The sequence below is a fragment of the Rheinheimera sp. EpRS3 genome, assembly GCF_001513785.1.
In the GTDB taxonomy this organism is placed as follows: domain Bacteria; phylum Pseudomonadota; class Gammaproteobacteria; order Enterobacterales; family Alteromonadaceae; genus Alishewanella.
On record NZ_LNQS01000010.1, the window covers coordinates 1 to 57,671 of the forward strand.

Annotated in this window: 54 protein-coding genes (1 of these 54 running past the window's edge); 34 read left to right on the top strand and 20 right to left on the bottom strand. The window is 50.5% G+C overall.

Annotation, left to right across the window (positions count from 1 at the left end):
* Together AR688_RS15490 and AR688_RS15495 are read left to right on the top strand one after the other, a co-directional pair.
* A partial coding sequence (locus AR688_RS15490) for an outer membrane beta-barrel protein (RefSeq protein WP_231732111.1) occupies positions 1-722 on the top strand: 722 nt, incomplete at its 5' end.
* 116 nt (positions 723-838) lie between these two features.
* Positions 839-1,729, top strand: coding sequence for a hypothetical protein (locus AR688_RS15495; RefSeq protein WP_068235990.1), 891 nt, complete (start codon positions 839-841; stop codon positions 1,727-1,729).
* Here AR688_RS15495 and AR688_RS15500 read toward each other — a convergent pair.
* A complete protein-coding gene (locus AR688_RS15500; protein ID WP_068235993.1) occupies positions 1,726-3,405 on the bottom strand; it encodes a methyl-accepting chemotaxis protein in 1,680 nt (559 codons plus the stop codon). The two genes, AR688_RS15495 and AR688_RS15500, sit on opposite strands and share 4 nt — an antisense overlap.
* A gap of 197 nt (positions 3,406-3,602) precedes the next feature.
* Here AR688_RS15500 and AR688_RS15505 point away from each other — a divergent pair, with 197 nt between their 5' ends.
* The 9 genes from AR688_RS15505 (at position 3,603) to AR688_RS15545 (ending at position 14,606) form a co-directional block, all read left to right on the top strand.
* Positions 3,603-5,507 (top strand): alpha-amylase family protein, encoded by a 1,905-nt coding sequence (locus tag AR688_RS15505; protein ID WP_068235998.1) that lies wholly within the window; start codon positions 3,603-3,605, stop codon positions 5,505-5,507.
* A gap of 1 nt (position 5,508) precedes the next feature.
* Entirely contained in the window at positions 5,509-7,932 is a 2,424-nt protein-coding gene (locus AR688_RS15510; RefSeq protein ID WP_068236000.1) for a glycoside hydrolase family 31 protein, read from the top strand.
* A 195-nt stretch (positions 7,933-8,127) separates the two neighbouring features.
* The gene (locus AR688_RS15515; protein WP_231732112.1) at positions 8,128-9,363 is read left to right on the top strand and encodes a threonine/serine ThrE exporter family protein; all 1,236 of its coding nucleotides are present in this window, start codon (positions 8,128-8,130) and stop codon (positions 9,361-9,363) included.
* A gap of 77 nt (positions 9,364-9,440) precedes the next feature.
* Positions 9,441-9,875: a YybH family protein gene (locus AR688_RS15520; protein WP_068236004.1), complete on the top strand. Its 435-nt coding sequence runs from the start codon at positions 9,441-9,443 to the stop codon at positions 9,873-9,875.
* Between the two features lie 11 nt (positions 9,876-9,886).
* On the top strand, positions 9,887-10,231 hold the full coding sequence (locus AR688_RS15525) for a YciI family protein (RefSeq protein ID WP_068236007.1): 345 nt from the start codon (positions 9,887-9,889) through the stop codon (positions 10,229-10,231).
* A gap of 22 nt (positions 10,232-10,253) precedes the next feature.
* Positions 10,254-11,471, top strand: coding sequence for an RNA polymerase sigma factor (locus AR688_RS15530; protein ID WP_068236010.1), 1,218 nt, complete (start codon positions 10,254-10,256; stop codon positions 11,469-11,471).
* Between the two features lie 120 nt (positions 11,472-11,591).
* Positions 11,592-13,454, top strand: a complete 1,863-nt coding sequence (locus AR688_RS15535) for a glycoside hydrolase family 13 protein (protein WP_082694811.1) — start codon at positions 11,592-11,594, stop codon at positions 13,452-13,454.
* A gap of 304 nt (positions 13,455-13,758) precedes the next feature.
* A complete protein-coding gene (locus AR688_RS15540; protein ID WP_156420325.1) occupies positions 13,759-14,205 on the top strand; it encodes a hypothetical protein in 447 nt (148 codons plus the stop codon).
* 95 nt (positions 14,206-14,300) lie between these two features.
* Positions 14,301-14,606, top strand: coding sequence for a hypothetical protein (locus AR688_RS15545; RefSeq protein ID WP_068231615.1), 306 nt, complete (start codon positions 14,301-14,303; stop codon positions 14,604-14,606).
* Positions 14,607-14,967: 361 nt separating this feature from the next.
* On the opposite strand, the gene AR688_RS20235 is transcribed toward AR688_RS15545, so the two are convergent.
* From AR688_RS20235 to AR688_RS15560, 3 genes are all read right to left on the bottom strand, one after another.
* Positions 14,968-15,366, bottom strand: a complete 399-nt coding sequence (locus tag AR688_RS20235; RefSeq protein ID WP_156420326.1) for a hypothetical protein — start codon at positions 15,364-15,366, stop codon at positions 14,968-14,970.
* A gap of 426 nt (positions 15,367-15,792) precedes the next feature.
* Positions 15,793-16,191 (bottom strand): hypothetical protein, encoded by a 399-nt coding sequence (locus AR688_RS15555; RefSeq protein ID WP_156420327.1) that lies wholly within the window; start codon positions 16,189-16,191, stop codon positions 15,793-15,795.
* A gap of 184 nt (positions 16,192-16,375) precedes the next feature.
* Positions 16,376-16,708: a hypothetical protein gene (locus AR688_RS15560; RefSeq protein ID WP_068236025.1), complete on the bottom strand. Its 333-nt coding sequence runs from the start codon at positions 16,706-16,708 to the stop codon at positions 16,376-16,378.
* Positions 16,709-16,841: 133 nt separating this feature from the next.
* Here AR688_RS15560 and AR688_RS15565 point away from each other — a divergent pair, with 133 nt between their 5' ends.
* The 3 genes from AR688_RS15565 (at position 16,842) to AR688_RS15575 (ending at position 18,957) form a co-directional block, all read left to right on the top strand.
* A complete protein-coding gene (locus tag AR688_RS15565) occupies positions 16,842-17,213 on the top strand; it encodes a nuclear transport factor 2 family protein (RefSeq protein WP_068236028.1) in 372 nt (123 codons plus the stop codon).
* 189 nt (positions 17,214-17,402) lie between these two features.
* Complete coding sequence (locus AR688_RS15570; RefSeq protein ID WP_068236031.1) at positions 17,403-17,840, top strand: TonB family protein; 438 nt, start codon at positions 17,403-17,405, stop codon at positions 17,838-17,840.
* A 79-nt stretch (positions 17,841-17,919) separates the two neighbouring features.
* The gene (locus tag AR688_RS15575; protein WP_068236035.1) at positions 17,920-18,957 is read left to right on the top strand and encodes a fatty acid desaturase; all 1,038 of its coding nucleotides are present in this window, start codon (positions 17,920-17,922) and stop codon (positions 18,955-18,957) included.
* Between the two features lie 27 nt (positions 18,958-18,984).
* Here the strand turns inward: AR688_RS15575 and AR688_RS20025 are convergent, their stop codons facing one another.
* Positions 18,985-19,122 (bottom strand): DUF3096 domain-containing protein, encoded by a 138-nt coding sequence (locus tag AR688_RS20025; protein ID WP_082694812.1) that lies wholly within the window; start codon positions 19,120-19,122, stop codon positions 18,985-18,987.
* A gap of 192 nt (positions 19,123-19,314) precedes the next feature.
* Here AR688_RS20025 and AR688_RS15580 point away from each other — a divergent pair, with 192 nt between their 5' ends.
* On the top strand, positions 19,315-19,584 hold the full coding sequence (locus tag AR688_RS15580) for a type II toxin-antitoxin system Phd/YefM family antitoxin (RefSeq protein ID WP_068236038.1): 270 nt from the start codon (positions 19,315-19,317) through the stop codon (positions 19,582-19,584).
* Entirely contained in the window at positions 19,585-19,872 is a 288-nt protein-coding gene (locus AR688_RS15585) for a type II toxin-antitoxin system RelE/ParE family toxin (RefSeq protein WP_082694813.1), read from the top strand.
* A gap of 20 nt (positions 19,873-19,892) precedes the next feature.
* Here AR688_RS15585 and AR688_RS15590 read toward each other — a convergent pair whose 3' ends face one another.
* Positions 19,893-20,210 carry an ArsR/SmtB family transcription factor gene (locus AR688_RS15590; RefSeq protein WP_068236045.1) on the bottom strand — a complete coding sequence of 106 codons (318 nt, stop codon included), beginning with the start codon at positions 20,208-20,210 and terminating at the stop codon, positions 19,893-19,895.
* The gene (locus AR688_RS15595) at positions 20,207-20,653 is read right to left on the bottom strand and encodes an SRPBCC domain-containing protein (RefSeq protein WP_068237219.1); all 447 of its coding nucleotides are present in this window, start codon (positions 20,651-20,653) and stop codon (positions 20,207-20,209) included. Before AR688_RS15595 ends, AR688_RS15590 begins: the two co-directional genes overlap by 4 nt.
* Positions 20,654-20,826: 173 nt before the next feature.
* Between AR688_RS15595 and AR688_RS15600 the strand changes: the two genes are divergently transcribed.
* A complete protein-coding gene (locus AR688_RS15600) occupies positions 20,827-21,036 on the top strand; it encodes a DUF4287 domain-containing protein (protein ID WP_068236047.1) in 210 nt (69 codons plus the stop codon).
* 134 nt (positions 21,037-21,170) lie between these two features.
* On the top strand, positions 21,171-22,466 hold the full coding sequence (locus tag AR688_RS15605) for an FAD-dependent oxidoreductase (protein WP_068236050.1): 1,296 nt from the start codon (positions 21,171-21,173) through the stop codon (positions 22,464-22,466).
* On the opposite strand, the gene AR688_RS15610 is transcribed toward AR688_RS15605, so the two are convergent.
* The gene (locus AR688_RS15610; protein ID WP_068236052.1) at positions 22,438-23,760 is read right to left on the bottom strand and encodes a PQQ-dependent sugar dehydrogenase; all 1,323 of its coding nucleotides are present in this window, start codon (positions 23,758-23,760) and stop codon (positions 22,438-22,440) included. The genes AR688_RS15605 and AR688_RS15610 overlap by 29 nt on opposite strands.
* The gene (locus AR688_RS15615; protein WP_068236055.1) at positions 23,757-24,185 is read right to left on the bottom strand and encodes a DUF2231 domain-containing protein; all 429 of its coding nucleotides are present in this window, start codon (positions 24,183-24,185) and stop codon (positions 23,757-23,759) included. The genes AR688_RS15610 and AR688_RS15615 overlap by 4 nt, the downstream gene beginning before the upstream one ends.
* Before the next feature lie 221 nt (positions 24,186-24,406).
* Here AR688_RS15615 and AR688_RS15620 point away from each other — a divergent pair, with 221 nt between their 5' ends.
* Complete coding sequence (locus AR688_RS15620; protein ID WP_068236059.1) at positions 24,407-24,688, top strand: hypothetical protein; 282 nt, start codon at positions 24,407-24,409, stop codon at positions 24,686-24,688.
* 99 nt (positions 24,689-24,787) lie between these two features.
* On the top strand, positions 24,788-25,948 hold the full coding sequence (locus AR688_RS15625) for a GGDEF domain-containing protein (RefSeq protein WP_068236061.1): 1,161 nt from the start codon (positions 24,788-24,790) through the stop codon (positions 25,946-25,948).
* An 8-nt stretch (positions 25,949-25,956) separates the two neighbouring features.
* Here AR688_RS15625 and AR688_RS15630 read toward each other — a convergent pair whose 3' ends face one another.
* Positions 25,957-27,423 carry an MFS transporter gene (locus tag AR688_RS15630; RefSeq protein ID WP_068236063.1) on the bottom strand — a complete coding sequence of 489 codons (1,467 nt, stop codon included), beginning with the start codon at positions 27,421-27,423 and terminating at the stop codon, positions 25,957-25,959.
* A 219-nt stretch (positions 27,424-27,642) separates the two neighbouring features.
* Between AR688_RS15630 and AR688_RS15635 the strand changes: the two genes are divergently transcribed.
* Positions 27,643-29,373, top strand: coding sequence for an alpha-amylase family glycosyl hydrolase (locus AR688_RS15635; protein ID WP_068236068.1), 1,731 nt, complete (start codon positions 27,643-27,645; stop codon positions 29,371-29,373).
* Positions 29,374-29,484: 111 nt separating this feature from the next.
* Positions 29,485-30,528 carry an alpha/beta hydrolase family protein gene (locus AR688_RS15640; protein ID WP_068236071.1) on the top strand — a complete coding sequence of 348 codons (1,044 nt, stop codon included), beginning with the start codon at positions 29,485-29,487 and terminating at the stop codon, positions 30,526-30,528.
* Positions 30,529-30,620: 92 nt separating this feature from the next.
* Here the strand turns inward: AR688_RS15640 and AR688_RS15645 are convergent, their stop codons facing one another.
* Positions 30,621-31,478, bottom strand: a complete 858-nt coding sequence (locus AR688_RS15645) for an endonuclease/exonuclease/phosphatase family protein (RefSeq protein WP_068236075.1) — start codon at positions 31,476-31,478, stop codon at positions 30,621-30,623.
* A 156-nt stretch (positions 31,479-31,634) separates the two neighbouring features.
* Here AR688_RS15645 and dauA point away from each other — a divergent pair, with 156 nt between their 5' ends.
* The gene (gene dauA, locus AR688_RS15650; RefSeq protein ID WP_068236077.1) at positions 31,635-33,383 is read left to right on the top strand and encodes a C4-dicarboxylic acid transporter DauA; all 1,749 of its coding nucleotides are present in this window, start codon (positions 31,635-31,637) and stop codon (positions 33,381-33,383) included.
* On the opposite strand, the gene AR688_RS15655 is transcribed toward dauA, so the two are convergent.
* The 4 genes from AR688_RS15655 to AR688_RS15670 form a co-directional block, all read right to left on the bottom strand.
* Positions 33,371-34,588 (bottom strand): PepSY-associated TM helix domain-containing protein, encoded by a 1,218-nt coding sequence (locus tag AR688_RS15655; protein WP_068236080.1) that lies wholly within the window; start codon positions 34,586-34,588, stop codon positions 33,371-33,373. The genes dauA and AR688_RS15655 overlap by 13 nt on opposite strands.
* 1 nt (position 34,589) lies before the next feature.
* Complete coding sequence (locus AR688_RS15660; RefSeq protein ID WP_068236083.1) at positions 34,590-36,725, bottom strand: TonB-dependent siderophore receptor; 2,136 nt, start codon at positions 36,723-36,725, stop codon at positions 34,590-34,592.
* Between the two features lie 132 nt (positions 36,726-36,857).
* Positions 36,858-39,161 carry a toxin-antitoxin system YwqK family antitoxin gene (locus tag AR688_RS15665; RefSeq protein ID WP_068236086.1) on the bottom strand — a complete coding sequence of 768 codons (2,304 nt, stop codon included), beginning with the start codon at positions 39,159-39,161 and terminating at the stop codon, positions 36,858-36,860.
* Between the two features lie 122 nt (positions 39,162-39,283).
* Positions 39,284-40,318 (bottom strand): LacI family DNA-binding transcriptional regulator, encoded by a 1,035-nt coding sequence (locus tag AR688_RS15670; protein ID WP_068236095.1) that lies wholly within the window; start codon positions 40,316-40,318, stop codon positions 39,284-39,286.
* Positions 40,319-40,635: 317 nt separating this feature from the next.
* Between AR688_RS15670 and AR688_RS15675 the strand changes: the two genes are divergently transcribed.
* The 4 genes from AR688_RS15675 to AR688_RS15690 are packed head-to-tail and all read left to right on the top strand — an operon-like array spanning position 40,636 to position 43,803.
* Positions 40,636-41,490, top strand: coding sequence for a MipA/OmpV family protein (locus tag AR688_RS15675; protein ID WP_068236098.1), 855 nt, complete (start codon positions 40,636-40,638; stop codon positions 41,488-41,490).
* Entirely contained in the window at positions 41,490-41,870 is a 381-nt protein-coding gene (locus AR688_RS15680) for a DUF3019 domain-containing protein (protein ID WP_068236099.1), read from the top strand. The genes AR688_RS15675 and AR688_RS15680 overlap by 1 nt, the downstream gene beginning before the upstream one ends.
* Positions 41,870-42,562: a response regulator transcription factor gene (locus tag AR688_RS15685; protein ID WP_068237222.1), complete on the top strand. Its 693-nt coding sequence runs from the start codon at positions 41,870-41,872 to the stop codon at positions 42,560-42,562. The genes AR688_RS15680 and AR688_RS15685 overlap by 1 nt, the downstream gene beginning before the upstream one ends.
* Positions 42,563-42,564: 2 nt before the next feature.
* Positions 42,565-43,803, top strand: coding sequence for an ATP-binding protein (locus AR688_RS15690; protein ID WP_068236100.1), 1,239 nt, complete (start codon positions 42,565-42,567; stop codon positions 43,801-43,803).
* A 20-nt stretch (positions 43,804-43,823) separates the two neighbouring features.
* Here the strand turns inward: AR688_RS15690 and AR688_RS15695 are convergent, their stop codons facing one another.
* Positions 43,824-44,498, bottom strand: coding sequence for a DUF3334 family protein (locus AR688_RS15695; RefSeq protein ID WP_068236101.1), 675 nt, complete (start codon positions 44,496-44,498; stop codon positions 43,824-43,826).
* Positions 44,499-44,736: 238 nt separating this feature from the next.
* Between AR688_RS15695 and AR688_RS15700 the strand changes: the two genes are divergently transcribed.
* A complete protein-coding gene (locus AR688_RS15700; protein ID WP_068236104.1) occupies positions 44,737-45,930 on the top strand; it encodes a Bcr/CflA family efflux MFS transporter in 1,194 nt (397 codons plus the stop codon).
* Here the strand turns inward: AR688_RS15700 and AR688_RS20240 are convergent.
* A complete protein-coding gene (locus AR688_RS20240; RefSeq protein ID WP_156420328.1) occupies positions 45,927-46,082 on the bottom strand; it encodes a hypothetical protein in 156 nt (51 codons plus the stop codon). The two genes, AR688_RS15700 and AR688_RS20240, sit on opposite strands and share 4 nt — an antisense overlap.
* Before the next feature lie 51 nt (positions 46,083-46,133).
* Positions 46,134-47,927 (bottom strand): SLC13 family permease, encoded by a 1,794-nt coding sequence (locus AR688_RS15705; RefSeq protein ID WP_068236106.1) that lies wholly within the window; start codon positions 47,925-47,927, stop codon positions 46,134-46,136.
* A gap of 145 nt (positions 47,928-48,072) precedes the next feature.
* Here AR688_RS15705 and pyrC point away from each other — a divergent pair, with 145 nt between their 5' ends.
* Complete coding sequence (gene pyrC / locus AR688_RS15710; RefSeq protein ID WP_068236108.1) at positions 48,073-49,104, top strand: dihydroorotase; 1,032 nt, start codon at positions 48,073-48,075, stop codon at positions 49,102-49,104.
* 142 nt (positions 49,105-49,246) lie between these two features.
* On the opposite strand, the gene AR688_RS15715 is transcribed toward pyrC, so the two are convergent.
* Entirely contained in the window at positions 49,247-50,749 is a 1,503-nt protein-coding gene (locus tag AR688_RS15715; protein ID WP_068236110.1) for a YifB family Mg chelatase-like AAA ATPase, read from the bottom strand.
* Positions 50,750-50,933: 184 nt separating this feature from the next.
* Between AR688_RS15715 and AR688_RS15720 the strand changes: the two genes are divergently transcribed.
* The 3 genes from AR688_RS15720 to AR688_RS15730 are packed head-to-tail and all read left to right on the top strand — an operon-like array spanning position 50,934 to position 55,686.
* Positions 50,934-53,234: an efflux RND transporter permease subunit gene (locus AR688_RS15720; protein WP_068236113.1), complete on the top strand. Its 2,301-nt coding sequence runs from the start codon at positions 50,934-50,936 to the stop codon at positions 53,232-53,234.
* A complete protein-coding gene (locus AR688_RS15725) occupies positions 53,227-54,021 on the top strand; it encodes an outer membrane lipoprotein-sorting protein (protein WP_082694815.1) in 795 nt (264 codons plus the stop codon). The genes AR688_RS15720 and AR688_RS15725 overlap by 8 nt, the downstream gene beginning before the upstream one ends.
* An 18-nt stretch (positions 54,022-54,039) precedes the next feature.
* A complete protein-coding gene (locus AR688_RS15730; protein WP_068236116.1) occupies positions 54,040-55,686 on the top strand; it encodes a FimV/HubP family polar landmark protein in 1,647 nt (548 codons plus the stop codon).
* Between the two features lie 4 nt (positions 55,687-55,690).
* Here the strand turns inward: AR688_RS15730 and AR688_RS15735 are convergent, their stop codons facing one another.
* Positions 55,691-56,257 carry an SRPBCC family protein gene (locus tag AR688_RS15735; protein ID WP_068236121.1) on the bottom strand — a complete coding sequence of 189 codons (567 nt, stop codon included), beginning with the start codon at positions 56,255-56,257 and terminating at the stop codon, positions 55,691-55,693.
* A 340-nt stretch (positions 56,258-56,597) separates the two neighbouring features.
* On the opposite strand from AR688_RS15735, the gene AR688_RS15745 reads away from it, so the two are divergent.
* Both AR688_RS15745 and AR688_RS15750 read left to right on the top strand, forming a co-directional pair.
* Positions 56,598-57,350, top strand: a complete 753-nt coding sequence (locus tag AR688_RS15745) for a DUF4097 family beta strand repeat-containing protein (protein ID WP_068236126.1) — start codon at positions 56,598-56,600, stop codon at positions 57,348-57,350.
* Between the two features lie 100 nt (positions 57,351-57,450).
* On the top strand, positions 57,451-57,671 hold the 5' end (the start) of the coding sequence (locus AR688_RS15750) for a DEAD/DEAH box helicase (protein WP_068236129.1). The gene runs 2,983 nt beyond the window's last position; only the first 221 of its 3,204 coding nucleotides appear in the window; the start codon lies at positions 57,451-57,453; its stop codon lies off the right edge, out of view.

The window sequence follows — 57,671 nt, forward strand, 5'->3', positions numbered from 1 at the left end:
TGACAATTTCTATAACGGCTTATGAGGTAATTACCGTGGTAAATAAATCGTCTGGCGGCGCGGTACATGGCTGGCCATTATTGTTACTGGCCTGTATGGCACTTATCCGTCAGCGCAAAGCCCTGCTAAAACCTGTGTTGCTGTTAGCAGCCCTACTGAGTTTTAACACTCAGGCAAACTGGTCGCTTGATGCTATGTTTGGTAAAAGCACTACCAAGCAATCAACATCAGAGATCCTTGCCCAGCTACCTGACAACGCCGAGCTGCTGCAATATGATGACAGCGGTAAAAGCTGGGCGCTGGGCCTGAGTTATTACTTTACCCCTCGATTGGCAGTACAAGCGCATTATGTTGACTTAGGCGATGCCAGTGTCAGTATGCGTGGCGAAACGCTCACCCCGGAGGCGTTTCATCAGGCAGTGTCTGACATTGGCCCTATGCTGGCAAAAGGTGTACGCAGCGGCTTGTCCTACCACGTGTGGCAACATGCCGGTTGGTCGGCTACTGTGCAGGCCGGCGTATTTGCCTGGAACAGCGAAACCAACAGCACTGCAGGTGACAACCTGATCCGCTATAAAACCAGCGACACCGACATCTACTGGGCGCTAGGCGCCAGTTATGCACTGGACGAGCACATCGCCTTACAGGCGGTGTTTAACCGCTATCATCTGGAAGGTAATAAAGCCGACAATATTATGCTCGGTGTCAGTTACTCGTTTTAACCCGCAGTAAGGTGCCTCAGGGCGCCTTTACTTTAGCTGCAGCGCTTTTACTGGATAGCAAAATGGTTAATACTGGCTTCAGCAGGCGTCCGCCATGCTGTTAGCCGGAGGCCGCCATGAAACTACTGACCAAGCTTAGCCCTGCCCAACGTTTATTCGCGCTGTTGCTGTTTTTGCTGGCGCTGTGTGCCGGTATTTATAGCGGTATGCTGCAACAACGGCTGGTAAACCCGGTGCTGTCACCGCTGGATGACAGAGCCACCGCCGCGTTACAACGCAGCTTAGTGCTTAGCAGCGCCTCTTTTGCCACTGCCCGTTTAATTGACCGCGGCATCGCTTTTGTATCTGAAGCCCAGGTAGGCGTTGGCGTTGCCAGTATAAAACCCGGCCAGTTGTTAAAACCACTGCAGGATATGGCGGTACGCTATTCCGACTTAATGGTGCTGGCCATGACATCCATTGGCCTGCAGCTGTTTTTGCTCGAATTTGGCAAGCTGGCGGCCTTGCCCCTGTTTGGTACGGGCATTCTGCTGTCGGCCGTAATCTTGTTGCTGGGCCCGGCGAGCTGGCGCAACACCGCCACCTACCTGTTACGTATTTTTATTGCCCTGCTGCTGGTTATTCGCATTGGTGTGCCACTGGCCGCTTTTGGCGTGGCCGAGTTGTCAGACTGGGTGCTAGAGCCGCAGCGTATAGCGGCAGAAGCCGCCCTTAGCGGTGAAACAGCGGCCTTGCAACGGGTTGATCAGCCGCTGCAAAGCGGTGACGAAGGTTCATTAAGCTGGTTGCGGCAAATGGCGGCGCAGGCCAACGATATGTTTGCCGCGGTTAAAAGTTTTTCCGACAATATGGTAGAGAAACTGATCCAGTTGATAGTGGTGTACAGCCTGCAAACTCTGGTGTTTCCGCTGTTGTCACTGTGGCTGCTGTGGCACCTTGGCCGTTGGTTTGTGCGCCGGCCTCTGGCGGAACTACCCGCCCCGGCGCACACTATACCAGCAACTTAAACGCGGAACCGCTGTACCAGGGCACTGAGCCGTTGTTCAATAGTGCCCAGCTCATCGGTCGATTTTGCCAGTTCAGACGCATTATTTGCTGCCTGATCGGCCAGTTGGGCAATTTCATGAATACTGCGGCTGATATCAGCTGCCACTGCCGTTTGTTGTTCCGCCGCGGTGGCAATCTGAATATTCATCTGGGTAATGGTGCTAACCGATTTGGTAATAGTTTGCAGTGACTCACTGGCTTTATCGGCCTGCGCTACCGTTTGTACCGACTGCTCCTTACCGCGCTGCATTACCTGCACTGCATCACGGGTGCCTTGCTGGAACAAATCAATCATCTGCTGAATTTCATTGGTGCTTTGCTGCGTGCGGGTCGCCAGCGTACGCACCTCATCGGCTACTACAGCAAAACCCCGGCCCTGCTCACCGGCACGGGCAGCTTCTATTGCGGCGTTTAACGCCAGCAGGTTGGTTTGTTCGGCAATACCACGAATAACATTCACCACTGAGCCAATTTTATCGGCATTGGCACCGAGCTTTTCAATCGCATCACCGGCACGGTTTACGTCCTCAGCCAGCTTATTAATCGAGCTGATGGTAAGCGCTACACTTTGCTGGCCGCCAACGGCTTCTTTGTCTGCTTCCTGCGCGGCACTGGCAGCTAAACCGGCACTGCCGGCGACTTCCTGCACAGCGGTAGACATCTGATACACCGCCGCCGCCACCTGGGTGGTTTCGGCCTTTTGTCTGCCTGCATCCTGATCGGTTAAGCGCACAATTTGCTGCATGGTAGACGCAGAATGGCTTAGCGCCAGCACGGCTTGTTTTACTTCATTTACCAATTGCTGAATTTTCTGCGCAAACTCATTAAAGCCGCGCGCTACTTCACCTACTTCATCGGAGGTTTCTACCTGCAAGCGCTGGGTTAAATCGCCCTCGCCCTGGCCGATATTAATCAGCGCCGCTGAGGCTTTTTGCAGTGGCGACACCACCAGGTTTGCCACAAATAACGCCAGCAGTACCACCAACACCAGCATGACTATGGCGCCGCCGATAATCAGCAGTAGGGTATTACGAATCCGCTCACTGATTTGCGTTTGTTGTTCTGCCACGCGGCGGTCAATATCGTCGATATAAAAACCCGAGCCCAAAATCCAGCGGTTATTGTACATCGGTGCGGCATAACCCAGTTTCGGCGTTAAGCCGCCACGGGTTTTTTCATCCCACATATAGGTAACAAAGCCACCGCCTTTTTTACCAGCCTCAATTAAGTCGCGGATCAGCAGCACGCCATTGGGATCTTTTAACTCAATCAGGTTACGCCCTTCCAGTGCGGCATTAGAGCCATGCACTATATTTACACCGGCCAGATCATAAACAAACATATAGCCGTCATCGCTGAACTTCATGGCGCGGATCACTGCCTTGGCGGCATCTAACTGCTCTGCCGACGGCTCACCGCCGCTAAAGTACGGTGCCACTGCAGTTATTGCTATAGCGACATGATGCTCCAGTGCATTTTGCTTTTCGTGCATCATATCAGCGCGAAACTGCACAACTTCTGCTTCCCCCATTGCACGCATCTGGCTGTATATCAACAGCATCAGCGCTAATACCACTGTTACTATTGGCAATACCGCCAGCAGTAGCATTTTATTTTTCAGCTTAAAGTTGAACATAGACAAACTCCGCGTTATGCCATAACAAGTTGATTCTGTTACAGCATAGTGTAAACAAGGTGGAAAGAAAGCGGGATGCGACCTTAGTTGATAAGCCTTTTGGCAACGCCTGCATACGTATGCACCATAAAAAGGCAAGCCAGCTGTAATACACTCGGCTACTTTACAGCACAAATAGAAAAATACAGGGTAGACAGATGAACAAAACAGCCACTATTCTGATGCTAAGCCTTGCTGGCAGCATGCTGCTGGCCTGCGGCGGCAAAGCACCAGAACAAGCCACGCCTGTTAAGGCAGAACCCACTGAGCATAACGCTACTATTGTGAATACTGCAGAACATAAAGTGGTGGTATATCAGGTATTCACCCGTTTATTTGGTAACCAGAACACTACCAACACCCCCTGGGGCACGCTGGAGCAAAACGGTGTGGGCAAATTTGCCGACTTTACACCAGAAGCCCTTAGCGCCATTAAAGCCATGGGCACCAGCCATATCTGGTATACCGGTGTACCGCACCATGCTTTGGTGCGTGATTACAGCGCTTACGGCATAAGTCATGATGACCCGGACGTAATTAAAGGCCGCGCCGGCTCGCCGTATGCAGTAAAAGACTACTACAACGTTAACCCCGATTTAGCCACCGATCCGGCCAACCGCTTAGCCGAATTTGAAGCACTGATTAAGCGCACACACCAGCATGGTATGAAAGTGCTGATTGATATCGTCCCCAACCATGTGGCACGCCAGTATCAATCGCTGTCGAACCCGGCAGGAGTATCCGACTTTGGCGCCAATGACGATACCAGTGTTGAATATGCCCGCGACAATAACTTTTACTATGTGCCGGGCCAGCCTTTTAATGTGCCGGCATTTCCTGCCAGTTATAAAGTACTGGGCGGCGATGCTCACTCTGCCGCCGACGGCAAGTTTAACGAAACGCCAGCCAAGTGGACCGGCAATGGTTCGCGTGCGGCACAACCAGATTTTGATGACTGGTACGAAACAGTAAAAATTAACTATGGTGTAAAACCAGACGGCAGCTACGACTTTGACAAACTGCCAAGCGATTACGCCGACAAAGACTGGCCGGCCCATTACGCTTTCTGGCAGGGTAAAGACGTACCTGACTCCTGGCTGAAATTTCGCGACATTACCCAATACTGGCTGGATAAAGGCGTAGATGGCTTTCGCTATGACATGGCCGAAATGGTGCCGGTAGAATTTTGGAGCTATTTAAACTCCCACGTTAAACACAAAAACCCCGACGCTTTTTTATTAGCCGAAGTGTATCAGCCGCATTTATACCGCGACTATCTTAAGCTTGGCAAAATGGATTACCTGTACGACAAGGTAGAGTTTTACGATAGCTTAAAACTGGTGATGCAAGGCAAAGGCCCCACGTCTGCATTGGTAGAAACCCAGCAACGGATGGCCGATATTGAACACCATATGCTGCACTTTTTAGAAAACCACGATGAGCAGCGTATTGCCGCACCGGAGTTTGCCGGTGATGCCAAAAAAGGCATGCCAGCCATGGTGGTATCAGCAACTATCAGTACATCGCCCACTATGCTGTACTTTGGTCAGGACGTTGGCGAACCGGGTGCTGAAGATGCCGGTTTTGGTAAAGCCAGCCGCACCACTATTTTTGATTACTGGGGCGTACCACACCACCAGCGCTGGATGAATGGTGGCAAGTTTGATGGCGGCGGTTTAAGTGCTGACGAGCTGGCACTGCATAATTTTTATAAAACCCTGCTTAGCTTTACCGCCAACGCCCCGGCGCTAATGGGTGAATATACTGAGCTGCACAGCGTCAACCTGGCTGCAGGCACGGCCTACAGCGAGCAACAATTGGCGTTTGCCCGTTATAACGATAAGCAAAAGCTGCTGATTGTCAGCCACTTTAACAGCGATAATAACGTCAGCTTTGGCTTAACGCTGCCGGCAGAACTGATTACAAAGTGGCAATTGGCGGATGGCCAATACCCGTTAACCGACAAGTTAACCGACACCCAATACACGCTGCAGGTAGCAAACGGCGTGGGTACTGTGGCGCTGCAACTGGCACCGCTGGCATCGGTTATTCTGGAGCTTTAATATGAAGCGGTTATTCTTTGTTTTATTCACACTGTGCTGCGCAATCGCAGCACAGGCGGCACAGTACCAACAACATAGCCTGCAAGGTAATACGCTAAATATTCAAACCGACAGCGGCCAGCTTAGCCTGACATTTTACCAGAGCGATGTGGTAGAAGCGTTTTATCAGAGCGAAGGCGTAAAACAGCTGCCGTCATTTTCTATTAGCCAGCAAAGCCAGCCACAGCAGTTACGCCTGACCGAAAGTGCAGCTGCCTTAACGCTGGGCTCGGCCAATTTAACGGTAAAAATTAATAAAGCCCCACTACAGCTAAGCTATTACTATCAGGGCAAATTGTTGCTGGCCGAAGAGCAAGGTTATTTTCAACAGCAACAGCGTCAACAACAGCCGCAACAACATGGCTTTCGCTTTGCGCTAAGCGATGGCGAAAAACTGCTGGGTGGCGGCCAGCGCGTATTAGGTATGGACCGGCGCGGACAAAAATTTCCGCTGTATAACAAAGCCCATTATGGCTACAGCACTGAGTCCAGCCAGATGTACTTTAGCCTGCCGGCGGTAATGTCGAGCAATAAGTATTTGTTATTGTTTGATAACTCAGCCAAAGGCGAAGCCGATTTAGGCCACACTGAGCCCGGTATTATGCAGTTTAGCGCCGAAGGTGGCCGTAGCAGCTATGTGGTTGTTGCCGGCGACTCTTACCCTGCGCTTATCAACAACTACACTGCTTTAACCGGCCGTCAGCCGCTACCGGCACGCTGGACCTTAGGCAACTATGCCTCACGTTTTGGCTATCGTAACGAAGCAGAAGCACGCGCTGTGGTGCAGAAGTTCCGCGAGCTTAAGTTGCCGCTGGATGCCTTAGTGCTGGATTTATACTGGTTTGGCCCGGATATTCAGGGCCATATGGGTAACCTCGATTGGGATAAAACCGCCTTTCCACAACCGGAAAACATGCTGGCCGATCTAAAAGCAGATGGCATTAACACTATTTTAGTCACCGAGCCCTTTGTGCTGACCAGTTCAAAACGCTGGCAGGAAGCGGTAGCGGCCGGTGCCATAGCACCGGGTTTAGATGGCAAGCCGAAAACCTTTGATTTTTACTTTGGTAATACCGGCTTAATTGATGTGTTTAATCCCAAAGCGCAAGACTGGTTCTGGCAAATTTATAAGGGGTTGGCAGAGCAAGGCGTAGCCGGTGTCTGGGGCGACTTAGGCGAGCCTGAAGTACACCCCGAAGATACCGTGCATGCTATCGGCACAGCCAACGAGGTACATAACGCTTACGGCCACCAGTGGGCCGATATGGTGTACAGCGGTATGCGGCGTGATTTCCCGGCACAGCGGCCCTTTATTATGATGCGCGCCGGCGCGCCCGGTAGCCAGCGCTTTGGTATGGTGCCCTGGACAGGAGACGTTGAGCGCAGTTGGGGCGGGTTAAAGCCGCAGGTAGAACTGGCGCTTAGCATGGGGTTGTTTGGCTTTGGTTATATCCATTCGGATTTAGGTGGCTTTGCCGGTGGCGAGCTGTTTGATAAAGAGCTGTATATCCGCTGGCTGCAATACGGCGTATTCCAGCCGGTATACCGGCCGCATGCACAAGAGCATATCGCACCGGAAATGGTATTTCATGATAGCGACACCATCGAAACGCTGCGGCCCTGGCTGAATTTGCGTTATCAGCTACTGCCATACAACTACACGTTGGCGTATCAAAATAGCCTAACCGGCATGCCGTTAATGCGGCCGCTATTTTTCTCTGCTGAACAAAACCCGGCGTTGATGGATGAGAAAAACAGCTACCTCTGGGGTGACGCCTTTTTAGTCGCGCCGGTAACCGAGCCCGGTGTCACTTTATGGCCGGTGCAGTTACCAGGCGGCGTCTGGTTTGATTATTTCAGCGGCAAACGCTACACCGGTAATAGCAAAGTTGAGGTGCCGGTAACCATTAACACCATACCGGTGCTGGTAAAAGCCGGTAGTTTTGTACCGATGACTGAAGTTGTACAAAGCACGCAAGATTACAGCAGTAACAAGCTGACACTGCATTACTATGCCGACCCAAGCGTAGAGTGCGCTAAAGGTGAAATGTATGAAGACGATGGCAAAACGCCAGACGCTATCGCCAATGGCCAGTTTGAGCTGCTGAACTTCTATTATCTGCAGCAAGATGGCGGGCAGAAATTTGAACTGCGCCGCAGCGGCGATTACACAGGCAAGCCAGACAGCCGCGAGCTTACACTGGTAATACATAACCAAACCGCGACACCCAAACACATCAGCGTTGATGGCCGCTATATTCAACTGGTACCGCAGCAAGCGCGCTTTAACCGTATGCAAAATGTGGCCTGGTACGATAAAGCTACTAAGCAGCTAAAGGTGAAAATTAATTGGCAGGCTGATAAACAGCAGATCCTGATTCGCTAGTTCATCGTTATCATCACAGCGAGAACCGGCTTACCCTAAACCAACCATTGCAGGCCAGGATGGCCGAATCGAGCCTACAGGGACGTATTTACGGCGTGTTGGTGTGGGTGAACCGGTTCGATGCCAATACGCAGATCTAATCTCTCTGGTAACAGCGCGCTTTTGCATTACAATGAATAAGTTACCCCCTAATGGATGCCGCCTGTGTACACAGCTGATTTTAATCATAAACGCAAATTTGTCGTTAAATTGGGCAAGATGCTGCACAAGTACGGTACACCTGCCTACCGGCTGGAAGCACATTTATCCGAGCTAACAACCCACCTGGGGTTAAAAGGCTCATTTATTATCTCCCCCACCTCGATGACCTTTGTGCTGTGGACCGACGGCCATGAGCAGGAGTACACCCATGCCTCACGGGTTAACCCCGGCGATCTGGATTTAGGTGCACTGTCGCGTACTGACGAACTAGTCGATCAGGTGTTGCAGGGCAACGTCAGCATTAACGAAGCCGATGCACTGCTGGATGCTATTGATGTGCGCCCCAGCTCTTACGGTAAGCTGGCCACAGCGGTAGCGATGATGGCATCCGGCGGGGCTTTTGCTATGTTAATGGCCACCAGTTGGAATGATGTACTGTGGTCGTCATTGTTATCACTGTTGGTTTACCTGTTTATGCTGTGGGCCGCCCGCTCGCCGCGCATTGCCAATATGCTCGAGCCTTTAGTGGCACTGGCCGCCGGTATTGGCGCCTGCGCCATCAGCAGTTATATCGACCCCGGCATTAATATTCGTTTAACCGTGCTATCAGCCATTATTTCGTTTATTCCAGGGTTAGCTCTGACCATCGGCTTTGCTGAACTGGCCGCGCGGCATCTGGTATCGGGCAATGCCCGCATTATGGATGCGCTGATGCTGCTGTTTAAGCTGTATTTTGGCGCCTTACTGGGTATAGCTATAGGTTTTGCCCTGTTCGGTGTGGTCGATTTTGTTAAGCCGCCGCCAATCTCGCGCCACTTTGCCTGGCTGGCTGTAGGCATACTGGTAAGCTCGCTGATCGTGCTGTTTAAAAGCCGTGGCAAATATACGCTGTGGTCTTTAGCCGCCGGCTTTATCGCTTATGGTGTCAGCATTACCGGTGCCAGCATGTTCGATTACACCATAGGCGCATTCTTAGGTGCCTTTGCCGTTGGCCTATACAGCAACCTGTTTACCCGGTTGGCCAATGCACCGGCCGTTATCGTCGCTATGCACGGCTTAATCGTGCTGGTGCCGGGTAGTAAAACCTATATCGGTTTAAACTCGCTGATTTCAGGTCAGGACTTTGTTGTGTCTGACCGCGTGGGCCAGCAAACCTTTCTGATTTTAATGGCGCTGGTAGCCGGGCTTATTTTTGCCAACGTAGCACTGCCGCCGAAAAAAAGTTTGTAATAGTATTCAGCCGTTGTCGATTTCATCGTTGCCGTAACGACCAGTTATACCTTTGATGGTAAAACAGGAGCAACAACATGAATCACAGCCAACAAGTACAACAAATTACCGATCTGCTTACCAGTTGGGCTAACGCATTGCGCCGCAAAGACGTTAGCAAAATTATGACACTGTACCATGACGACATTATTGCTTTTGATGCGATAGCGCAGTTGCAATTTAAAGGCAAAGCCGACTACCGCGAGCATTGGCAACGCTGCATGGAGTTTTGCAGCGGCGAATCGATGTTTGAAGTGCATCAGCTAAAAGTGCAGGCTAACGAGCAACTGGCGTTTAGCCACAGCCTGAACCACTGTGGCGGCACCAATGACAAAGGTGAGATGCAAAGCTGCTGGATGCGCGCCACACAGTGTTGGCAACGTGGCAGCGATGGCTGGAAAATAGTGCACGAGCACTACTCGATGCCATTTGATATGGAAAGCGGTACTATTCTGTCAAACTTAGCGCCTTAAGGAGCACAACGATGAAATATCTGTGTCTGGTATATAGCGACGAAAACACCTTGCATAGCCTGCCCGACAGCCCGCATGACAGCGAATGCTTGGCCTACGCTGAAAAAATACACGGCAGCGGCCGTATGCTGGCCGCCGAAGCCCTGCAACCGGTCAGCACTGCCACTACCATCCGGGTGCGTAGCGGCAAAGTCAGCATTACCGACGGCCCTTTTGCCGAAACTAAAGAGCAACTGGCCGGCTTTTACCTGGTAGAAGCGCATGATTTAAACGAAGCGATCCAAATTGCCAGCGGCATACCGGCAGCCCGGGTAGGCTCGGTAGAAGTACGGCCAGTGCGCCAGCTTGAGGTATAACCCTTAGGTGGCAGCTGTAACAATGCAGCAGCAGATCAGCGCACTGTATCAGCAGCAGTCGCGTAAAGTGCTGGCTACGTTGATCCGCCTGCTGGGCGATTTTGACTTAGCCGAAGAAGCCCTGCACGAAGCCTTTCATGCTGCGCTGCAACAATGGCCAAAGGACGGCATACCAGCCAACCCCAGTGCCTGGCTGATATCGGCCGGGCGCTTTAAAGCCATAGATCAGCTGCGTAAAACCGCACGCCTCACCCAACTGCCAGATGAAATACTGCAACAGCTAACAGCAGAAGACGCGCCAGATCAGCAACCGATAGCCGATGACCAGTTGCGACTGATTTTTACCTGCTGCCACCCCAGCTTAGCCGCCGATGCGCAACTGGCCCTAACACTACGCGAAGTATGCGGCTTAACCACCGAGCAAATTGCCAGCGCCTTTTTAACCAGCCCGGCCACGGTGGCGCAGCGTATAGTGCGCGCCAAGGGCAAAATACGCGATGCGCGCATTCCGTACGAAGTGCCACCGCCAGCAGAATTACCGCAGCGGCTTGATGCCGTACTGCAGGTAATTTATCTGCTGTTTAACGAGGGCTATTCGGCCTCCAGCGGCGTGCAATTGCTGGATATCAGCTTAAGTGATGAAGCCATCCGCCTGGGCCGCTTAATGCTGCAACTGCTACCCGATGCTGAAACCGCAGGTTTGCTGGCACTGATGCTACTGCAACATGCCAGACGCGCGGCGCGCATCAGCGCCAGCGGCGAGCTGGTATTACTACCCCAGCAAAACCGCAGCTTATGGCAACACCATGAAATAACGGAAGGCAGCGAGCTGGTGCAATGGGCGCTGCGCACCCGCCGTATTGGCCCTTACACCTTGCAAGCCGCCATTGCCGCCATCCATAGCGAAGCGGCGACGCCAGCAGACACAGACTGGCATGAAATTACCGGCTTATATAATTTACTGTTGCAGGCCGATCCGTCGCCGGTTGTCGCCTTGAACCGTGCCGTAGCCATTGCCATGCGTGACGGCCCGGCCGCCGGCCTGGCATTGATCAGCGAACTGGAATTACAGGGCGAGCTAAACCAATATCATCTGCTATACGCCGCCAAAGCTGATTTGCTGCGCCAGCTTGGCCTAAAAATGGAGGCGCTTAACGCCTACCAGCAAGCGCTCAGCCATTGTAAGCAGGCCCCGGAGCAGCGCTTTTTGCAGCAACAAATAGCGGCATTACAAAGCTGATAGCAGCCGGCACTGGTCCGGGTTGTGGCTGAATACGTATGCAAAACCGCCGCTAACCTTGCGTCATAATGGTGCACTGCTTCACGATAGGCAACCCAAGTGTCAGCGGACCTTTTTGCTATGTACCACAAAACCCTTATTGCCTTAACCACCCTGCTAAGCAGCCATGTAATGGCAGATAGCTTTGTTATTGAACGGCTGGAACCAGCCAACTGGTGGGCGGGTATGCAGCACCCCGAACTGCAGCTGATGTTATATGGTAAAGACATCGCCCGGCTGCAGCCACAGGTACAGTATGACGGCGTAACACTTAACGGTGTTACCCGCACCAATAACCCCAATTACCTGTTTGTTAACCTGACATTGGTCGACAACGTAAAACCCGGCGATATTGCCCTGCATTTTCGCCATAATGGCGAGACGGTACTAAGCCATAACTACCCGTTATTACAGCGCAGCGCCAACTCTGCCAAACGCCAGGGCTTTAACCCGGCCGATGTTATTTACCTGCTGGCACCAGACCGCTTTGCCAACGGCAACCCGGGCAATGACAATATGCCCGGCATGCTGGAACAAGCTAACCGCCAGGATGACAATGGCCGCCACGGCGGTGATATTGCCGGTATGCAAAATGCCCTGCCCTATATTGCAAGCATGGGCTACACCGCCATCTGGCCCATGCCGCTGACAGAAAACAACCAAAGTGCTTATTCTTACCACGGCTATGCCGCCACCGATTTATACAATATTGATGCGCGCTATGGCACTAATCAGCAATACCGCGATTTTGTCGCGGCTGCCAATGCCAAAGGCATTAAAGTCATTCAGGATATTATTCTGAACCATATTGGCCATCAGCACTGGTGGCTAAGCGATTTACCCGATGACAACTGGCTGAATAAGCAAGATATTCTGCAAGGTGCGCCCTTTGTTGGCACCAACCACAGCCGCAGCACCATACAAGACCCTTACGCCAGCAAAGCCGACACCGAACTGTTTACCGACGGCTGGTTTGTCGACACCATGCCCGACCTCAACCAGCGCCACCCGCTACTGGCCACTTACCTTATTCAAAACAGTATCTGGTGGGTGGAATACGCTAATTTGGCCGGTATCCGCGAAGACACCTACAGCTATGCCGACAAGCAATTTTTAAGCGAATGGGCCCGGCGCATTATGCTGGAATACCCCGATTTTAATATCGTTGGCGAAGAATGGAGCCCCAACCCGTTGATTGTGTCGTACTGGCAGCGCGGTAAACAAAATAAAGACGGTTATGTATCGCACACCCCGGCAATGCTGGATTTTCCGCTGTACGATGCCCTGTTAAAAGCACTAACCACAGCTGAAGACTGGAACAGCGGCTGGATTGGCCTGTATGAAATGCTTAGCAACGACCATGTGTATGCTGACCCGTTTAATCTGGTCACCTTTGAAGGCAACCACGACGCCGCCCGGCTGTTTTCGGTGCTGGACGAAGATTTTAACTTATACCGCATGGCAGTAAGTTACCTGCTCACCATGCGCGGTATACCACAAATGTTTTACGGCACTGAAATCGCCATGACCAGCCCCAAAGTACGCGACGACGGCAAAGTACGCGCCGACTTCCCCGGCGGCTGGGCTGGCGACAAAGTTAATGCCTTTACCGGAAAAGGCTTAAACGCCACGCAAAAAAGTGCCCAGCAGTTAGTAAAAACCCTGCTTAACTGGCGCAAAACCGCCACGGCTATTCACAGCGGCAAGCTAATGCATTTTGCCCCCGATAATGGCACCTACACTTTTTTCCGCTATAACGAAGCGCAAACAGTAATGGTGGTAATGAATAAACAAGCCAAAGCAATAACGCTGGATTTAGCCCGTTTTAATGAAGTACTGCCACAAGGTAAAACCGCAACAGAGGTTATAACCGGCAAAAGCTTAAAGCTGGATAAACAACTCACCGTACCAGCGCGAGGTACTTTGGTACTCGATATTCGTTAACCTTAAACACCCCACAGCGGCGAAAGCCGCTGTGGTTTCTCAAAGCCCTGTCATTTTTTTAACGCACGTAAGTACTGTATAACCCACTGTAAAACAGCGCTATTTTTGTTAATAAGTTAATCGCAAGCTTAAACCCCGCTTTCACGCAGGCACTTTTTCAGCACAGTGCAAGATGTTGTTGATTAAGTGACAAATGTTGGCTAGTTTAGCAGAATGTAAAAACATGATAGAAGGGTGAATCTCGCGGTGAAAGCAGGGGTTTTGCCTTCTAATAATATTGTTATGGCAATAAATGGTGATCGGTGTGTTTGATAAAAACGGAATCTATTTTGAGCACCCAGAAAGCTGGCAGTTAACTGAAGAGCTTTGGGATGATGATATTTCCGCATTAACATTCGAGGATGAAAATGGGATATATATGATTGACATCTACCATGCTGGCAAAGGGCCAGAACTATTGGATTATGCAAATAAACACTTTTCCTGTTTTAAAAAAGAGCTTCCGTTCTTATCTAAAGTCATTGGCGATCCTGTCATCACAAATATTTCTGTTGATGGGGTTTCTGGTTTGGTGTTGGAGTTTATGGTTAAGTCATTTTTTCTATCAAAGACTACCTATCTAAACTCTATATTTAGAGTTTCAGGCCAGAAAAGTATTAGCTTTATTTCTGCGCAATACCCAAAATCAGAAGGCAACGAGTTGTCGGTAGGGCTAGGTCAAGTATTGGCAAGTTACCATGCAAACGAGTGAAGACCATAACAAAGCCAGTCAGCATCGCTCACTACGTTCGCTGGACCTCGTTTCACTCGGCCGCTGCTGGCGGCGTTAGGGCTAAGGAGTCAAACATGAGTGTAGAAAGTCAAATTCTGCTTGATGCCGGGCTAAGTGATGGTACCGCGAAATACCACATTTCAGACAACGGGCGAGATTTTGTTCTTGAAGTAGCGCAGAATGAAAAGCTTATCGAAGCTCTGGACGCTATAAATTTAAAGGGATTAGCGACAACAATTCCATTGCATCAACGAGCTGTTGATAGCACAGGGACACCAGAGCTAAAAATCCAAGATTTTAAAATATACCCAGCGCCAAGAAACAAAACTGTACGCAATGGTATCCACAGCTATGTTTTTATTTATGCGCCAAAGCAGTAAGGCCCTAACAAGCGCCATCAAAAACGCGCCCTATGGGCGCTCGACTCGCAACAAGTTGCTCGCGTTTGTGGCGGGCGTTATGTGTTCTATTAAAGCTCGTTTCAATTTTATCATCAACGTTAGGAAAATAGGATGCCAAGCGAGATAGAAGCCCTCGGGAGATTATATTTATGGCAAGTTGCTCTCAGAAGAATTTGAAAAAGGGGTCGTAGCTAATTAACGACATACAAGAAATGAAAAAGGGGTCGTAGCTAATTAACGACATACAGGCGAAGACCCGCTATCGGTAAAATACAGCGGCAATAGATTTACCGCACAAAGTTTAGCTGTATCACCCGAATTACCGCTATCTTTGCTGAACTTATACAACGCTGATCAAGCTCAGCCACTGCTGCACATCAGCTTCGTTAAAATTGCCAATTAAGCGGTAAATGTTGTTGCTGTCACCAACGATAATAAAAACTGTATTGTCAGCAGCGCCTTCGTTTACCCGCACATAAGCTGCCAAATCATCATTGGTAAACTGCATAAGCCGGGTTTTAGCTTCAATACCAAATACCTCTAGCAGTGCCTGCTGTTGAAGCGTTCGGTTTGGGTTGTCACGCCAGGAAAACAAAGCATCTAATACCTGGCGGGCATTTGTTACTTCTAAGCGGGCGGGTAAACTAGACAAGGCCTTATCGGCAGATTCATAGCTAAGCGCATCAAAGCGGGTTTCGCCTTGCTCAAACACTATGGTTGGGGTTGAGCCTGCCAGCACTTCAACCTTGCTGTAAGTTTCGGCGCTCGTACAAATACGCAGATCGACAAAAGTGATGCTGACAGCATTAGTGTTGCAATTAAATGCAGGCCACGCTGCAACTGTCGGCTGCGCTTGTGAACTGCAAGCCGTCAGGGCAAACAGAGAAAGTAATAGAAGTTGTTTAATCCACCTTAGATTACTCAACCTCGACAAACTCATCCGGTTTAAAATTATCTTTGCTACTTGCATGCTGAGCTTTAAAAGCAGCATCTGCTTTTTGATGGGGAAAAAGGGAAAAAGGGGTCGTAGCTAATTAGGGAAAAAGGGGTCGTAGCTAATTAACGACATACAGGCAAAAATCCGGTACCGGAAAAATACAGCGGCAATAGATTTACCGCACAAAGTTTAGCTGTATCACCCGAATTACCGCTATCTTTGTTGAACTTACACAGCGGTGATCAAGCTAAGCCAGCGCTGTACATCAGCTTCGTTAAAATTGCCAATTAAGCGGTAAATGTTGTTGCTGTCACCAACGATAATAAAAACTGTATTGTCAGCTGCGCCTTCGTTTAACCGCATATAAGCTGTCATATTGCCATTATTAAACTGCATAAGCCGGGTTTCAGCTTCAATACCAAATACCTGTAATAATGCCTGCTGTTTAGGCGACAGATTTGAGCTACCACGCCAGGAAAACAAAGCATCTAATGCCTGGCGGGCATTTGCTACTTCTAAGCGGGCGGGTAAACCAGACAAGGCTTTATCGGCAGATTCATAACTAAGCGCATCAAAGCGGCTTTCGCCTTGTTCAAACACGATGGTTGGGGTTGCGCCTGCCAGCACTTCAACCTTGCTATAAGTTTTGGCGCTCGTACAAATACGCAGATCGACAAAAGTGATGGTGACAGCATGACTGTTGCAATTAAATGCAGGCCACGCTGTAACTGTTGGCTGCGCTTGTAAACTGCAAGCAGACAGGGCAAACAGCGAAAGTAATAGAAGTTGTTTAATCATATAACCGCCTCAGTTAGTAACCCAGCCCTGCAGCTGCCATATCCAATGATGTTTTGTACTGCAGTATACGTGCTCGCATGCAAGTTACCGACTGCTTCTGTTTGAGTTCCGCCATTACGCTTTGTGAAATATTTTTAACCAACCAGAGGACGCTCGCTTTGCCGCCTGTCGGCTTAGGCACCCATCGAAATGCATCGGAACAAGTTGCGATATCTGTCAGCAGATCGCCTACAACCGCTGCAACATCTTCATTCACCTCACCCCGAAACTGGGTTTTAATTCCTGCACGGCTGTATAGTATGTTAATCAGTTCCCGTACATGCTGTTTTTGCTGTGGCGTTATCATTTTCACGTCCTGATGTGACCAAGAAGAAAATAGAATTTTAACGGCACGCCTAAAAAATACAATTTATTTACATTGGCAATGTTTTTAAAAAGTATGCTATTAGCTATACAGCCCAGGCATCGGAGAGAGTGAAATGAACGATTACGCAGTTTTAATTCAGCGCCAGCTGGACGCTTACAATGATAAAGATATCGAAGCCTGGCTAAGTACCTATGCCGAAGATGCACAACAATTCACTTTACACGGTGCATGTCTGGCTTCAGGCCATGAAGAAATGCGTAAACGTATGCTGGTTCGGTTTGCCGAGCCTGACCTGCATGCCCGCCTTTTAAGCCGCGCTGTTATGGAAAATATCGTAGTAGATCACGAAGTAATTACCCGTAATTTCCCGGAAGGCAAAGGCGAAATTGAAATGTTATGCGTTTACGAAGTGCAGAACGGCTTAATTAAAACCGCATCTTTCGCTGTCGGCCAGCCCAAATTATATGAGTTAAATAAAGCGTAGCAAGAGTGGGTCAGATTATCTGTTGGCCAAAGGTAAAGCGCTGGCAAAGATATTGCGCCAGTAAGCTTTGCTGTCAGCGCTGTGTTAGCCAAACATTAGCCCTGGCTTTGATGGTTGATTCTGTAAATAAAATTGGTACATTTATTGTCTGTTAAAGGAAATATCATGATTTAACAACAAGGAAAACCAATGAAATTACCAACGATTTTGGCTATCACCCTCGCTACAGCGGTTTTTCAGGCTGATGCTAACAACTATGCAGACGTACAGCTAAGCCTGCTACAACCGGCAGCCGCTGATGCAATCTGGAGCAGAGAAACACAAGTTACCCCCATGTACCCGATAGAGCTGGCACAACAAGGCATTGCCGGTTGTGGTGTGTTTAACGTGACAATTAATGAAAACGGTAAAACCACCGACGTTAGCCTGGTTAACTCAGTGCCCGCTAAAGTGATTGCCAGACCAGCAATTAAAGTGATTAAAAAATGGCTATGGGTTAACAACAGCAGTGTAGCTAATGCAGCAGAGCAAAAGCTAATCCGGCTGGATTTCTGCATGGGCGGCAGTACAGCAGAGGAAGCAGAAGCTCGCTGTAAAGTGCAAGCCGCAGCGCCATGTCAGACATAGAGAAAGAGTTCATAGTTCGTTAATTTCAGCTGTCAGCTGAACTATCTGTTAGGCTGGGCTATTTGGAAAGGCGGCATAGATGTCAGTAAGCAAAGCGTCAGATGAGCTATCCCCGCAGCAACGGGTCCGCTGCATCATTCAGGCTATTCGTGCCGAAGAACAATACTGGCGCGAACGCTATGCCATCCTGCGCTACCAGAACTGGCTTGGGCTGGGTATCTTATTGTTTGCCCTAACGGGGATGCTAACTGCCGCTGGTTTATATTACCTGCAATTGATCCCGGCCTGGGCCTGCATAATTGTGGCCGCACTGTGTGCATCCCTTTCGCATGAAATTGAACATGATCTGATCCATCGCCAGTATTTTCGTAATACGCCAATCATCTACCATGGCATGATGCTAGTAACCTGGTTGATGCGCCCTAACACAGTTAGCCCCTGGTACAGGCGCGATATGCATCTGTTACATCACAAAGTCTCCGGCACCGCCAATGATATGGAAGAACGCCTGGTAGGCAATGGCATTGCCTATGGCTTGAGCCGTTTTATCGTAATGTTTGATGGGTTATCGGGTCTGTTTATACGCCGCGCTATTTTGCGCCGCGAAGTAGACAACTTTTCCGTACAAAAGCTGCTGCAAGCAAGCTTTCCGCTGGCCAGCCTGTACTTTTTAACTTGGTATGTGTTTTTGCTATTCCACACCTATGATGCCCTCTTCGGCGGGATTAGCGCACAACCTTATCCGGACAGCTTAGTATGGCTGATGCAAGGCATTGATTTTGCCGTGGTAGTGCTGATCGCCCCTAACGTTCTTCGCTCGTTCTGTTTAAACTTTATCACTTCTCATATGCATTATTATGGCAACGTACATAACTTGCTGCAGCAAACCCAAATTCTGGATCGCTGGTATTTTATGCCGCTGCAGCTATTTTGTTTTAACTTTGGCAGTACCCATACTATCCATCATTTTGTGGTGAATCAGCCATTCTATTTACGCCAACTGGTGGCCAGAAAAGCCCTTAAGGTGCTGCGCGAACAGGGAGTAAGAAGCAATGATCTGTCCACTTTTATTAGCGGCAATCGCTGGAAGGAAGAGCAAACAGTCAGCGCAAATTGATTGCTTATGTTTGCCCGTTAATCCACTTTACAAGCCAAAAATCTGGATTACGCCTACGGCAATCAGATAAATAGCCACAACATAGTTTAGGATCTTCGGCCGGATCAGTATCAGAATACCGGCAATAATGGAGAGCACTGGAATAAGGTCAATATGCAAAGTCATAATCCTGTCCTTTTATGTTTGAACTTAGTGGTGGGTGAACTAAAGCATTCTGCTGCCTGACAGAGAATATAGCAATTGATAAAAAAGTGGCCTATGACAACCGCACCAGACTTTGATACCTGACACTTCCATTACTTGACGGCACCTTTTAACAGGTGCTATTAATAGCACCATTTACAGTAGGAGCTGATGATGCAAACCAAATTCTCTGAAGACGTGGTGCCGTTATCGGATTTAAAAATAAACCCCGGTAAAGTGGTAACGCAAACCAATAGTACCCACCGGCCAGTGCTGCTTACCAGCCGCGGCCGCGGCGTTGCCGTGGTGCAGGCACTGGAAGATTACGAAAACACTGCTGAAGAATTGCGCTTTGTTAAAGCCATTGCCATCGGCCTGGCGGATATTCGTGATGGCAACACTGTTACTGCAGAACAGGCTAAACAGCTGCTGGGGATCAGCTGAGTGAAGTTGGAGCTTGCTCAGTCGGCGATGTCTGACTTATTGACAATAAAAGCCTGGTACCTGGAGCAAGGCGTACCGCATATTGGCCAGCAGTTTGTTACAGATATTTTGGCCGCAGCACAGCGCCTTACCGCTCAGCCAGATTCCGGCCGGATAGTGCCGGAGTTTAATCAGGCCAATATCCGTGAAATTATCCTGCCGCCATTTCGTGTGGTGTATCTGCGCGAAGCAGACTGCATTAGCCTGATCCGCGTCTGGCGCAGCGAGCGCCTGCTGCAACTGCCTTAAACATCAACACGCCCTAGCATTCATTGCTCGGTAAACTGCTTTAATGCCTGTAAGCGCTCGTCCCATTGTGCTTCCAGCGCGGTAATAAATACCCTGCTCTGTGCCAGTGTGGCGGCATCCAGCTGCACTTTTACTTCACGCCCGGCCGGGTGCAACTGTACTACTTTTGCTGACACCAGTGCCTGAATTTGCTTACGGGCGCCCTGGCGGCTAATGCCGAGATCTTTAGACAGTTCCCCCAGGCACAGTGCTGCACCATTCGATAAGCGCTGCACTATCTGCAACCGTACCGGGTCGCCCAATGCTTTAAATATCTGCGCTATGGCTAGCTGAGTCACTTGCCCTCCTCACTGAAGTATTGTTGTAACCGCGCCAGCATAAAGTCCCAGCCATTGCTGTTTTGTGCCAGGCTGCTTGCGGCGATGTCCGGCGGTAAATCGGCAAAGCCGGTTTCAGTTAAGCTGACTTTGCAGCGGCCCGGTTCCAGCTCTGTAATACGAAACTCGACCAGAGTATGCGGCACAGTGAGTACTTCACCGATGAAATTATTGCCGCCTGGCACCCAACGATAGGCAAAGTAGTTGTAAGGGCTGGCCGCTTCGATATAAACACTGCTTCTGTGTTTTTCACCAAAGCTGAATATGGCTTGTGCCCCCTGTCGGTATTCACCTGTTAACGTATCGGGAAACCACTTTACCACCTGCTCCGGCGTGGCAATGGCGTTGTATATGCGCTCTGCTGTGGCGTTAATAGTAAGGTCGCGCTGAATAGTGTTTTGCATAAGTTGCTCCATAGCTAGGTTTATCTTAACTGCGGTTTAACTAAAGCACAGCACAACCAAACATGCAACTAAATGGTTGCATGTTTTTTTGACAATACTTTATTTGCCATGTCGAATTTTCCCGCTATGGTACGACTAAGCCCTACTACCACTTAGCTAACAGGAGAACCCCAATGAGCACAGAACAAGCTGTTAAAGGCCCGGCGTCTTACTTTCCGTCGATTGAAAAAAACTACGGCCAGAGCATACAACACTGGTTAACCTTACTGGATAACGTGAAGGATCAGCCGCATATGGCTCAGGTAGGTTTTTTAAAAACGCAGCATGGCATTGGCCACGGCCACGCTAATGCGCTGGTTGCATATTATCGCGCACAGAAATAGGCACACTTTAACCCGACCCGGCCCTGCCATTTTTGCCCTTTGGCGACACATCAAGCTTAAATATGTTTTACTGTGCCCTATTGTCTAACAACATCTCCAGATGTTGCTGATGTAGCCGAACCGGGAGGGCATTGATGGCTGAACGTGGGATCACTTACTCTATTGCTGTAATTGGCAGCGGTATGGCAGGGTTAGCGGCGGCTTATCGGGCGCGCTGTGCCGGCCATAATGTTACTGTATTTGAAACACACAACAGCCATGGTATGGATGCCCACCGCCTTAGCGTAAACGGCGGCCTGGTGGATGTGCCTCTGCGCGTAATGAGCCCCGACAGCTGGCCCAGCCTGCTTGCGCTGGCCAAAGAAGTTGGCGTAGGCACTTTTAACGTGCAAACCCATACCTCCTGTAGCTGGACTAACCGCCATACCTGGTTTCGCAGTGGCGAAGTACCACTGCTGGGCTGGCCCTGTATTGGTTCGTGGCGCTATCTGAACCGCAACGCTCTGCGTATTGGGTTGGGTATCTGGCAGCTGCGGCGGTTAACCCGCCAGCTTGAGCACCATAGCAACGATGCCACGTTGCACGATACTGCGCTGAAAAATGCTACGCTGGCTGACATTTTACAGCAACACCGCTTTGACCCACTGTTTTGGCGCGGCCTGGTGTTGCCAATCCTAACCACTATTTGCACTTGTGAAGAAAAATACCTGCTTAACTGGCCGGCAGCGCAGTTATTGTTATTACTGAATGGCATTTTGTACAGCAGCCAGCTTTGCCGGCTGGAAGGCGGCACTTCAGCACTGGTGCAGGCGTTGGCTAAAGGCCTGCTTTTGCATAGTGGCAGCCCTGTGGTACAGGTTAAAACAGGCGAACAAGGGGTAAAAGTTTATAACCAACGTGGCGATGGGGGCGTGTTTGACCGGGTAATTGTTGCCACCCAGGCTAACCAGCTAAGCTTTTTGGATGACGCCCAGTTTGGCGCTGAACGCGAAATGCTGCAACACATTGGTTTTGATTCAGGCGAGCTTTGGGTGCATCAGGACAGCCGCTTTATGCCGTTAAAACAACAAGACTGGACCGCACTGAATTTTCAGCTGGATAAAACTCTAACAAAGCCGATGTTTACTGTCTGGGTTAACCAGGTTGAACCGACGCTACAAAACTGTGCGCCGGTGTTTCAAACCTGGAACCCGTTGTTTGAACCAAAGCCGGATACCGTACTAGCACGGATACCGCTACAGCGCGCTGTTGTTACCCCAGGCACGGCACAGGTGCATAAGGCCCTTAAACAATGGCATCGCCAAAGCGGCCGCCAGGTGTTTTTTTGTGGCTCCTGGGCCTATGAGGGCGTGCCGCTGCTGGAATCGGCCGTACGCTCGGCCAATGCTGTGGTAGATATTATTAATCAGCCCGTTGCACCGCAGCCGTAGCAACCACCCGCCAGATAGTATTGGACAGATCGTCAGCAACAATTAATGCACCTCTTGGATCTACTGTTACTCCGACAGGTCGGCCACGGGTCTTACCATCTTCGCCAAGAAAGCCAGTGACAAAATCTACCGGTGGCCCGGCGGGCACACCATTACTAAACGGTACGAATACCACTTTGTAGCCCACCGGATTGTTACGGTTCCAGCTACCATGCTCACCAATAAATACCCCTTCTGCGAATTCGGTTCCCATGGCGGCTGCAGAGAAATCAAGCCCAAGCGCAGCTACGTGCGAGCCCAGCGCATAATCAGGCTTGATAGCCGACGCCACTTTTTTTGGATCTTGCGGCCGCACCCGCTCGTCAACATTCTGACCCCAATAGCTGTAGGGCCAGCCGTAAAAAGCCCCCTCTTTAACTGTCGTCAGATAATCAGGCACCAGGTTTGGCCCAATCTCGTCACGCTCATTCACTACTGCCCACAATTGACCATTTTCTGGTTGTATAGTGAGCGCAGTTGGATTACGTAAGCCGGTGGCGTAAGGCCGGTGAGCCCCGGTTTGAGCATCTACTTGCCAGATCATCGCACGGTCAGCCTCCGCTACCATGCCCCGCTCTGTAATATTGCTGTTAGAGCCAATGCCAACATAAAGAAAACGCCCATCGGCACTCGCTGCCAAAGCTTTGGTCCAGTGATGATTGATTAGTGATGGCAGATCGGTCACTTTAACCGGTGGCGCTGTAGCTTCTGTCTGGCCTTCTTGATAATCGAAGCGCACCAGAGCGTCCTGGTTAGCGACATACAGCGTGTTATCAACCAGCGCCAGCCCGTACGGAGCGTTAAGGTTGTCAGCAAATACGGTGCGAAACTCATAACGTCCGTCGCCATCGGCATCGCGTAATAAGGTCAAGCGATCCCCGCTTTCAACGCTGGTTGTGCCTTTTGATTTAATGTAACCGGCTATCACATCTTTGGGTTTTAGCGCCGATGCATTGCCCCCTTTACCTTCGGCGATCAAAATATCGCCATTGGGAAGCAGCAGCATCTGCCGTGGTACCTTCAGATCAGTAGCTATAGCTGAGATAGTATAGCCTTCAGGCACTGTCGGCTGCAGATCGCCCCATGGCGCCGGTTGTGCAATTGTCATATCGGGCAATAGCCCATGCTTTGGCTTTGGTAATATTGGCTCAGCGCCATGTTGCGCCGAACCCGGCTCATCGTTGCCGCATGCACTCAAAACCCCGGCAAGGACAATAGTAGTTAACCAAGGTATATATACATGGATCTTCTTCATCTTCTACCTCCCACGCCAAATGTGGCAAAGCCAAGCCAGACCGATGCGCAGCTGAGCAAGACTACCACCACAGAAAGAATCAGGCCGCCTGGCATAGTGGCCCAGGCATCTCTGGCATGGATTAACGAATTCAACAAGCCCAGCACCCATGTAGCTAACAAAAGCAGGGTATAAATAACTGAATACTTGCCTTTATGACCGCTGCGAAACAAATTGAGGATGGCCCATAATAGGATAATACCGCCAAAGATTAGGCCGCCTGTAATCAGCCAGGAAGCAAAGTTAACCCACTGAATCTGGTAGCTTGATGCATAGGCAAGGTCGCTTAACAAACCACAAAAAAATAAGGCAAAGGCTGCGGCAAGCAGCACTCCATGGACTGAATGAAGCCTGGGTGGATATATTTGATCATTGCTGACAGTCACAATTTCCTCCTCACTTTTTATTTACAAATAAGTGTAGCAGCCGAAGCAGAAAGTGCTGAATTAACCGGCAATCCTGCCCCCGGCCGGGGAATTTTCATAACGGTAATACAAGTGCTGTAAAACAGATTTAACAGCCTCTGCTGCAGATATGCGCTATTTAGCCTCACCGGTTACATTTGGTGTTATAGTTTCGCCAGCCCCCATTAGCGCAAGATTTGAGTATGAAGCTGGATAAAGCAAAAAAACGCATTGCAAAGCAGATAAGCAAAGGCTTTGACGGTTACCCGCATATTTCATTGGCCTATTTTGGTGCCACAGCCGATTGCGCCACTGAAGTGGTAGTGAGTTTTATGTCTGCTGAGGGTGAAGCACCGCAACAGCAACGCTTTGTTAGTACGCAGGATGTGCGCGAAGATGAAACTATTCAGTCTGTGCTGGTGAAAATAATAGAGCGCGCTAATGCCAATACCGTAACCGAAGTTGCCGGCGTGGCCATTAAATGATAACGCTAGCTGTCAAGCTGCGTCGTTACAATAGAAACACTGGCTAATTGTTACCTCTGTGTTTACAATCTCAGTGTTTTTCCGTTAACAAGCCTTAATATGCCAGGTCTGGATTTACCCACATTAATCGTTCTGACACTGACAATTAACCTGTTAGTGGCCGGTTATATGGCGTTACTGGCCAAATTACAGCCGCAGCAAAGCGCATTTTGGCATTGGGCGCTGTCATGCCTGATTTTTGTTGTCGCCAGCCTGTTGGCAGCTAGCCGCTTGCATCATGTGCCACCTATGTTCAGTGTGTTGTTGGCGCATGCGCTGCTGGCACTGCCGCCTCTGCTGGTGGGTACCGGTTTAATCCGGTTTATCCGCGGCCCTTTAGCAGCGCAGCCGCTAAAAGCCATTGCCATTTGTGCCACAGTGTATTTGCTGCTATTAAGCGCCAGTTACACGGTTTCACACAGTACTGCCGTTCTTAATGCTATTGCCATTACCGCCAGTTGTATCTGGTGTATTCGGTTGCTGCAAGCCTTAACAAAGCCGCAATTCGCCAGCCGGTTGCTGCAAAGTGTGCTGGCGCTACACGCCTTAACCATGCTGGCAGAAATCTATCTGTATCTTAGCCACTGGCACACAGCGTTACCGCAGCAAGCGGTAACCTTATTACAACTGATTTTACTCAGCCATATTCTGCTTACCACCGTTGCAGCGGTGCTGCTGCCATTATTGTTTTTTATCGCCCGTGAACAGTTGCTAATGCAACAAGCTGATTTAGACGAGCTAACGCTGCTACCAAACCGGCGGCATTTTTTGCGCGAATCGTCAGCGTATCTGGCGCAAGATGGTGCTAATGCGCAGTTGGCGGTAATGATGCTGGATCTGGATCATTTTAAAAGCATTAATGACACCTTTGGCCATGCCGTGGGAGATACGGCGTTAAAGCAGGTCGCGCAAATTTTGACACAGGTGCTGCGTAAAACAGATTTAATCGGCCGTATGGGCGGAGAGGAATTTGCCATAGTGATGCCCAATACTTCAGAGGCAGAAGCCCGCTGTATTGGCCAGCGCCTGCGTCAGCAAGTTGAGCAGCACGCAGGTATGGTTGATGGTAAACCACTTAACCTGACCATCAGTATTGGTGCAACCTATGTTCAGCAGTTCAGTGGCCTGGATTTCCAAACCTTGCTAAAACAAGCCGACGAAGCATTGTATGAAGCCAAACGTAGCGGGCGCAATACCGTTACCTTTTACAGCGCCCGCTGATAGCCGCTTTATTCAGCTGCAGTAACGTCCTGCTCTTTAACCAGCCATACCGACAGCGCACCCAGCACCATAGCAGCACCAGCCAACATCACGATATATACTGCCTGGTTTTGGAATACTGAGCCTAAGATCCAACCGGCAATTAAACCGGAGATAATCTGCGGTGCCGCAATAGTAAAGTTAAAAATACCCATATAAACGCCGGTTTTATTTGCCGGTAAGGCACCGGCCAGTATTGCATATGGCATGGCCAGAATAGCCGCCCAGGCAATACCCACGCCCAGCATCGGGATCATCAGGCCAAGTGCGCCTTTGGGTATTTCTACCTGAGTAATCAGCAGGTTTACATGGGTCATCGTCGGGTCGGTAAATAGCACAAAGCTTAAATAACCCAGGCCGCCGGCCAACAGCGATATTGAATAAACAAACTTGCGGCCAAACAGGTTAGCCAATTTGGCCATGACTAATGAAAACAACACGGCAAACAGCGAGTAACCGGCATATAAAATACCTACCCAGTCACCGGCAGCGCCTTTAGCGGCAGCGATATGCACCGGTACCCCACCCATTTGGGCAATATAGGCGCCGTCATACCACTCAACGCCAACGCCCCAGGTATTTTGCGCAATAGCCGCGGGGAAATAGGTCCACATAATAAACAGAGCAAACCAGGAGAAAAACTGCACCAGCGCCAGCTGTTTCATAATGCGTGGCATGCTTTTCATCGTTTGCCAGAAATCGGTTAACTTCTCGCCCAGTGAACGCGACTGGCGCACCTGTTCAGCCAAAGCCTGCGCTTCTGAATCCAGCCCTTTATAGGCATAATATTGTTCAGGCGCATATTCTTTGGTGCGAAATACTGTCCACAGTACCGAGCCCAGCAGTACCGTAGCGCCAATATAAAATGCCCATATTACAGAAGGGGCAACCTCTCCGGCTTTAGAGGCGTTTTCCAGCCCGACCACATTGGTTAACACAAACGGCAAAATGGAGCCAAATACCGCACCAATATTGATCAGCAAGGTTTGTACTGAGTAGCCGAGGTTACGCTGCTCTGCCGGCACCATATCTGATACCAGCGAACGAAATGGCTGAAAGGTAACATTAAAAGCGGCGTCTTTAATGGCGAAGATAATCAGGCCAAATAGCATTGGCGGAATAAAAGCCACCATCATTGACGAGTTGGGCAGTAATACCATTGCGGCCGCGGCCACTAACGCGCCACCAAGCATAAACGGCAAACGGCGGCCGAGTTTATTCCAGGTACGGTCAGACGCCGCACCCACAATAGGCTGCACCAGCAAGCCCATAATAGGTGCCGCTAACCAGAATAATGACAGCGACGACAGATCTGCGCCTAAGTCTGACAAAATCCGGCTAACGTTACCGTTTTGCAGCGCAAAACCAATTTGTACACCAAGAAAGCCGAAACTGAGGTTCCAGATCTGCCAGAAAGAGAGCTTAGGTTGTTTCATTACAGGTCCCCGGATATTTTTATTCTATTATGATGCTTCTTATGTTGGCCTAAACTACACGATAGCAGCCATTTTGCGCAAAACTGTGCATACGTATTCATCTTGTTGTTGCACTGTTTTGGCGTTATTACCAACCTTTAATTAGCAAAAATGCACCATATTGCTGCGCTGTGCTAAATACTGGCACGCTGCATAAAATAATACTCTGACGGGGATGCAATGAAAGCTTTTACCTTAAGCGCACTGGCGCTGTCTTTATTACTGGCCGGTTGTAAGCCTGCGCCAACCAGCGATACGGAACCCAATACTGTACAAACTGTAACCGCCGTGCAGCAAAGTGCGGTGACTAAAGAAAGTGCAGCAGCTAAAGACTGGTGGCAGGATGCGGTGTTTTATCAAATCTGGCCGCGCAGTTTTTATGATACCAGCGGCGATGGTCATGGCGACTTTAACGGCATGACCGCCAAACTGCCCTATTTGCAGGAGCTGGGTGTAAATGCATTGTGGCTAACGCCAATGTTTGAGGCTCCTTCCTACCACGGCTACGACTTTACCGAGTTTTATCAGGTAGAAAGTGATTACGGCACTATGGCTGAGTTTGAAGCTTTTATTCAGGCCGCTGATGCCAAAGGCATGAAGGTGATCCTGGATCTGGTGATTAACCATATCTCCAGTGAACATGACTGGTTTAAACGCTCGGCGGCCGGTGAAGCACCGTACAAAGATTACTTTGTCTGGCGTGATGATATGCCGCCAGCAGGCAGTGGCTGGGGCAATGCCTGGAGCGACAATGATAAACCCGAAGCCGTATGGCACTATAACGACACCCGCAAAGCCTGGTATTACGCCGCTTTTGGCGCCAGCCAGCCCGATTTAAACCTGCGCCACCCCGACGTTATTGCCGAAATGGAAAAAATGGCCAAATTCTGGCTGGATAAAGGCGTGGCAGGCTTTCGCCTGGATGCCGTACGTTTTGCAATGGAGGGCGGCCCGGATGCCCAGGCCGACACCGATGAAACTATCGCCTACTGGCAGGATTTTAATCAGTACGTAAAAAGCGTTAACCCGGAAGCGTATTTAGTCGGCGAAGCCTGGGTAGATATTCCGGTAGCGGCGCGCTACTACGGCGGGGGTAAAGGCCTGGACCAGGGTTTTGATTTTGAAGTCGGCTATAAAATTCTTGGCTTACTGCAACCCAACGCCGGCAGCGAAGCCCAGTTTGGCACTATGCAATCCAATGCTAAGCAAGTGGCGGATGCGTCTGTGCTACAGCAGAACGTGCAGCAACGCAGCGACTCTGTTGCCCCACTGCACTTTTTTGCGCCGTTTTTAACCAATCACGATCAAGAGCGGATCGCCTATCAGCTAAAACAGCATGATGCCAAAGCTAAACTGGCAGCAGCTATGTTGTTTAGCTCACCCGGCACACCTTACATTTACTACGGTGAAGAAATTGGCTTAACCCAGGATCGCAGTGGCCACGACGTCTTTAAACGCGCGCCTATGCAGTGGGATAACAGCAAACAGGCCGGCTTTACCAAAGCGGACAGCAGTTGGGTAGAGCAAATGGACCTGTTTGGTGAAGGTTTTCCTAACTGGTGGCCGGATTTTCTGGCTAAGCAACTGCAGGCAGAAGATCGCAGCGTAGCCGCACAACAGGCACAGCCAGATTCTATCTGGCAACTGTACAAGCTGTTAATTGCGCAGAAAAAACAGCGGCCAGAGCTGGGTACTGACGGTAGCTATGCTGTGACGCAATTGGCAAATGGTGTGGTGCAAATTAGCCGTGAGCTAAACGGCAGTAAAACGCTGTTTGTGCTTAACCTGAGCGACAGCGCGCAGGATATCAGCGCTATTAACCGTGACGGTTTAACCACCAACTGGGCCTTTGATCTGGATGGCAATACACTGGCAGCAAACGGCCTGTTGCTACTGCAAAGCGCGCCCTGAAGTTTACAGACTCTCCCTAAAACCGCCGGCTAGTTTAGCGGCGGTTTTCTTTAAGCTTGCCAACTCCGTATTGTTAATTTACTGTACCTACTAAATTAACAAGGAGTGTCTATGAAACCTTTTCTGATTTTACTCAGCAGCTTACTGCTGGCTACTACCACGCAGGCTGAGTCGGCAAAAACAAAAACCGGCCCGGAATTATTACCGGCGTTTTCCAGCGCCAGCTCGCTAAAACAAAACTTCAGCTGTTATGGTGGCCCTTTTAGCAGCTATGATAGTTGGCTGGCTATGCTAAGTAAAAAGCCAAAATTTAATGCTGACGCTTTTGTAAAACGTTTTGCCAGAGCAGATATCGAAAGGCGCCAGCAACAGATAGATTGCCGGATTTTCGTTTACGAATCTGATGGACACCTGGTGGAAGGGGTGATGTTACAACCCCGAACAGCAACCACGGTCACTGAAAAGTTGCCAGTTGTCATTTACAACCGGGGCGGTAATGCCAAATTCGGTTATTGGATGTATCCCGCTATTCACATTGCACTAATGCCCCTCGCGGAACAGGGTTATATTGTGGTCGCCAGCCAGTATCGCGGTGCATCAAGCTTTCCTTCTGGCATAACAGCGCAACCATTGCTGGATCAGTTTGGCGGTAATGATGTTAACGATATTAAAAACCTGCTGCCAATTATTCAGGGTATGCCAGATACTGACAGCGGCCGGATTGCGATGAAAGGCGCCAGCCGTGGCGGCATGATGAGTTATCTGGCGGCGCGTGATATGCCGCAGCTTAAAGCACTGATTGTAGAAGCTGGCGTTGCAGAACTCGAAAGCCACCTGGTACACCGGCCTGATATGGAAAAAAATGTCTATAGTCTTTATATGCCGAACTACACCACTGAAAAAAAACAACTTTTAAAGGCGCGTTCAGTTTTAGATTGGCTGGATAAGCTGCCGCCTCAGCTACCGATATTACTGCTGCACGGCGATAAAGATGTTCGGGTTGAAGTGACTCAATCACAAATGCTGGCAAAAGCCCTAGCAGAAAAAGGCCATCCGCATAAACTTGTGGTATACCCGGGTGCAGATCATGGTATGCAGCCCAACCGCGCTGAAGCCGATGCCGAAACTGCGGCCTGGTTAAAAAAATATCTATAAGCCACTCTGCCTGACTATAGCCTGTTTACTATCTGGATAAATGTAGTAAAAAACTACTGCACCGTGGCAAACCTCAGTGCAGTTGTATTGCACTAAGGCTTTTGCGGTAAGGTAATTACCGTTGAAATAGGAAAATGATCGGAAATATACACGCCGGCAATACCTAGTTGATAAGTGCGGTAGTTATGGCTTTTTAAGCCGTTGCTGATAAAAATATAGTCGATGCGGTCGCGGCCGCTGTCGCCTGCGGCGAACCCGTTATAGGTACCAACATCTTCTGCATTTGCCAGGGTTGCGGTATCGGTCAACGGCAGCAAGCGGCCAGAGGTGAGCGTTTTGTAAGCTACGCTATTGTTCAGCATATTAAAATCGCCCAGTAAAATAACCGGTTTGTTACCCGCAATAGCCGGAATATGTGTCAGCAAAAATTCAGCACTTTTTTGCCGGGCCACATCGCTTACATGGCTAAAATGCACATTAAATACAAAGAAGTCAGCGCCGTCTTTTTCAAAATGCCCCCAGCTGGCAACGCGGGGAAGCTGGGCCTGCCAGCCGATTGAGCCGGCAACATCGGGTGTTTCAGATAACCAAAAGTTGCCGCCATCCAGTTTTTTAATGGTGTTTTTATTATAAAACAACGGCACAAACTCACCGGCAATAACGCCATCGTCTCTGCCAACACCAATGTAGCGGTAATCAGGCAATTGCTCGTTTAACCAGCTAAGTTGATGGTGCAACACTTCCTGTAAACCCAGCACATCAGGCTGCAGCGTTTTTAAGTGGGTATAAATCAGGTGTTGCCTGTTTGGCCAGGCATTAATTGCATCGGCCGGGTTGTCGTAGCGAATATTAAAGCTTTCAACAACCAGGCTGGTGGCGCTTACTTTTACCAGCATGCTGCAACCAGTAAATATACTGAACAACAAAACAAACTTAATGGCTTTTATCATAACGACTCTTTTTGTTTTGACAGAGGTAATTATTGTAGGGAAGCAGTATTGCGCCATTGTGAAAGTAACACAACCATACTAAAAGCGCATAGGCGCAAGCCTTTGTCAGCGCTACACTAAGTTTATCCCTTAGCGGCTTTTATAGCGGATGCTGTTATGTCTGACCGGTCCCACCTGTTTTCCCTGCGTGCTGGCCATGCCCTGCGCGAAGTACTGGCAGAAGGTTATAGCCTGAATAAACTCGGTAAAGACCTGCTGGCTGGCATTACCGTAGGCATTATTGCCATACCGCTGGCGATGGCGCTGGCCATTGCCTCCGGCGTGGCGCCACAATACGGCTTGTACACAGCTATTATCGCCGGTTTGGTTATTGCGCTAACCGGTGGCTCGCGCTACAGCATTAGCGGCCCCACCGCAGCCTTTGTAGTTATTTTATATCCGGTGGCATTAAAGTATGGTTTAAGCGGCTTGCTTATTGCCACCGTGCTATCCGGTGTTTTGCTGCTGGTTATGGCTTTTATGCGGCTGGGACGGCTAATTGAGTATATTCCCGAATCCGTTACTTTAGGCTTTACCGGCGGCATTGCCGTGGTTATTGCCACCCTACAAGTTAAAGATTTTTTTGGCCTGCCAATAGCGGCTATGCCAGAGCACTTTGTCGACAAACTGCTGATACTGGGGCAAATGCTACCGCAATTATCCTGGCCCAGCTTGCTGGTTGCCGTGGTAACACTGGCCGTAATGCTGCTATGGCCGAAACTAAAAACCATCATACCGGCGCATTTACCTGCACTGTTTATTGGCACCTTACTGGCATTATTGCTACTGGGTTTTGGTGCTGAGCTGGACACCATAGGTTCGCGCTTTAGTTACACCACAGCCGATGGAGCCAGCGGCAGCGGTATTCCGCCCTACCTGCCTTATTTTGACTGGCCCTGGCTGCGCCCCGGCCCCGATGGCGAACTGCTAGGCTTTAGCTGGCAACTGGTTAAAGACTTACTGGCAGCCGCTTTTGCTATGGCCATGCTGGGCGCTATTGAATCCCTGCTCTGTGCCGTGGTGCTGGACGGTATGTCGGGCCGGCGTCACAGCGCCAACAGTGAACTCTTCGGCCAGGGCATTGGCAATATTATTACGCCGTTTTTTGGCGGCATTACCGCCACAGCCGCACTGGCGCGTTCATCGGCCAACTTTAAAGCCGGTGCCCAGTCGCCGGTAGCGGCTATGGTACATGCACTGGTATTACTGCTGGGGCTGGTATTGCTGGCGCCAGTGTTATCTTATGTACCCATGGCTGCGCTGGCATCACTGCTGATAATAGTAGCCTGGAATATGAGCGAAGCGCCAAAAGCGGTGCACTTACTGAAAACCGCCCCACGTAGCGATATCTGGGTATTTATCACCTGTTTTTCCCTTACCGTGCTGTTTGATATGGTGATCGCCATTAGCGCCGGTATTTTGCTGGCAGCCTTGCTGTTTGTTAAAGAAATTGCTGAAATGAGCAAAGTGACCGATATCAGCCACAACCGTAAACAGGTTGAACAGCCGATCCCCACCGGCTGGCAGGTATTAAAGATCAGCGGGCCGCTGTTTTTTGCCGCCGCCGATCGTATTTTTGCCGATATCGCCCGCTTAAGTGAGCGCAGCCGCGGCTTGGTGCTATATATGGACGGTGTACCTTTGTTGGATGCCGGTGGCCTGGCAGCGCTGAGTAAACTGATCAGCAAGTGCCATAAAAGCAAAACCCAGCTGGTAATAGCCGATTTACAGTTTCAACCACTAAAAACCCTGGCCAAAGCCGGGGTAAAACCCGTGCCGGGCCAGCTTAGTTTTTACCCGACATTACGCGAAGCGCTGGAAACACTGTATCAGCAAGCGGCGGCGGCAGAAGATCAAGACGGCTGAGCCCCCGCCAGCGTACCCAGCAGCGGTGATAACGGCGGCTTGCTTAGCTCACGCTGCGAGAATGTCGCGCTGGTCCAGATAATACCGCTTAGCGCCAGCAGCAGAGCCAGCCAGCCGAACAGGCCCAGCCAGCGGGCTAAACTTGGCTGTTTATGTTTGGTACGCAGCCAGTGCATACGCATACCACCGGCCACCAAAATACACAAGCCGGTACCAAATAGCGCATAAATCAATTTAACTGTCAGGCCGCTAAAATTACCAAAATGCAGCGGGTCGGCCATATCTGTCAGGTAAGCCAGCGCAGCTAAATCGGCGCTGCTCTGGCTGCCCATCACATTACCCGCGCTATCCAGGTAAATACGGTTAGCCCGGTCACGTAGCAGTAAATCTCCCGCCTGGCCGCTAACCACAATCGGCGCTTTGGCATTGCGGTTATACAACACAGCGCGGATATCCAGCTGTGGCCTGTGCTGCTGGGCGATACCGGTTATTTCGGTTAGCGATAAGGGTTGTGTTGGCGCTGCGGCGCTTAATGTCGCCCTTGGCACCGACGGATAATATTGCAGCGGTGTTTTTAGCAGCCAGTGCTCGGTAAAGTACCACAGGCCGGTTAACGTCATCAGCAATACAAACCACCAGCTCCATAGACCGATAAGCTTGTGCCATGATGCCCAACTGCTGCGCACACCCCAGCGCCATTTACCGGGGTTATGTAGCCATTGCCGCCACCAGTTACGATAGACGTAAAAGCTGGAGATTAGCGAAATAAGTAGTAAAAAGCTCAGCGAAGTCACAACAACCTTGCCCACGCCTTCTACTGATAAATACATATGCAAATTGCGCAAAAAGCGTGACAACCGGCCCCAGTCACCACTGCCGGTAAGGCTGCCGCTGGCCGGATCAAAATAAGCAAAGCGAAAGCCGTCTGGCGTAGCCAGTGACGCTTCGCCCGCCAGATAAGCCTGCTGATGCACTTGTACGCTGAGCAGTTGGCTATCCGGGTAAGCAGCTGCCAGGTTTTGCTCCAGCTGTGCCCAGTTAACCGGGCCACTGCGGCTGCTAAGTGCGCGGTATTTGCTGTCGCTCAGGTACTGTATTTCGTAGCTAAGCGTGGCTAATACGCCTGTAACGCATACCAGCAGCAACAGTGCCCCCAGCACAAACCCTGCCCAGGAATGCAGTGCAAACCATTGCCGGTTAGTCATATCAGAACTGGTAAGTGGTAGTCAGATAAACCCGGCGTGGCTCGCCCGGAAAATGCCCGGTACGGTCAATAAAGCCACTGCTGGCATAGGTTTTATCAAACAGGTTTTTTACGTTTAGTTGCACCAGCCAGCTTTGCCATTCGGTTTGCCAGCTGATATCAAATACCGTATAAGCTTTTACCGGCTGGCCGCCAATACTTTGTTGCTTGCCAACGTAGTCGACACCGGCAGCAAAAGATGAATGCAGCGCTGGCAGTTCATAACGGCTCCACAACCCTAACTGATGCTGTGGTGCATTGGCAAAGCGGCCGTTAAACGCATTGGTAATGCCATTATTGTCCTGCACTACCCGGGTATCGTTGTAGGCGTAACTCAGGTTCATTACCCAGTTGTCGGTTAAATCGCCTAACACATCCAGCTCAAAGCCACGGCTACGCACTTCGCCCAGCGCCAGTAAATCATCCTGACCATCGTTAGCCACATCACCGCGCGGATCTGCCTGCAGAATATTCTTCCGGGTAATTTCGTACACGGCGGTATTAAGCCGCACGCTATCGTTTAGCAGCGAAAAACGCACGCCGGCTTCATATAAACGCGAGGTTTCCGGCTCGAACGGCCCGCCCACTGCCTCTGCCTGCGACGCTGCCGCCTGCGGCACAAAGCCGGTAGCCGCCACCAGATAACCACGGGCATAGTCGGTTAGCTGATAAGTGGTGCCCAGCCGCCACGACGTATCGTTACCCGATATTTTGCTGCCATCACGCTTGTTGGTGTCTTCAAAGCTGTCCCAGCGCAGGCCCAGCAGCAGGTTCCAGTTGTCCGACAGCGTTAACTGATCCTGCACGTAAAGGCCCTTACGCACGGTTTCGGTATCGGTAATGTTGGGTGTTAAGGCGTCAAGGTTATAATCAGCACCGCTGGTTAAACCGTATTGCGGGTTAACCAGGCTCAGGCCGGGCACCACACCACCGCTTTCAAGCGGTTGGGCATTGCGGCCAGAGAAAAACGAATCCTGCTGCAGGTAGTCAGCTCCTACCAACAGAACATGCTCAACACCTGCAGTGCTTAGCTCAATAATATTGTTCCAGGTCAGGCTGAGCGAGTCATTTTCGCGGTTTTGGTCACGAAACTGTCGGGCGCAATAGTCAATAACGCCATCATCATCGGTATCAAAACTGCAAAACGGTTCATGGTAGTTTTGCAGCTCCTGGTTCTGGTAGCCACGCACGGTAATATCGGTGCTCCACTGGCTGCTAACCTGATGCTCTAACCTGGCCTGATACACTTCGGCGGTTAATAGCTGAAAATCCGTGCTTTCGTTATGGTTCCAGCTACGGTCAGTCAGAAAATTACCGGCGGCATCGGTAACTACGCCACGCAGGCGGGCGCCACCGTAGTCTTGCTCTACGTCGGTATATTGCAGTGTCAACGTGGTGTCTTGTGTCAGGTCAATGGCATAACCTAAATCAATGATCTGGTTTTCCACATCAGTGTTTTGCCGAAATGGCTGTTCGCTGTCTTTGTAAATACCGGCACGGTAACGCTGGGCCGCATCATCGGTTAACGGCCCGCTTAGCTCCAGCGAACCACTGTAAAAGCTGTCATTTCCCAAGCCTACCTTCAGCTGCCTCTCGGCCACTGCTGTTGGTTTTTTCGTGCTGTAGTTAATCAGGCCGCCGGGGGCCATACTGCCATACAGGGCGCCAGCCGCACCTTTTAGCACCTGAATTTCAGCTACGTTAAACAGCTGCGGTACCGCAAAGCCGTTAAACGGGTCGCCGCGCACACCGTCGTATAAAATCTCGTCCTGGCGAAAGCCACGAAAGGTCACGCCCGAGTAGCTAAAAGCACTGACACCGCTCATGCTGCGATATAAATCGGTAATTTGCCGCGCCGCCTGATCGCGGATCAATGCTTCGGGCAATACCTGAATATTTTGTGGAATTTCATCCAGTGGCGTATCGGTACGGGTGCCCAGGTTAGACGAGTCAACCCGGTACAGCGTTTGAGCCCGGCCTTTAACTTCAATATGTTCCAGTGCGGTAGTAGAAGTATTAGCCAGTGCAGTATCGGCCTGGGTGTTAGCAGAAAATGCCATAGTGCAGAATAAACTGACAGCAGAAAGACAGAACTTCATATTACGACCTGTATCGCAGGAGGAATTAAACAGGTCGCGAAGTGTAAATGATAACAATTACTATTACAATAAAATTGAACTAAAACTGTGAGGTAATACGCTGCTGCCATCGCCGGCAGCAGCGGATCTTAGTTAGCCTTTATGCTCGGTTTTAATTAACTTGCCGTGTTGATCAAAGTACTGCCAGTCGCCTGACGGGCGGTTGCTGATATAACTGCCCTGAGTACGCACCTGGCCATTGGGCCAATATTCCAGCCACTCGCCTTCTTTGCGATCACGCAGGTAATCGCCCTGTTGCAGCGATTTACCATTGGGGTGAAAGTATTCAGCTTTGCCTTCTTTTAAACCTTGGACATAGCTTTCTTTTTGCTGTGGCCGGCCATTTAAATGGAATAACTCATATCGGCCATGTGGTTTGTCATACTCGTATTCAATTTCACTTTTTAGCTGGCCGTTGTCGTAGTATTCCTGCGCCACACCGTGCTTACGGCTGGCGTCATAATGCACGGCCTGGGCCAGAGTGCCATCTTCATACCAGGCTTGCCATAAGCCAAACCACTCGCCCTTTTGCATTGTACCAGCCAGTTTAGGTTCACCGTTGCTGACATAAAACTCCTGATAGTCACCGCTTTTTACGCCTTTGTCCCAGTGCTCAACTTTGTGCAGGATATTTTTGGCCGTATAAAACTCGGCTTTACCGTGCTGTTTGTTGTCCTGCCACTGTGTTTTATACCTGATAGTGCCCTCCGGAATAAAACCGTAAGTTGGATCGTCAGCCTGGTAATAGTATTCAATCCATTCACCGGTTTTCTGGTTGTTGTAGTAATAACCACTGGTGCGGCGCCGCCCCTGATAATAATCGACAAACCGGCCTTCGGCCTTACCGTTAACAAACTCCTGCTCACGGCTTTTTTCGCCTTGCTGATAGCTAATCCAGTTGCCATGACGTTTGTTGTCGGCGTAGGTACCTTCCTGCGTAAGATCACCGTTGGCCAACCACTGCTGGTATTTACCTACCTGGGCAAACCTGTGCTCTGTTGGTTTTTTCTCGCTGGCGTAGTGTTCCAGCTTTTGCGGTTTGCCGGTGTCGTAAAAGCTCTGGTAACGCCCGGTCAGCTGGCCGTCTTTGCGCTCACCCTCTTCACGTAAGTTGCCATTCATATGCCAGCTTTTAAAGGGCCCGCTTAGCTGGCCGTCGGCATAAGTATTGTGCTCACGCGGTTCACCTGATGAGTAAAACGTTTTGCTCAGGCCATGGCGTTTACCGGCTTTGTAATACGACTCTTCTACCAGCTTGTCGTCGATAAAGCGCTTATGTACGCCGTCGCGCTCACCCAACACAAAATTCGACAAATCATATGGCAGGCCATTTTCCTGATAGGTTTCATTGGCACCATGCAGCGGAAACTGGCCATTAGCATTGCGTTCTGTTGTGTGGTAGGTAATGCGTTTCGACAGCTCGCCATTGCTGTGATACTGCAGTTGTTCACCGGCGAACATACCGTCAATATAGTATTGTTTCTGCAGCAGTTGCCCTTGGTCACTGAACCATTGCTGTTCACCATGCTGCTTGCCCTGTTTAAACAGTAAGGCATTCATCAGCTGACCATTGGGGTAAAACTCGCGGCATTCACCGTGCTGCTCACCCTGCTGATAATTGCACTGGCGCACCAGAATGCCGTCGGTACTGAATTGCTCGGTTAAGCCATGGCGCTTACCATTGAGGTACTGCACTTTAACTTCCACCACATCGGCGGCATAAAACTGCAGCCAGTGGCCGTGTTGCTGGCCCTGAGCATCATATTCGCCCTGCAGCAATACCGTGCCCTGCTCGTTTTTGCTTTGATATAACCCGGTGAGCTGGTTGTTCGCGTAGGTCCATTGCTCGGCCACTTCGCCGTTAAGGTGGAAGGTTTGCCACACGCCATGGCGCAGGCTGTCCTGATAGGTTTCGACAATGCGTATTTTGCCGTTGTCATAAAAACGGCTGACGTTGGTTTTTTCGCCACGCTCAAATTGAGTAGTTTCGATCACTTGCTGCTGGCTGTTAAAACGCTGCCACAGGCCGCTGGCAACACCGGCATCATAATGCTCAATTTGCTCCACACTGCCATCAACAGCAAAGTACTGCCATTCACCATGCTGGCGCCCGGCCTGATAGTGGCCGCTTAATAGTCGCTGATTACGTTGATCAAACACCTGCCAGTTGCCTTGCACCAGGCCTTGCTCGAACGTAGCCAGTGTATAACCCTGGCTATCACGCATTAAGCGGTACTCGCCTTGCAGCGCCAGGCCGTTGCTAAGGTTGTAATACACATCAACGCCTTCTACCTTACGCACATCCAGCATACGGTCGGCTAAGGTTTGGCTGGCCATCACCGGCGCAGCTAATTGCAGGCAAAACAGCAGCAAAAAATGAAGTGAAGATAAACGCACTGATACTTGTCCCTGTTTAAACCAATATTCTGGCGCAGGATATTAACACAAAGCAGCAGCAACGTAAGCAAGGTTATTGGCAGGTAAACAAACCGCAGTAGTTGCCGGCTACTGCTGGCTTGTCAGGTATTACGGTTAAAGCCGCAAGACTGGCGGATAATTAACTTGGGTTCAATCTGGCTTACAGTAATTGGTTGGTTATTAATCAGTTGCAGCAGGTTATTAACCAGTAACTCACCGGCCTGGGTGGTATCTTGCTGAATAGTGCTAAGGGCCGGAGTGGCAAAAGACGCCACGGGAATATCATCAAAACCCATTACGGCAATATCTTCCGGCACCCTTAAGTTGCGCCGTTTCAGGCAGCGCATAACGCCAATAGCGATAAGATCGCTGGCGCAGAAAATGGCATCAACCTGATGGCCTGCAGCCAGTAATTGCTCGGTGGCTTTGTCGCCGGCGCTTTCAGTAGAAATAGCATCAAAGTGTGGTACTTGCGTGGCACTGATACCGGCTTTATTTAATGCATCAATAAAACCCAGATAACGGGCACTGAATTCCGGGCTGCCTTCAGAGGCATTACCCACAAAGGCAAATTTCTTATGCCCGGTAGCCAGTAAATGCTCACCGGCCAGGCGACCACCTTCGCGGTTATTGCTGCGTAACGTAAACTCCGGGTGGCCCAGCACTTCAGCGCCCCAACAGACAAAATGGGTTTCCTGTGCCAGTAATTTATGCAGTTTTTCTTCATAATCTTTATAGTCGCCGTAACCGAGCAAAATAATGCCGTCGGCTTTATTGCTGTCTTCGTAGTCGGCGTGCCAGTCGTCACTTAATTGCTGAAAAGACACCAGTAAGTCCTGGCTGCGTTTGGCACAAGCGCGGGTAATGCTGCCCAGCATAGATAAAAAGAACGGATTAATCAGCGATTCGTCGGTGGTGGGGTCTTCAAATAACAACAGCGCCAACGTACTGCTGCGCTGCTGGCGAAGGTTACTGGCGTTTTTATCTACTTTGTAATTCAGTTGCCGTGCAATCGCCTGTACTTTTTCGCGCGTTTCTTTATTAACCTGCGGGCTGTTTCGTAGCGCCCGCGATACCGTGGACTGCGATACTCCAGCCATATAAGCAATGTCGAACGAAGTAGCTTTGTCTCTCATCAAAACGCTCTGCTATGACAGCGATATTACTACGCTTATCAACACCGGCCGCCCGCCGCAGCAGCTACCGGTATCTTAGAATTATTGTGGCCTTATCATAAAGTGAATTGGCAGGGGATTCAATTTACATCTTGCCCCGCACACTCGCTTTATACCTGAACGGGTGAATTTGGATCACTTTATTGCCGCCCGGCGAAAGTCAGACTTAGTGAAGCGAATTGTGAAACATTGTTATGTTGGCTTATGTCTGGCCGCACAACTTGCTAAACTGACAGGGTAAAAATATCTGTAAACTAACCTCTGAGCTAAGGTGAAGATTGCGCTACCTGATCATACTTTTATTTCTGCTAAGCTGGCAGGTGAAAGCCGAGCCCGCGCCGGTGTGCGCCCAGGGTGCCCAGTGCGTGGAAGAGCAGCGGCTGTATATGAGCTGGGCGTTGGGCTATGGCCAGCGCAGCAACCCTCTGCACGGTGGCGAAGAGCTGCCGCTGGTTATCCTGCCGGATATTTACTATTACGGCCGCTACTGGTTTTTTGACAACGGCAAACTTGGCAGCAGCCTGGCGTTGTCAGACAACTGGCAGTTAAGTGTGCTGGGCCAGTTTAATCAGGAAAAAGGCTACTTCCAAAAATGGTTTGGTGGCAACCTGATGCAGTTTAATCATACCTCTATGATAGTAGGGCCTAGCTATGCCGAAGAGCGTAATGCCGCGGCCGTTTCTGTACGCCAGGTCAGTAAACGGCCAACCGCCTTCGATTTAGGCGTGCAGCTGGACTGGTTTAATGACGATTGGCAGGCTCAGGCCATACTGTGGCAAGACGTTAGCAACACTTACCAAGGCCAGCATGCCAGCATCAGTGTTGGCCGCGGCTGGCAGCTAAACACTGGCCTGTGGCAAGCCAGTGCCAAACTACACTGGAAAAGCGCCAAACTGATTGATACTTATTATGGCATTGATAATAATGAGCCGTTTTATCTGCCGCGCTACGATGGCAGGCCAAGCTGGCAGCCTGAGCTGCGTTTAAGTTGGCAAAAGCCCGTGTCGGAGCGTGTCTCTGTGCTGGCTTTTGTACGCTACCTTCATCTGGATGATGCTATGACCCAAAGCCCGCTGGTGCGGTCTGATAATATAACAACCTGGTTTTTAGGCGTGAGTTACCGGTTTTATTAATGCACGGTTTCTGGTTGTTACTGGCACTGAACGGAGTCACTGCACCACAGGTTGCAACCGCCCCCTGTGCGGCTGCGCTATGCTGGAACGTAAAACCACAAATTTGTGTTACCGAACAAGCCAATCAACCCTGCCAGGCTGACTTGCAAGTGCAGTGGTACAGCGAGCATAAGCTCAGCCCCTGCCTGTTTCTGGCTGAGCAGCTTATCCAATGCTGGCAAGACACCACAACAGGCCAATGGCAGCAACCGCTGTCATGGCAAAATACCGAACTTAGCCTGCGCAGTAGCAATAATACGGTATTGCTGCAAACAGAACTGAAAGTGTTAAGCCGCAAACCAATGCGGCGCCGGATCGCCAGCCCATGGAGTATTTTCTGATGGCCAAAATATTGTTAGTCGAAGACGATGCCCGCCTGGCCTCTTTGGTGCAGAGCTTTTTAACCCAACACGGTTTTACCGTGCAGCAACAAAGCCAGGGCGACGCTGTAGCAGAGCATTGCCGCCAATTTCAGCCCGATCTGATAATACTGGACCTGATGCTGCCGGGCCTGGACGGCTTTGGCGTTTGCCGTCAGATCCGCCCCTGGTACAAAGGCCCGGTGTTAATGTTAACTGCGAAACAAAGCGATATTGATCAGGTGCTGGGGCTGGAGCTGGGCGCCGATGATTATGTGGTGAAACCGGTAGAGCCGCGCGTGCTGGTGGCACGCATAAACGCTTTGCTACGGCGCAGCCAAAGCACCACTAAAACCGAGCAGCAAGAGCTACAATTTGGCCGTTTAATGCTAAAACAACGTGCCCGTGAAGCCTGGTACGACAACGAGCGTGTAGAACTCACCAGCTACGAATTTGATTTGCTCTGGATGCTGGCCAAACATGCCGGCCAGACCGTAAAACGTGAAGCTATTCACCAGCAGATTATTGGCCGTGAATACGACGGCCTGGACCGTACCGTCGATGTGCGGATTTCGCATTTACGCCGTAAACTGGGCGACAACGCCGAAACGCCGTTTCGTATTAAAACCGTATGGGGCAAAGGCTATTTATTTGTCGCAGACGCCTGGCACTGAGTATGCAAAGGTTATTCTGGCATTTTTACCTGTTTCTGTTTCTGGTGTTACTTGGCATTGGCTGGGCAGTAGAACAACTGTGGCAGCAGTGGCAACCCGACACCGCCCCGCCCTGGCTTAGTAGTTACACCCAGTTGTTGCAGCAGCAGTTACAACAACCCACGGCGCAATGGCAAAGTATTATCAGTCTGCCTTACACTGAGCTCAGCACGGACAGCATCAGCTGGTTGCCCGAAGAACAGCAGTTATTGCAACAAGGCGACATTGTTACTTTGTTTGAAGCCGACAGCGTGTATTTTTACTATCAGCAAGCCCAGCAGCTATGGCGATTTGGCCCGCTGCCACTTATTCAACAGGAAGGTGCCACCTGGTTTACACTGCTGTTTTTTGTGTTGCTAGCCGTAGCAGTAGCCCTGTGGCTGTGGCCGGTGGCGCGTGATATCCGCACCCTGCAGCTAAGCCTGAAGCAATTTTCCAGCAACAGCGACAGTACCATTGCCGTACCGGCGCATTCTTTTATCGCGCCAATAGCACAAAGCTTCCGCCAGATGAGCCTGCAAATCCGTGATTTGCTGAACCTGCAGCGTGAAATGACCCATGCCGTATCGCATGAGCTACGCACGCCCATTGCCCGGCTGAATTTTGCGCTGGAAATGGCAACCCAGCTACCGGAAGACGAACGCCGGCTGATGTGTGAAGACGTGCGTGAACTACAGCAGCTGGTCGATGAAATTCTTGATTATGCCCGGCTGGAAACCGGCCAGTTACCACTGCAACTGCAACAAATAAACCTGACTGAATTAATTGCTAACCTGAACGAAAAGCTGTCGCCGCTGCCTGGCGCAACGATCAGTTTAATTATGCCACAGCAGGCGCTGCTGTTTGGCGATGGCCATTATCTGGAGCGGGCACTGCAAAATGTGCTGGTTAACGCCAAAAAGTATGCTCAGCAGCGCATCACGTTAACGTTGCAACAGCAGCAAAATCATTGGCATATTGATATTGAAGATGACGGCCCCGGTATTCCGCAGGCCATGCGTGAAGAAATACTCAAACCTTTTTTCCGCCTTGAAGCCAGCCGTAATAAGCAAGGTGGCGGCTTTGGCCTGGGGCTGGCCATAGTGCAGCGTATTATGCAGTGGCATCAGGGCAGCATCAGGGTAAGTGAGTCTGCCACCCTCGGTGGCGCCCGTTTTTGTCTGCGCCTGCCGCTGCGGCAAAGCAACACCTCAGCGCCATGATAACTAAGCGGCAGCGCCTGTTATAAGCCCAGTGTTTTCAGAAAGTCATCATCCACTTCAGCTGAGGCACTAACGGTGTTTTCCGGTGTATATTGCTGCGCATTGGCCAGAATGTCGTCCGGGTGTTCCTGCTCGGCTTTGTCAAACTCATGCAGCTGAATAAACTCGGTTTTATCCATCGCCAGTTCCAGATAAAAAATATTATGCTCTGGCGTACTAAAGGTAACGCGGCGTGCCTGTGGTTGATCAAGCTGGGTATTAATTAAAATTTGTACCTGCTTATTAATCGCCATCATTTTTGGCTGGCTCTGATTAATTGATGTTTGCAGGTCATAGCGCACGGTATTGGTAAAGTCGCCGACGATCTGGTTCATCAGTTCGCCCATTACATTACCTACTTCATCAGAGGTATGAAACTGGGCCAGTTCACTTTCCGGCATGCCCATACTCATTAAATACTTTTTATAAATTTCCATTGCTGCCTGAGCAGTGAAATTAATAATCACCAGGCCGGAGAAACCACCATCAAACAACACAAAACAGCCCAGATCAGGCCGCAGACAGGTTTTTTGTATTTTTTGTACCATCGGCGAGTAAGCTACATTACTGTTGCCTGCACCCGACAATACTTTGGTTACCGACTGACACAATGTAAGTAATATTTCATCTGTAGTAATTATTTTGGTTTTTTTCATTATTCGAATCCAACAATCTGAGTTTGTTCAGTATAAGCGTAATACCCTGGCTTAGGCTATTCTGTTCCGATAGCTGCGCTGTGGTTAAACTGTTGCAGCCTGTACATTAGTTTACTGCCTCCGCTACAACCCCCTGAGCTACCAGACATATTTGCTAACCTATTTTTACACTCGGCCATTAGCTGAGGCTAACAAAACCGCGTATTATAGTGCGCTGCCACATTAAGAGCCTTAACCTATGTCAAATAAACCCGCAGGCTGGATCATTATATTATTGGCAGCTGTTGTCGCCACCACGCCGCTGGCCATTGATATGTACCTGCCTGCCATGCCCATTATGGCGCAACAACTGAATACCTCTATAGGTATGGTGCAGCAATCATTAAGTATTTTCCTGGCATTTTTTGGCATCAGCATGCTGATTTGCGGCCCGCTGGCTGACAACTTTGGCCGCCGGCCACTGGCTATTTTTGGTTTAACTGGCTTTGTGCTGGCCAGTATTGCGCTGAGTTTAGTTAGCACTATTGAGTGGTTTTTATTCTGGCGCGCCATTCAGGCTTTATGTGGCGCAGCCGCTACGGTAGTGGTACCGGGTATAGTACGGCATATTTATCAGGAACATACCGCTAAAGGTATGTCGTATGTGTCGATGATAATGATGCTGGCCCCGCTGCTGGCGCCGGCTATTGGCAGCGGCGTATTGTGGCTGGCAAACTGGCAGATGATTTTTGTTACACTGGCGGCCTACGGCTTACTGATCCTGTTGCTTAGCTGGCGTTATCTGCCCGAAATTAAACCAGCTGGTACGCCACAGAAGCTGGCGTTCTTTGCTGGCTATAAAGTGGTATTTTCGCGGGTTTCTGCCCGGCCGGATATTGCTACTTCGATGTTTGCCTCGTTTTCATTCTTTTGCTTTTTAACCGCTGTGCCTTTTGTTTATATCAAATTTTTTGGTGTAGATGAGCAACTGTTCAGCCTGTTATTTGGCTTTAATGTGTTAATGCTGATGCTGGCAAACCTGATAAACAGCCGCCTGGTTAGCCGCCTTGGCCCGCAACGTATGCTGCATGCCGGCCTGGCGGTAGCCATTGTCAGTGCCAGCGCGTTAACCTTGTTTAATTTCTGGCAATTTGAGCTGGTATATACCGTACTGTCGATAGCACCGCTAATGGCCAGTTTAAGCCTGATAGCCACGAACGCTGATGCGATGATCCTGATGAAATTTCCGGATAACAGCGGCACCGCAACGGCGGTAATAGGTACTTTACGCTTTGGTATAGGTGCGCTGGCAGGGCCGTTGCTGGCGCTGTTTTATAACGGCACCCCGCTGCCATTTTCACTGCTGATGCTGGCAGGGGTGCTGTGTATTGCGGTAAGTCAGTTGTGGCATAAACCTGCGGAGCTGCCAGCTACGGCAGCCAGCCCAGACTAAATTTTGCAGGCACCGCCACTGCATTCATCGTCATCATCACCATATTGTGGCGCCTCAGCACGGCTAAGTTCGGCTTGCTGCTGGCGCTCTACATTTTGTTCCGCTTCAGCAAAGTCCAGATGATCTAAATCAAAATCCAGCTCAGACATCATTATTCCCCTCAGTTAAATAGCCTTAGTAGTGTAGCAAAGGCCAAGGCCAGGCTAAAGCGGCCAGAAGTATAAAAGTGCCGGTACCGACACGGCGATAACCAACAACTCCAGTGGTAAACCCAACCGCCAGTAATCGCCAAACTTAAAGCCACCTGGCCCCAGGATCAGGGTATTGTTCTGATGGCCTATCGGCGTTAAAAAGGCGCAAGAAGCACCAATGGCTACGGCCATTAAAAAGGTATCTGAGCTGACATCAAGCTGCTTGGCAATACTTAATGCTATCGGGCACATTACCGCCGCGGTAGCGGCATTGTTCATAAAGTCGGATAATGTCATCGTCAGTGCCAGCAACAGGATCAGCGCAAATACGGCACTGCCTTGTGATAAATGCGACAGCATCAAATCGGCTAATAAAGCGGCCGCCCCGGTTGTCAGCATGGCTTCGGCCACCGGAATTAACGCTGCCAGCAGCACCACCACCGGCCAATCAATAGCCTGATACACCTTGCTCAGCGGCAACGCTTTAAACAACATGCTGGCCAACACACCCGCAGCAAAGGATATTGCTGCCGGCACCAAACCAAAGGCCGCACCAGCCACCGCGCTTAACATAATAACGCTGGTTAACCAGATGCGGCGTTTATCCGGCACCTGAATAGATCGTTCAGCCAGCGGCACACAACCAAATTCACTGGCAAACGCAGACAACAGCTCTGCATCGCCCTGCATCAGCAACACATCACCGGCAACCAGCTCGGTACGACGCAATCGCTTAATTGAACGATTGCCCTGGCGTGATAACGCCAGCAAATTAATGCCAAACCGGCTGCGCAAACTAAGATCGGCTGCTGAACGGCCAATCAGTAAAGCATCCGGCATTACAGCCAGCTCCAGCAGTACTTCTTCTTTGCCAGAGCCTGAGGTTTTTTCTGCATCCGTGGCGTCGACATCCGCTTTAACATTTTCTTCCAGTGTCAGGCCCAGCTCAGATAATATATTGCCCAGCGATTCCGGCTCTGCCTCTATTACCAGCACGTCGTCTGCTTTTAACATACGATAACCGGTGGGTGCAGACACGCGGAATTTGTTACGCACCAGGCCTACCACCTGCGCATCGGCTTCTTCCAGTAATTGCTCAAGTGCCGCCAGCCGCAGGCCATCAGCTTTGCCTTTAGCGTCTACCCGCACTTCGGTTAAATAGCTTGCTGTATCAAAGCCCTCAACCCCGCCCTGCTGGCGTTTAGGCACCAAACGCCAGCCAACAATGGTAATAAAGGCCAGGCCGGCCAGTGCAACCAGCACCCCCACCGGGCTAAAATCGAACATGGCAAAACTACTGCCCTGACTGCTATCCCGAAAGCCCGAAACAATAAGGTTAGGCGGCGTACCAATTAAGGTTGTCATACCGCCCAGTATCGAGCCAAAGGCCACCGGCATCAGCACCTGCCCTGGCGTTAGCTTAAGCCGGGTTGCCGCCTGAATAGCCACCGGCATCATCAGCGCCATAGCGCCGACGTTATTCATAAATGCCGATAACAGCGTAACTAAGGTGGTTAACAGGGCAATAGTGGCCATCACACCACTGTTGGCTGGCAGCAATTTGCGCGCTAACAAATCAACCGCGCCGCTATTTTGCAGGGCATAACTTAACACCAGCACACAGGCAACGGTAATAACTGCCGGGTGGCCAAAGCCGCTAAAGGCTGTGTCGGTTGGTACCAGGCCGGCAGCAACTGCCGCCATCAGTGTCGCCAGCGCGACGGTGTCGTGCCGCCAGCGGCCCCAAATAAACAACGCTATAGTGCAAAGTAAAATTGCAAATAGCATTCCCTGTTCTAATGTCATTGCGGTTTCCGGTAAGTAAATATCAATGATGGCTAAGCTACGCTGAACGCCAACTTACCACAATACGCGCTGAAGCAATTTCACCAAACGAGGTTACTTGGTATCATAGCGCCACTTTTTTGCCGCAGCAGTTGCAGGAGCCTCCATGACCACGCTTACCATACAAACCCCGGATGACTGGCACTTACACTTTCGTGACGGCGATATGCTGCGCGAAACCGTACCGGCCACAGCCCGGCAATTCGCCCGTGCCATTGTGATGCCAAACTTAGTGCCTCCGGTAACCACAGCAGACATGGCCGTAGCCTACCGCAACCGCATTCTGGCTGCCCGCCCGGCAGGCAGCAACTTTCAGCCGCTGGTTACCTTATTTTTAACCGATAAAACTACCGCTGCCGATATCAGCGCGGCCAAAGCCGCCGGTGTGGTTGCGGCTAAGTTGTATCCGGCCGGTGCCACCACTAACTCCAGCGATGCGGTAAGTGCGCTGGGCAGCCTGTATCCGGTATTTGAAGCGATGGCAGAGCAAGGCATGTTGTTGCTGGTTCATGGCGAAGTTACCGATCACGATATTGATATTTTTGACCGCGAAAAGGTGTTTATTGACCGTTACCTGCAGCACATTGTCGCGCGTTTACCAAGTTTGAAAGTGGTATTTGAGCATATTACCACCGCCGATGCCGCCAGCTTTGTCGCGCAAGCATCAAACAATGTGGCTGCCACTATTACACCGCAGCATTTACTGCTCAACCGCAACGACCTGTTAGTCGGCGGCGTGCGACCGCATAACTATTGCCTGCCGGTGTTAAAACGTCGTACGCATCAGGAAGCGCTGCGTGCGGCTGTGGCCAGTGGTTCAAGCAAGTTCTTTTTAGGCACAGATTCTGCGCCGCATGAAAAACACCGCAAAGAGTCAGCCTGCGGTTGTGCCGGCTGTTACAGCGCTCACAGCGCGATAGAGTTGTATGCTCAGGTATTTGATGATTTAGGGTGCCTGGACAAGCTGGAAGGCTTTGCCAGCCACTACGGCGCTGACTTTTATGGCTTGCCACGTAACAGCGGCACAGTGACACTGCAAAAGCAGCAATGGCAGGTGCCAAACGAGATTACCCTGCCCAACGGCAACCCGATAGTACCGTTTTATGCCGGCGAAACGTTAAACTGGAAATTGGTGTAACTTACAGGCTCAGGCGTAACGCATGAGCCGATATACTCACGTCAACACGCCGTAAACCCATCCCTGGGGGCTCGATTCGGCCATCCTGGCCTGCAACGGTTGACTTAGAGTACATCGACTCCTGCTTTAATATACGCGAGACTCAGCTCTTCAAATAACTTAGCAGCCGCTCCAGCGCGCGGTAGCTAAGTGCCTCCATTAAATGGGCGCGGCTAATTTGGGCTTGCTGCTGCAAATCGGCAATGCTGCGCGCCACTTTGATGATCTTATGGTAAGTTCGTGCCGACAGTTTAAAACGGTGAATAGTGTCTTCCAAAAAGCGCGCATCGGCTTGTTGCAACGGGCAAAAATCGGCAATTTCACTGCCACTTAAACGGGCATTAGCTTTACCCTGCCGTGCCAGCTGTAATTGCCTGGCTGCCAATACCCGCTCGCGCACACTGGCGCTGCTTTCTTCCTGCGTATGCTGGCTAAGCATGCCTTTGGGCAGCAACGGTACTTCAATTTGCAGTTCTATGCGGTCAATAAACGGGCCTGACAGCCGGTTCAAATAACGCATTACCTGCTCGGGGGTGGCCCGGCCATCCTGATGGTGCCCGGTCGGGCTGGGGTTTAATGCTGCTACCAGCTGAAATTGTGCCGGAAACTCTGCCTGACGTGCAGCGCGGCTAATATGTACCACACCGGTTTCCAGCGGTTCGCGTAACACATCCAGCACCTTGCGCGGGAACTCTGGCAGCTCGTCCAAAAATAAAATTCCGTGGTGCGACAACGATATTTCTCCGGGCCTGGGCACAGAACCACCACCAACCAAGGCCACTGCAGAACTGGTGTGATGCGGCGATCTAAACGGCCTTTGCTGCCAGTCGGTTAAGTTACGCTTTAACCCGGCAATAGAGTAGATGGCGGCAGTAGCCAGTGCTTCCGGCTCTGTAAGAGGCGGCATAATACCGGGTAAACGCTGCGCCAGCATAGATTTACCGGTACCGGCCGGGCCCAGCATTAACAGGTTATGTTCACCGGCCGCCGCTATTTCCAGCACCCGTTTGGCATGGGCCTGGCCTTTCACGTCAGCTAAATCCGGTAAGTGCTGTTGCTCACGCACCGGTAAAGCCGGAATAGCAGGCAATGGTTGCTGGGCTAATAAAAAGCTGTGCACCTGCAATAAATGCTCAGCACCGTGCACTACTACCTTGGGTACCTGCTGCGCCTGCTGGGCATTTAACATCGGCAGCACCACTTCACGGCCAGCATCGCGGCAGGCTATGGCTACCGGAATTTCGCCTACTATGCTGCGGATCTCGCCCGACAGCGCCAGCTCGCCACAAAACTCATAGCCCTGCAGGCTTTTTTCGGCTAACTGGCCGGAAGCAACGATAATACCCAGCGCTATCGGCAAATCGAAACGGCCGCCTTCTTTAGGCAAATCAGCCGGGGCTAAATTAACGGTGATTTTGCGATCCGGAAAAGCAAAACCGCTGTTTACCATGGCACTGCGCACCCGATCACGAGACTCTTTTACCGAGGTTTCGGGCAGGCCAACCAGCTGAAAAGCAGGCAAGCCATTGCTGATATGCACTTCAACGGTAACTAAAGGGGCATCTAAACCATGACGGGCACGACTGAAAACAACGGCCAGTGACATCCTGTCTCCTGCGCGGACAAAATAAAAAGATAATTAATATTTAGCATATTGTTAAATATTAGCAAGGTTAAATAATCTGCTAAGCCACAGGCTAAATCGGCTACACTGGGTAACACAGCACGGAGCGCTATATTTTCAGCCCAAGCTGTTGGTCAGATTGATAAATTGTCTTAGGGAGCAAAAGATGAGGCAACTTTGGCTTGGCTGGGTGCTGAAACATCCGTGGTGGGTGTTACTGGGTACTTTGGTGCTTGTATTGCTGATGAGCAGCGGCATGGGCAAGCTGTACTTTCGCGGTGACTTCCGGGTATTTTTCGCCGATGACAACCCGCAATTGCTCATGTTTGAACAAATGCAGGACGAATTTAATAAGAGCGACAACATTCTTATTGGTATCGCGCCGGCAGACGGGCAGATCTTCAACACAACCAATCTGACGCTGGTTAAGCAAATAACTGACGCCGCCTGGCAGACACCTTATTCTATCCGAGTCGACTCAATCAGTAATTTTCAGCATACTGAAGCCGATGCCGATGATTTGCTGGTGGCCGATTTGCTGCTCGATACAGCGCAATTGGATGAGGCAAAAATAGCTAACATCCGTCGCGTTGCGCTGGCAGAACCAACACTGGTAAAACGGCTGATTACCGCCGATGGCGCCGTTACTGCTATTAATATCACTGTACAGTTGCCCGAACTGGATAAAAATAAAGAGGTGTTTGATACCTTTGGTTTTGCCCGCCAGTTAACAGACGAATTTAGCCAACGTTATCCGGATGTCCGATTCTATCTGGCCGGCGTAATAGCAATGAACCACTCCTTTGCCTATGAAGCCGAGCACGACGCCCGGACGCTGATCCCGGTGATGTTTGTCGTGATCGTAATTATGCTGGCGTTATTACTGCGCTCAGTTGTTGTTGCCCTGGCTACTGTCATTATTATTGTGGTGACCATCACCAGCACCCTTGGCATGGCAGGTGCAGCCGGTATTTTTTTAAGTACCGCTACTGTCAATGTACCTACCATTCTGATGACACTGGCGGTGGCCGACTGTGTACATGTTATAGCGTCGGTGCAGTTTGCGCTAAGCCGGGGCCAAAATAAGCAAAGTGCTATTGAATACAGCATGCAGCGCAATTTAATGCCCATTTTTATTACCAGTGCAACGACTGCCATTGGTTTTTTAACGCTGAATTTCTCTGAAGTGCCCATTCTGGCGGACTTAGGCAATATGACTGCGGTTGGTGTGATGTTGGCGTGTTTACTCAGTGTCGTCACCTTGCCGGCACTGCTGGCAGTGTTACCGGTAAGGCCAGGCAAAGTAAAACCGCAGCATCAGCAAGATACTGCAATGGATAAACTGGCCAGTTTCGTGATATTGCGCCAACGCCCGTTATTGCCGGCAATGGCACTACTGATGGTCGTTTTTGCCGGTTTTGTCAGCCTGAATAAAGTGAATGATGAAGCGGTTAAGTATTTTTCACCCGCGACTGATTTTCGTCAGGCGATGGATTTTCTTGATCAGCACCTGGCGGCATCAATGTCGATGGATTTTGTGTTACACAGCGGCCAAAGCAGTGGCGTAAACCAGCCGGAATTTATTGCGGCAGTGGAAAACTTCAGTCAGTGGCTGGCAGACCAGCCACAAGTGGCGCATGTTAATAGCATCAGTGAAGTGTTTAAACGACTAAATAAAAATATGCATGCCGACGACCCGGCCTTTTACCGCATACCACAAACACAGGACGAAGCCGCACAATATCTGCTGATGTATGAAATGTCATTGCCTTACGGCCTCGACTTGAATAACCAGCTGAATCTGGATAAAAGTGCCACCCGCCTGACCGCTGCCCTGAGAAATATGGGCAGTAAAGAGATTACCGGCTTTGAACAAAAAGCCCTGCAGTATTTTACCAGTCAGTTTCCGCAGTATCAGGCCAGCGCGGCCAGTACAGCGTTGATGTTTGCCCATATTGGTGAGCGTAATATGGCGTCGATGCTGCAAACGCTGCCACTGGCACTGGTGCTGATCTCCCTGTTGCTGGTATTTAGTCTGCGTTCCTGGCGCATGGGGCTAATCAGCCTGTTGCCTAATATTGCCCCCGCGGCTATTGGTTTTGGCATCTGGGGCCTGTATAGCGGTGAAATTAATCTGGGATTATCGGTGGTCGCCGGCATAAGTCTGGGTATTATTGTTGACGATACAGTGCATTTTCTGGCCAAGTACCAGCATGCACGCCACGAAGGTAACAATGCTGAAGCTGCTGTGCGCTATGCTTTCAACAGTGTCGGCCGGGCGCTTTGGATCACCACTGCCGTACTGGTAATTGGTTTTAGCGTGTTGATGTTATCCAGTTTCCGGCTCAACTCGGATATGGGCCTGTTAACCGCTATTATTATTTTTACCGCGCTGGTAATCGACTTTTTATTCCTGCCAGCCTTTTTGCTTAAATTTGATACTAAGGAAAGCCAACATCATGCGTAATATTTTACCAACGCCGCTGTTAATACTGGGCCTGACCGGCGCAGTCTGGCTAACAGGTTTTGCAGTAGCCGACGAAACCAAAGGCCTGGCTATTGCCCAAGAGCGCAAAGTGCGCGATGCCGGTTGGGGTGACAGTGAAAGCCGCACCACTATGGTACTGCGTAATGCCAAAGGGGATGAAAGCCGGCGGGAAATCCGTACTGCCGCACTGGAAGTGCAGGGCGATGGCGATAAGGGGCTGACCATTTTTGACGAGCCGCGGGATGTACGCGGTACCGCCTTTTTAAACCACTCGCACCCGACAGCAGAAGATGATCAGTGGCTGTATCTGCCGGCCATAAAACGGGTGAAACGTATTGCATCACGCAATAAATCGGGGCCTTTTATGGGCAGTGAATTTGCCTACGAAGATTTAAGCTCGTTTGAAATCGAAAAATACCGTTTTAGCTACCTGCGTGACGAAAGTTGTAATGACCAGCCTTGCTTTGTACTGGAGCAAGTACCTGCTGACGAGTTTTCCGGCTATAGCAAAACAGTGGTTTGGGTAGATCAGCAGCATTACCGTTTATATAAGGCCGAATATTACGATCGCAAAAATACGCTGTTAAAAACGCTGACATTGCACGACTATCAGCTGTATCTGGATAAATACTGGCGCCCGCATAAGCTCAGTATGGTGAATCACCAGACCGGAAAAAGCACCGATCTGTTAATCCATCAGATCAGTTTTAATACTGGCCGCACGGCGGCAGACTTTGACACCAATGCGCTGCAACGGGTGCGCTAGCACAAGGATACTTTAGCGATGCATCAGCTGACTTCTGCTCTGGTATTCTGTACTGCGCTGGCTCAGGCACAGCCGCAGCAACTGCCTCCGGTACAGCCGACAGATACCTTATGGAAACTGGCAACTGCAGCCCGACCGGACGAACAGGTGGCTATGGTGCAGGTGGTTTATGCACTGTGGCAGGTTAATCCGCAGGCATTTCGCGCTAACAATATCAACGCTCTGCAGCGCGGCGCTGTATTAAAGGTGCCGCAGCGGGCGCAAATGCTGGCTACGCCGGTATCGCAGGCCCGGCAATGGTATTATCAGTCCATTGCCGATAAGCCGCTTGGTGTGGTTACGCCAGCACAGTACATTAATGTTGCTGCGGCGCCAGTAGCAGAAAACCGCCGCGACGCTATCAGTACCACCACAGCCAGTACTGCCGACACAGAACAGCCCACCTCGGCGGCACAGCTCAGTAGCGCAGCAATATTACAGCGCCGGGCAATAGCCGCAGCACAACCCGGGGCCAGCCCGGATGTTACACCGAACAGCTGGCAGCAAAATCTTAGCAATGATTACAGTCTGCATCTGCAGCAACGCTATTACCCACAGCAGGGAGAGCAAGGCCAGGCCAAAGCGCACAGCAGTGTGGCCATTAGCGCTGAGTGGGTTTGGCAAAGTGATAACCGTGCTCACCAGATCGCCATTGAGCCTTTTTTGCGGCTGGACCAACGTGATAATAAGCGCAACCTGGCCGACCTGCGCCAGGCCTACTGGCAGTATGCCGGCACAGGCTATGATATTAAAGCCGGTGTTGACATCGTGTTTTGGGGCGTGACGGAGTCGCAGCATCTGGTAGATGTTATTAACCAGACCGATCTGGTCGCCAGTGTGGATGGCGAAACCAAGTTGGGTCAGCCAATGTTAAACTGGAATCTGTATGGCGACGCTGGTACTTTTTCGTTGTATCTGCTGCCTTATTTTCGCGAGCGTACCCTGCCGGGCCCTGATGGCCGTTTAAGGCCGCCGCTGCCTATCGACAGCGATAATCCGTTTTATGAGTCGGCACAAGCTGAGCAAAACCTCGACTTCGCCTTACGCTGGAGCCGGCAGTTTGGCGCGCTGGATTTAGGCCTGAGTTATTTTGAAGGCAATAATCGTGATCCGCAGCTACAGCTAACCTCAACTGGCAACCTGCAGCCGGTGTATCTGCAGATGCAGCAACTGGGGCTGGACAGCCAGTGGCTTAGCGGTAGCTGGGCCTGGAAATTGGAAAGCATTTATCGCAAAACCCGGCAGCAAGACTTTATCGCCAGCACCGCCGGCTTTGAATATACCCAGGTCGGTGTATTCGGTAGTAGCTGGGATTTGGGCTGGATCGCCGAATACCAGTACGACAGCCGCGACCGGCAGGCGCCAGTACCAGGGCAGAATGATGTGTTTATCGGTGGCCGTATTGTTGCCAATGATGAGGCAGGCAGCGAAATTCTGCTGGGAATTATGCAGGATTTGCAGAACAGCAACAGCCGCAGTGGCAAGCTCGAAGCCTCTATGCGTTTGTCGAACAGCCTGCGTTTAAGACTGGATGCCTGGTTCTTTCAAAGCCACCTGACATCAGATCCACTGTACTTTATGCGCCGCGACGACTACCTGCAGCTGAGCCTGGATTTTTACTTCTGACACCTCAGCTAAGTGGCGTTTCTGCCGGCTCTGCTGCTGGGGTTTCCAGAATTAACTTCAGGTTTTCCAGGCCTTGTTGTAAATCTGCCGCTATCATTGCTTCAACATCCATAAACAGCAGCATCAGGTTCATTGGATACGGCATATGGCCGGCAAAACCCCAGGTCACCCGGGTTTGTTCTGCGCTAACGGCTTCTGTTTGCATATAAGCTGGCGACACCGCGGCATAAGGCTGATAAAAACGCAGCTCGTAATCTATCCGCGAGCCTTCCACTATGGCTTTTATTTCCTGCTCGCCGGTGCCAACATCTGAATTTTCACTATGCCAGCCCGAAACAAAACCCACAGTGCCGTCAACACCGCGATCAGTTTTTTGCATATTCGGGTCCTGGGCGGCCCATACACTGAAGTTGTCCTGATTAGTTAAAAAACGAATATAATCAAACACCACCGTCACCGGTTGCTGAATAACCACCTGAGTTTCTACTTTATAATCCTGCTTTACAAATAATGCCGCCAGCAAGGGGATCGCCAACAACGCTAGCACCACAACCAGTACTTTCTTTAACATAGTGAGCAATCCTTATTATGCTGCGACATTATTCTGCTGTAATGCCTGATGGCGCTGTTACCCTTTGTTTAAACGCCGCCTGTTTAAACCCGACCCGCTTAAACATAGCTCGCTTTTTGTTAACACTCCAGCAGTGGCTGCTATTGTTAGCAAAAGCGTTATTTGTGTCGTCAATTCAACCACATAGTGGTCATAACCGCCAGGCTTTAGCGCCACTTTAAAATATAAGTGTTTAATTACAACAACTTAAATTCGGGCATTTATTTTGCAGTGCTTTTGTTAAGCGCTTTGGCAAACTTAGCCATTATTGAATAAACCAGACAAACAACAAGGACATCATATGAAAAGCACTGTTATTACTGTATTCGCTGCCGGCTTACTCAGTGGCTGTGTTATTTATGTTGGCAACGGCCACGCCGGCGACTTACAGCATGAAGAACGCAAACTGACATTAGATGGTGCAGCTTTAACACAGCTGGTAGCAGATACCGGCGCCGGTAAACTGGATATTATCGGTGAGGCCGGCCGCAGCGAAATAGAAATGGTCGCCAACATTTATTATTACCAGGCTGACGATATCCGCCTGAGCCTGACAACCAGTGGCAATAGTGCGGTACTGGAAGCCGGGTTCGATAAAAGCTTTTATAACGGCAACAGCCCTTATATCGACGTGCTCATTAAGGTTCCTGAACACTTCGGCCTGACGCTGGATGACGGCTCGGGCGACACTGACATCCGTGGTCTGCAGGGCGATTTACAGGTAGACGATGGTTCCGGTGATTTGCGCATTAGTGGCGGCGCCAATGTAAAGGTGGAAGATGGCTCGGGCAATTTACTGATTGAGCAGGTCAGCGGCAAACTGACAGTAGATGATGGCTCCGGTGATCTGACTATCCGTCAGGTAACCGGTAATGTAACGATTGAAGATGGTTCAGGCGATATCGTGGTCAACGCGGTGGGCGGTGTCGTTACTATTGATGACGGCTCCGGCGATATTAACGTAGACGGTGCCGGCGGCCTGACCATTCTCGACAGCGGCTCCGGTGGTTTAAAGCTGAATGCCATAAACGGCCCGGTAAAAATTAACGATTAAGCCGGTTAACCAGACAAATTTTGTTTATTTCACGCTATCGCATTTGGCTTAAGGCAAAACTGCGGTAGCATTACGCCTTTGTGTTCAACCTTCAGGCGTTATGACAACCGATACTGCGTTTCCACTTAGCCAGCAACAGCTGGAACACTGGTTTGATGCCATGACCTTTCACCGGGCTCAGGCGTATTTGCAGGCCGGTAAAGTGGTCAAGCTGGAATACAACAGCGACTTATCTGAGATCAGCGCCCAGGTGTGGGGCGCCGCCTTTACGCCGTACCGGCAATTTATCAGCCTGAAACACAACAGCAGCGGCTGGCAATT

Coding starts and splice junctions, on each gene's coding strand:
- AR688_RS15640 (WP_068236071.1), top strand. CDS start 29,485: ATGAAACCTTTTCTGATTTTACTCAGCAGCTTACTGCTGGCTACTACC.
- AR688_RS15720 (WP_068236113.1), top strand. CDS start 50,934: ATGAGGCAACTTTGGCTTGGCTGGGTGCTGAAACATCCGTGGTGGGTG.
- AR688_RS15505 (WP_068235998.1), top strand. CDS start 3,603: ATGAACAAAACAGCCACTATTCTGATGCTAAGCCTTGCTGGCAGCATG.
- AR688_RS15620 (WP_068236059.1), top strand. CDS start 24,407: ATGAAGCTGGATAAAGCAAAAAAACGCATTGCAAAGCAGATAAGCAAA.
- AR688_RS15660 (WP_068236083.1), bottom strand. CDS start 36,725: ATGAAGTTCTGTCTTTCTGCTGTCAGTTTATTCTGCACTATGGCATTT.
- AR688_RS15735 (WP_068236121.1), bottom strand. CDS start 56,257: ATGTTAAAGAAAGTACTGGTTGTGGTGCTAGCGTTGTTGGCGATCCCC.
- AR688_RS15715 (WP_068236110.1), bottom strand. CDS start 50,749: ATGTCACTGGCCGTTGTTTTCAGTCGTGCCCGTCATGGTTTAGATGCC.
- dauA (WP_068236077.1), top strand. CDS start 31,635: ATGTCTGACCGGTCCCACCTGTTTTCCCTGCGTGCTGGCCATGCCCTG.
- AR688_RS15725 (WP_082694815.1), top strand. CDS start 53,227: ATGCGTAATATTTTACCAACGCCGCTGTTAATACTGGGCCTGACCGGC.
- AR688_RS15700 (WP_068236104.1), top strand. CDS start 44,737: ATGTCAAATAAACCCGCAGGCTGGATCATTATATTATTGGCAGCTGTT.
- pyrC (WP_068236108.1), top strand. CDS start 48,073: ATGACCACGCTTACCATACAAACCCCGGATGACTGGCACTTACACTTT.
- AR688_RS15510 (WP_068236000.1), top strand. CDS start 5,509: ATGAAGCGGTTATTCTTTGTTTTATTCACACTGTGCTGCGCAATCGCA.
- AR688_RS20025 (WP_082694812.1), bottom strand. CDS start 19,122: ATGACTTTGCATATTGACCTTATTCCAGTGCTCTCCATTATTGCCGGT.
- AR688_RS15525 (WP_068236007.1), top strand. CDS start 9,887: ATGAAATATCTGTGTCTGGTATATAGCGACGAAAACACCTTGCATAGC.
- AR688_RS15695 (WP_068236101.1), bottom strand. CDS start 44,498: ATGAAAAAAACCAAAATAATTACTACAGATGAAATATTACTTACATTG.
- AR688_RS15690 (WP_068236100.1), top strand. CDS start 42,565: ATGCAAAGGTTATTCTGGCATTTTTACCTGTTTCTGTTTCTGGTGTTA.
- AR688_RS15545 (WP_068231615.1), top strand. CDS start 14,301: ATGAGTGTAGAAAGTCAAATTCTGCTTGATGCCGGGCTAAGTGATGGT.
- AR688_RS15495 (WP_068235990.1), top strand. CDS start 839: ATGAAACTACTGACCAAGCTTAGCCCTGCCCAACGTTTATTCGCGCTG.
- AR688_RS15680 (WP_068236099.1), top strand. CDS start 41,490: ATGCACGGTTTCTGGTTGTTACTGGCACTGAACGGAGTCACTGCACCA.
- AR688_RS15500 (WP_068235993.1), bottom strand. CDS start 3,405: ATGTTCAACTTTAAGCTGAAAAATAAAATGCTACTGCTGGCGGTATTG.
- AR688_RS15685 (WP_068237222.1), top strand. CDS start 41,870: ATGGCCAAAATATTGTTAGTCGAAGACGATGCCCGCCTGGCCTCTTTG.
- AR688_RS15630 (WP_068236063.1), bottom strand. CDS start 27,423: ATGAAACAACCTAAGCTCTCTTTCTGGCAGATCTGGAACCTCAGTTTC.
- AR688_RS15515 (WP_231732112.1), top strand. CDS start 8,128: ATGCCGCCTGTGTACACAGCTGATTTTAATCATAAACGCAAATTTGTC.
- AR688_RS15610 (WP_068236052.1), bottom strand. CDS start 23,760: ATGAAGAAGATCCATGTATATATACCTTGGTTAACTACTATTGTCCTT.
- AR688_RS15635 (WP_068236068.1), top strand. CDS start 27,643: ATGAAAGCTTTTACCTTAAGCGCACTGGCGCTGTCTTTATTACTGGCC.
- AR688_RS15745 (WP_068236126.1), top strand. CDS start 56,598: ATGAAAAGCACTGTTATTACTGTATTCGCTGCCGGCTTACTCAGTGGC.
- AR688_RS15530 (WP_068236010.1), top strand. CDS start 10,254: ATGCAGCAGCAGATCAGCGCACTGTATCAGCAGCAGTCGCGTAAAGTG.
- AR688_RS15705 (WP_068236106.1), bottom strand. CDS start 47,927: ATGACATTAGAACAGGGAATGCTATTTGCAATTTTACTTTGCACTATA.
- AR688_RS15520 (WP_068236004.1), top strand. CDS start 9,441: ATGAATCACAGCCAACAAGTACAACAAATTACCGATCTGCTTACCAGT.
- AR688_RS15655 (WP_068236080.1), bottom strand. CDS start 34,588: ATGACTAACCGGCAATGGTTTGCACTGCATTCCTGGGCAGGGTTTGTG.
- AR688_RS15670 (WP_068236095.1), bottom strand. CDS start 40,318: ATGAGAGACAAAGCTACTTCGTTCGACATTGCTTATATGGCTGGAGTA.
- AR688_RS15595 (WP_068237219.1), bottom strand. CDS start 20,653: ATGCAAAACACTATTCAGCGCGACCTTACTATTAACGCCACAGCAGAG.
- AR688_RS15605 (WP_068236050.1), top strand. CDS start 21,171: ATGGCTGAACGTGGGATCACTTACTCTATTGCTGTAATTGGCAGCGGT.
- AR688_RS20240 (WP_156420328.1), bottom strand. CDS start 46,082: ATGATGTCTGAGCTGGATTTTGATTTAGATCATCTGGACTTTGCTGAA.
- AR688_RS15570 (WP_068236031.1), top strand. CDS start 17,403: ATGAAATTACCAACGATTTTGGCTATCACCCTCGCTACAGCGGTTTTT.
- AR688_RS15645 (WP_068236075.1), bottom strand. CDS start 31,478: ATGATAAAAGCCATTAAGTTTGTTTTGTTGTTCAGTATATTTACTGGT.
- AR688_RS15565 (WP_068236028.1), top strand. CDS start 16,842: ATGAACGATTACGCAGTTTTAATTCAGCGCCAGCTGGACGCTTACAAT.
- AR688_RS15560 (WP_068236025.1), bottom strand. CDS start 16,708: ATGATAACGCCACAGCAAAAACAGCATGTACGGGAACTGATTAACATA.
- AR688_RS15600 (WP_068236047.1), top strand. CDS start 20,827: ATGAGCACAGAACAAGCTGTTAAAGGCCCGGCGTCTTACTTTCCGTCG.
- AR688_RS15730 (WP_068236116.1), top strand. CDS start 54,040: ATGCATCAGCTGACTTCTGCTCTGGTATTCTGTACTGCGCTGGCTCAG.
- AR688_RS15535 (WP_082694811.1), top strand. CDS start 11,592: ATGTACCACAAAACCCTTATTGCCTTAACCACCCTGCTAAGCAGCCAT.
- AR688_RS15575 (WP_068236035.1), top strand. CDS start 17,920: ATGTCAGTAAGCAAAGCGTCAGATGAGCTATCCCCGCAGCAACGGGTC.
- AR688_RS15625 (WP_068236061.1), top strand. CDS start 24,788: ATGCCAGGTCTGGATTTACCCACATTAATCGTTCTGACACTGACAATT.
- AR688_RS15580 (WP_068236038.1), top strand. CDS start 19,315: ATGCAAACCAAATTCTCTGAAGACGTGGTGCCGTTATCGGATTTAAAA.